General features: G+C 72.6%; 50 protein-coding genes and 2 pseudogenes (1 of these 52 cut by a window edge). 24 read left to right on the top strand and 28 right to left on the bottom strand.

The window, feature by feature from the left end; all coding sequences use genetic code 11:
* Positions 1-985 carry the 5' portion of a streptophobe family protein gene (locus ACFYZB_RS02360; RefSeq protein WP_388753328.1) on the bottom strand. The gene continues 284 nt to the left of window position 1, outside the view, so 985 of the gene's 1,269 nt are visible here — the first part of the coding sequence; it begins with the start codon at positions 983-985; its stop codon lies off the left edge, out of view.
* Between the two features lie 210 nt (positions 986-1,195).
* Between ACFYZB_RS02360 and ACFYZB_RS02365 the strand changes: the two are divergent.
* Positions 1,196-2,410 (top strand): annotated as a pseudogene (locus ACFYZB_RS02365) (DUF6777 domain-containing protein); the annotation flags it as partial.
* 407 nt (positions 2,411-2,817) lie between these two features.
* Positions 2,818-3,270: an ATP-binding protein gene (locus ACFYZB_RS02370; protein WP_388753331.1), complete on the top strand. Its 453-nt coding sequence runs from the start codon at positions 2,818-2,820 to the stop codon at positions 3,268-3,270.
* A gap of 40 nt (positions 3,271-3,310) precedes the next feature.
* Here the strand turns inward: ACFYZB_RS02370 and ACFYZB_RS02375 are convergent, their stop codons facing one another.
* On the bottom strand, positions 3,311-4,204 hold the full coding sequence (locus tag ACFYZB_RS02375) for an RNA polymerase sigma factor SigF (RefSeq protein WP_351208913.1): 894 nt from the start codon (positions 4,202-4,204) through the stop codon (positions 3,311-3,313).
* Between the two features lie 223 nt (positions 4,205-4,427).
* Here ACFYZB_RS02375 and ACFYZB_RS02380 point away from each other — a divergent pair, with 223 nt between their 5' ends.
* Positions 4,428-4,817, top strand: a complete 390-nt coding sequence (locus tag ACFYZB_RS02380; protein ID WP_388753333.1) for a helix-turn-helix domain-containing protein — start codon at positions 4,428-4,430, stop codon at positions 4,815-4,817.
* 146 nt (positions 4,818-4,963) lie between these two features.
* On the top strand, positions 4,964-5,446 hold the full coding sequence (locus ACFYZB_RS02385; RefSeq protein ID WP_351208859.1) for a VOC family protein: 483 nt from the start codon (positions 4,964-4,966) through the stop codon (positions 5,444-5,446).
* A 94-nt stretch (positions 5,447-5,540) separates the two neighbouring features.
* On the opposite strand, the gene ACFYZB_RS02390 is transcribed toward ACFYZB_RS02385, so the two are convergent.
* The 4 genes from ACFYZB_RS02390 to ACFYZB_RS02405 all read right to left on the bottom strand — a co-directional run bounded on the left by ACFYZB_RS02390 (position 5,541) and on the right by ACFYZB_RS02405 (position 10,249).
* A complete protein-coding gene (locus tag ACFYZB_RS02390) occupies positions 5,541-6,419 on the bottom strand; it encodes a geranyl diphosphate 2-C-methyltransferase (protein WP_351208860.1) in 879 nt (292 codons plus the stop codon).
* Positions 6,420-6,481: 62 nt separating this feature from the next.
* A complete protein-coding gene (locus ACFYZB_RS02395; protein WP_388753335.1) occupies positions 6,482-7,531 on the bottom strand; it encodes a family 2 encapsulin nanocompartment cargo protein terpene cyclase in 1,050 nt (349 codons plus the stop codon).
* Between the two features lie 16 nt (positions 7,532-7,547).
* Positions 7,548-8,990, bottom strand: coding sequence for a family 2B encapsulin nanocompartment shell protein (locus tag ACFYZB_RS02400; RefSeq protein ID WP_351208862.1), 1,443 nt, complete (start codon positions 8,988-8,990; stop codon positions 7,548-7,550).
* Positions 8,991-9,241: 251 nt separating this feature from the next.
* On the bottom strand, positions 9,242-10,249 hold the full coding sequence (locus tag ACFYZB_RS02405) for a zinc-binding alcohol dehydrogenase family protein (RefSeq protein ID WP_388753488.1): 1,008 nt from the start codon (positions 10,247-10,249) through the stop codon (positions 9,242-9,244).
* 163 nt (positions 10,250-10,412) lie between these two features.
* Between ACFYZB_RS02405 and ACFYZB_RS02410 the strand changes: the two genes are divergently transcribed.
* Positions 10,413-11,207 (top strand): VOC family protein, encoded by a 795-nt coding sequence (locus tag ACFYZB_RS02410; protein WP_388753339.1) that lies wholly within the window; start codon positions 10,413-10,415, stop codon positions 11,205-11,207.
* A gap of 33 nt (positions 11,208-11,240) precedes the next feature.
* Positions 11,241-11,939 (top strand): ribonuclease H, encoded by a 699-nt coding sequence (locus ACFYZB_RS02415; protein WP_388753341.1) that lies wholly within the window; start codon positions 11,241-11,243, stop codon positions 11,937-11,939.
* Positions 11,940-11,955: 16 nt separating this feature from the next.
* Here the strand turns inward: ACFYZB_RS02415 and ACFYZB_RS02420 are convergent, their stop codons facing one another.
* Together ACFYZB_RS02420 and ACFYZB_RS02425 are read right to left on the bottom strand one after the other, a co-directional pair.
* On the bottom strand, positions 11,956-12,777 hold the full coding sequence (locus ACFYZB_RS02420) for a tyrosinase family protein (protein WP_388753344.1): 822 nt from the start codon (positions 12,775-12,777) through the stop codon (positions 11,956-11,958).
* A 35-nt stretch (positions 12,778-12,812) separates the two neighbouring features.
* Positions 12,813-13,205 (bottom strand): tyrosinase cofactor, encoded by a 393-nt coding sequence (locus ACFYZB_RS02425; RefSeq protein ID WP_388753345.1) that lies wholly within the window; start codon positions 13,203-13,205, stop codon positions 12,813-12,815.
* A 412-nt stretch (positions 13,206-13,617) separates the two neighbouring features.
* On the opposite strand from ACFYZB_RS02425, the gene ACFYZB_RS02430 reads away from it, so the two are divergent.
* Positions 13,618-14,439 carry a lipase family protein gene (locus tag ACFYZB_RS02430; protein WP_388753347.1) on the top strand — a complete coding sequence of 274 codons (822 nt, stop codon included), beginning with the start codon at positions 13,618-13,620 and terminating at the stop codon, positions 14,437-14,439.
* Positions 14,440-14,502: 63 nt separating this feature from the next.
* On the opposite strand, the gene ACFYZB_RS02435 is transcribed toward ACFYZB_RS02430, so the two are convergent.
* The gene (locus ACFYZB_RS02435) at positions 14,503-16,236 is read right to left on the bottom strand and encodes a cholesterol oxidase substrate-binding domain-containing protein (protein WP_388753349.1); all 1,734 of its coding nucleotides are present in this window, start codon (positions 16,234-16,236) and stop codon (positions 14,503-14,505) included.
* Positions 16,237-16,372: 136 nt separating this feature from the next.
* On the opposite strand from ACFYZB_RS02435, the gene ACFYZB_RS02440 reads away from it, so the two are divergent.
* A complete protein-coding gene (locus ACFYZB_RS02440; RefSeq protein WP_388753351.1) occupies positions 16,373-17,356 on the top strand; it encodes an aldo/keto reductase in 984 nt (327 codons plus the stop codon).
* Positions 17,357-17,396: 40 nt separating this feature from the next.
* Entirely contained in the window at positions 17,397-17,939 is a 543-nt protein-coding gene (locus ACFYZB_RS02445; RefSeq protein ID WP_388753354.1) for a DUF6328 family protein, read from the top strand.
* 82 nt (positions 17,940-18,021) lie between these two features.
* On the opposite strand, the gene ACFYZB_RS02450 is transcribed toward ACFYZB_RS02445, so the two are convergent.
* The 6 genes from ACFYZB_RS02450 to ACFYZB_RS02475 all read right to left on the bottom strand — a co-directional run bounded on the left by ACFYZB_RS02450 (position 18,022) and on the right by ACFYZB_RS02475 (position 24,498).
* On the bottom strand, positions 18,022-18,447 hold the full coding sequence (locus ACFYZB_RS02450; protein ID WP_388753356.1) for an SsgA family sporulation/cell division regulator: 426 nt from the start codon (positions 18,445-18,447) through the stop codon (positions 18,022-18,024).
* Positions 18,448-18,509: 62 nt separating this feature from the next.
* Positions 18,510-19,568 (bottom strand): hypothetical protein, encoded by a 1,059-nt coding sequence (locus ACFYZB_RS02455; RefSeq protein WP_388753358.1) that lies wholly within the window; start codon positions 19,566-19,568, stop codon positions 18,510-18,512.
* An 88-nt stretch (positions 19,569-19,656) separates the two neighbouring features.
* The gene (locus ACFYZB_RS02460) at positions 19,657-20,628 is read right to left on the bottom strand and encodes an LLM class F420-dependent oxidoreductase (protein WP_388753361.1); all 972 of its coding nucleotides are present in this window, start codon (positions 20,626-20,628) and stop codon (positions 19,657-19,659) included.
* Between the two features lie 50 nt (positions 20,629-20,678).
* On the bottom strand, positions 20,679-22,247 hold the full coding sequence (locus tag ACFYZB_RS02465; RefSeq protein ID WP_388753363.1) for a protein kinase: 1,569 nt from the start codon (positions 22,245-22,247) through the stop codon (positions 20,679-20,681).
* A 214-nt stretch (positions 22,248-22,461) separates the two neighbouring features.
* Complete coding sequence (locus ACFYZB_RS02470) at positions 22,462-23,424, bottom strand: threonine/serine dehydratase (protein ID WP_388753366.1); 963 nt, start codon at positions 23,422-23,424, stop codon at positions 22,462-22,464.
* Between the two features lie 396 nt (positions 23,425-23,820).
* Positions 23,821-24,498: an AIM24 family protein gene (locus tag ACFYZB_RS02475; RefSeq protein WP_388753369.1), complete on the bottom strand. Its 678-nt coding sequence runs from the start codon at positions 24,496-24,498 to the stop codon at positions 23,821-23,823.
* A gap of 844 nt (positions 24,499-25,342) precedes the next feature.
* Between ACFYZB_RS02475 and ACFYZB_RS02480 the strand changes: the two genes are divergently transcribed.
* Both ACFYZB_RS02480 and ACFYZB_RS02485 read left to right on the top strand, forming a co-directional pair.
* Entirely contained in the window at positions 25,343-27,127 is a 1,785-nt protein-coding gene (locus ACFYZB_RS02480; RefSeq protein ID WP_388753372.1) for a M4 family metallopeptidase, read from the top strand.
* A 238-nt stretch (positions 27,128-27,365) separates the two neighbouring features.
* Positions 27,366-28,646 carry an SGNH/GDSL hydrolase family protein gene (locus ACFYZB_RS02485; protein WP_388753375.1) on the top strand — a complete coding sequence of 427 codons (1,281 nt, stop codon included), beginning with the start codon at positions 27,366-27,368 and terminating at the stop codon, positions 28,644-28,646.
* Here the strand turns inward: ACFYZB_RS02485 and ACFYZB_RS02490 are convergent.
* From ACFYZB_RS02490 to ACFYZB_RS02505, 4 genes are all read right to left on the bottom strand, one after another.
* Entirely contained in the window at positions 28,601-31,561 is a 2,961-nt protein-coding gene (locus ACFYZB_RS02490) for an AAA family ATPase (RefSeq protein ID WP_388753377.1), read from the bottom strand. The two genes, ACFYZB_RS02485 and ACFYZB_RS02490, sit on opposite strands and share 46 nt — an antisense overlap.
* A gap of 127 nt (positions 31,562-31,688) precedes the next feature.
* On the bottom strand, positions 31,689-32,042 hold the full coding sequence (locus ACFYZB_RS02495) for a UBP-type zinc finger domain-containing protein (protein WP_388753379.1): 354 nt from the start codon (positions 32,040-32,042) through the stop codon (positions 31,689-31,691).
* On the bottom strand, positions 32,039-33,496 hold the full coding sequence (locus ACFYZB_RS02500; RefSeq protein WP_388753382.1) for an ATP-binding protein: 1,458 nt from the start codon (positions 33,494-33,496) through the stop codon (positions 32,039-32,041). Before ACFYZB_RS02500 ends, ACFYZB_RS02495 begins: the two co-directional genes overlap by 4 nt.
* Positions 33,493-35,169 (bottom strand): FAD-dependent oxidoreductase, encoded by a 1,677-nt coding sequence (locus ACFYZB_RS02505; protein WP_388753383.1) that lies wholly within the window; start codon positions 35,167-35,169, stop codon positions 33,493-33,495. Before ACFYZB_RS02505 ends, ACFYZB_RS02500 begins: the two co-directional genes overlap by 4 nt.
* Positions 35,170-35,340: 171 nt before the next feature.
* Between ACFYZB_RS02505 and ACFYZB_RS02510 the strand changes: the two genes are divergently transcribed.
* Positions 35,341-36,213 carry a universal stress protein gene (locus ACFYZB_RS02510; RefSeq protein WP_388753386.1) on the top strand — a complete coding sequence of 291 codons (873 nt, stop codon included), beginning with the start codon at positions 35,341-35,343 and terminating at the stop codon, positions 36,211-36,213.
* Here the strand turns inward: ACFYZB_RS02510 and ACFYZB_RS02515 are convergent.
* The 3 genes from ACFYZB_RS02515 to ACFYZB_RS02525 form a co-directional block, all read right to left on the bottom strand.
* Entirely contained in the window at positions 36,210-37,445 is a 1,236-nt protein-coding gene (locus tag ACFYZB_RS02515; protein ID WP_388753388.1) for a DUF4032 domain-containing protein, read from the bottom strand. The genes ACFYZB_RS02510 and ACFYZB_RS02515 overlap by 4 nt on opposite strands.
* 31 nt (positions 37,446-37,476) lie before the next feature.
* Positions 37,477-38,223, bottom strand: coding sequence for an MBL fold metallo-hydrolase (locus ACFYZB_RS02520; protein ID WP_388753390.1), 747 nt, complete (start codon positions 38,221-38,223; stop codon positions 37,477-37,479).
* A 78-nt stretch (positions 38,224-38,301) separates the two neighbouring features.
* Positions 38,302-38,931, bottom strand: coding sequence for an alpha-ketoglutarate-dependent dioxygenase AlkB family protein (locus ACFYZB_RS02525; protein ID WP_388753393.1), 630 nt, complete (start codon positions 38,929-38,931; stop codon positions 38,302-38,304).
* 115 nt (positions 38,932-39,046) lie between these two features.
* Between ACFYZB_RS02525 and ACFYZB_RS02530 the strand changes: the two genes are divergently transcribed.
* Positions 39,047-39,673: a TetR/AcrR family transcriptional regulator gene (locus tag ACFYZB_RS02530; RefSeq protein ID WP_388753396.1), complete on the top strand. Its 627-nt coding sequence runs from the start codon at positions 39,047-39,049 to the stop codon at positions 39,671-39,673.
* A 17-nt stretch (positions 39,674-39,690) separates the two neighbouring features.
* A complete protein-coding gene (locus ACFYZB_RS02535; RefSeq protein ID WP_388753398.1) occupies positions 39,691-41,364 on the top strand; it encodes an FAD-binding dehydrogenase in 1,674 nt (557 codons plus the stop codon).
* Between the two features lie 2 nt (positions 41,365-41,366).
* On the opposite strand, the gene ACFYZB_RS02540 is transcribed toward ACFYZB_RS02535, so the two are convergent.
* Complete coding sequence (locus tag ACFYZB_RS02540; protein WP_351208888.1) at positions 41,367-41,714, bottom strand: DUF488 family protein; 348 nt, start codon at positions 41,712-41,714, stop codon at positions 41,367-41,369.
* A 170-nt stretch (positions 41,715-41,884) separates the two neighbouring features.
* On the opposite strand from ACFYZB_RS02540, the gene ACFYZB_RS02545 reads away from it, so the two are divergent.
* From ACFYZB_RS02545 to ACFYZB_RS02565, 5 genes are all read left to right on the top strand, one after another.
* Positions 41,885-43,303, top strand: coding sequence for a M1 family metallopeptidase (locus ACFYZB_RS02545; RefSeq protein ID WP_388753401.1), 1,419 nt, complete (start codon positions 41,885-41,887; stop codon positions 43,301-43,303).
* A gap of 42 nt (positions 43,304-43,345) precedes the next feature.
* Positions 43,346-44,089, top strand: coding sequence for a L,D-transpeptidase family protein (locus ACFYZB_RS02550; protein WP_388753403.1), 744 nt, complete (start codon positions 43,346-43,348; stop codon positions 44,087-44,089).
* Between the two features lie 20 nt (positions 44,090-44,109).
* Positions 44,110-44,814, top strand: coding sequence for a response regulator transcription factor (locus ACFYZB_RS02555; RefSeq protein WP_351208891.1), 705 nt, complete (start codon positions 44,110-44,112; stop codon positions 44,812-44,814).
* A gap of 190 nt (positions 44,815-45,004) precedes the next feature.
* Entirely contained in the window at positions 45,005-46,840 is a 1,836-nt protein-coding gene (locus ACFYZB_RS02560) for a sensor histidine kinase (protein ID WP_388753491.1), read from the top strand.
* 69 nt (positions 46,841-46,909) lie between these two features.
* On the top strand, positions 46,910-47,359 hold the full coding sequence (locus ACFYZB_RS02565) for a DUF6098 family protein (RefSeq protein WP_388753406.1): 450 nt from the start codon (positions 46,910-46,912) through the stop codon (positions 47,357-47,359).
* Between the two features lie 60 nt (positions 47,360-47,419).
* On the opposite strand, the gene ACFYZB_RS02570 is transcribed toward ACFYZB_RS02565, so the two are convergent.
* Together ACFYZB_RS02570 and ACFYZB_RS02575 are read right to left on the bottom strand one after the other, a co-directional pair.
* Positions 47,420-47,671: a WhiB family transcriptional regulator gene (locus ACFYZB_RS02570; RefSeq protein WP_388753409.1), complete on the bottom strand. Its 252-nt coding sequence runs from the start codon at positions 47,669-47,671 to the stop codon at positions 47,420-47,422.
* A 356-nt stretch (positions 47,672-48,027) separates the two neighbouring features.
* The gene (locus tag ACFYZB_RS02575) at positions 48,028-48,915 is read right to left on the bottom strand and encodes a LysR family transcriptional regulator ArgP (RefSeq protein WP_388753411.1); all 888 of its coding nucleotides are present in this window, start codon (positions 48,913-48,915) and stop codon (positions 48,028-48,030) included.
* Positions 48,916-48,984: 69 nt separating this feature from the next.
* Here ACFYZB_RS02575 and ACFYZB_RS02580 point away from each other — a divergent pair, with 69 nt between their 5' ends.
* Both ACFYZB_RS02580 and ACFYZB_RS02585 read left to right on the top strand, forming a co-directional pair.
* On the top strand, positions 48,985-49,602 hold the full coding sequence (locus ACFYZB_RS02580) for a LysE/ArgO family amino acid transporter (RefSeq protein ID WP_388753413.1): 618 nt from the start codon (positions 48,985-48,987) through the stop codon (positions 49,600-49,602).
* 96 nt (positions 49,603-49,698) lie between these two features.
* Positions 49,699-50,997, top strand: a complete 1,299-nt coding sequence (locus ACFYZB_RS02585; RefSeq protein ID WP_388753415.1) for an MFS transporter — start codon at positions 49,699-49,701, stop codon at positions 50,995-50,997.
* Position 50,998: 1 nt separating this feature from the next.
* On the opposite strand, the gene ACFYZB_RS02590 is transcribed toward ACFYZB_RS02585, so the two are convergent.
* Both ACFYZB_RS02590 and ACFYZB_RS02595 read right to left on the bottom strand, forming a co-directional pair.
* Positions 50,999-51,457, bottom strand: coding sequence for a cyclic nucleotide-binding domain-containing protein (locus tag ACFYZB_RS02590; protein WP_388753417.1), 459 nt, complete (start codon positions 51,455-51,457; stop codon positions 50,999-51,001).
* Between the two features lie 281 nt (positions 51,458-51,738).
* The gene (locus ACFYZB_RS02595; RefSeq protein WP_388753420.1) at positions 51,739-51,981 is read right to left on the bottom strand and encodes a hypothetical protein; all 243 of its coding nucleotides are present in this window, start codon (positions 51,979-51,981) and stop codon (positions 51,739-51,741) included.
* 123 nt (positions 51,982-52,104) lie between these two features.
* On the opposite strand from ACFYZB_RS02595, the gene ACFYZB_RS02600 reads away from it, so the two are divergent.
* The 3 genes and pseudogenes from ACFYZB_RS02600 to ACFYZB_RS02610 all read left to right on the top strand — a co-directional run.
* Positions 52,105-52,539, top strand: a complete 435-nt coding sequence (locus tag ACFYZB_RS02600) for an ATP-binding protein (protein WP_388753422.1) — start codon at positions 52,105-52,107, stop codon at positions 52,537-52,539.
* Positions 52,540-52,772: 233 nt separating this feature from the next.
* Entirely contained in the window at positions 52,773-53,624 is an 852-nt protein-coding gene (locus tag ACFYZB_RS02605) for a SigB/SigF/SigG family RNA polymerase sigma factor (protein WP_388753425.1), read from the top strand.
* A gap of 39 nt (positions 53,625-53,663) precedes the next feature.
* Positions 53,664-53,825 (top strand): annotated as a pseudogene (locus ACFYZB_RS02610) (GntR family transcriptional regulator); the annotation flags it as partial.
* Between the two features lie 21 nt (positions 53,826-53,846).
* Here ACFYZB_RS02610 and ACFYZB_RS02615 read toward each other — a convergent pair.
* A complete protein-coding gene (locus ACFYZB_RS02615) occupies positions 53,847-56,069 on the bottom strand; it encodes an FUSC family protein (protein ID WP_388753428.1) in 2,223 nt (740 codons plus the stop codon).
* Between the last annotated feature and the right edge of the window lie 40 nt (positions 56,070-56,109).

A 56,109-nucleotide genomic window follows, 5' to 3' on the forward strand; every position in this document is an offset into this window, starting at 1 on the left:
TCGCTGCCATCCGGAAGGCCACGGCCAGCAGCAGGATCGCGTCCACGGCCACCAGCCACCACCACCGGCCGTCGTGGGCGGTGAGCGAGCGCAGGTTCAGCGCGGAGACGTCCGGGGTGCGCAGGATCGCGTCCAGTACGTGCGGCATCGGCAGGCCGAACGGTCCGTCCACGCGACCGTTCCACGTCGCGCCCATGCCGATGGTGAGGGCCAGCCAGGCCAGATTGGGCAGTCCGAGCAGGATCAGCGCGAAGGTCGCCGGGGCGTTCCCCCGGACGGCCGCCGTGATCAGGGCGGTGACCAGGCCGACGACGACGTACGCGAGGAGCAGGACCACCATCGCGTGCGCCGCCGGGCGCACCGACTCCTGGAAACGCAGCAGCCGCCCCGGCAGCGGCGCTCCGCGCGCGACCAGCAGCGCCAGCACCAGCACCCCGGCCAGCCACAGCAGGCCGAACAGCACCGTCAGCGGCACGTCCGTGGTGAAGCCGACCCGGGGCGCGACGTCGAACAGGCCGGTCAGATCGCTGAGGGTGCCGCTGCCCACGTCGACGGCGAAGGTCTGCCGGGCGGCGAAGGCCAGGCCGATCAGCGCGAGCAGCCACAGCAGCGCGATGCGGGCGGCCCAGCCGGCCAGCTCACCGGCCGAGGCGACCGCCCGGTGCCGCAGCGGGCGCAGGAAGCCCCCGCCGATCGCGAGCGCGCCGACCAGGGTCACCGACAGCGGGATCACGGTGACCCCGGCCCGGGTCTGCGCCAGCACGCCCGCGTTGCCGGAGAGTTCCACGCTGCCGCCGACCGCCGTGACCAGGGTCGCGGACACCACCCGCGGGAACGCGCCGTCCGGCAGGTCCCCCGCGCCGGCCGCCCACAGCCCCAGCGCCGCCACCAGCACCATGACGGCCAGCCCGGTCAGCACCGCGGCCACGGCCTGCGCCCAGCCATGACGGGAGGCGGTCCGTGGGGAGACGGTCGGAACGCTCACGGTTGACACGCTATGCAGCGGCCGCGCGCCCCGCCCGCCGGGTGGGCCGTTCGCGTCGGCTTGCGGGCCTCGCCCCCCTACGACACACAATGGGATCAATGTGCAGCCAAATGCATCAAACAGGACTTGACTGAACAAAGCCGCGCATCGCACCGCGCATCGCGCCGTGTACCGCGACGATCGCGTCGATCGCGACGGGAAGAAGTGCTCGTGAGCGCCGACCCTCCGTCCTCCGGCCGCCCGACCGGGCCGCCCTCCGGCCCGCTGTCGGGTTCCTCCCGGCCCCCCTCCGGACCACCGCCCGCCGGGCCGCCGGCCGGCGGTGGCGGAGCCGGGGGACCCCACGGACCGTGGTGGAAGTCCGTGCCACGGGTGGCAGCCCTCACCGCCGCCGTCGTCGCCGCCGTGGTCCTCGCGGTGGTCTTCACCCGTCCGGGTGGCGGGTCCTCGGCCAAGGGCGGCGAGGTCTTCCTGCAGTCCGCGAACAGCAGCGGCCAGGACCCGTTCACCGAGTCCACCGCGAAGCAGAGTTCCGCCCCGCCCCCGCCCTCCGCGTCCGCCGCGCCGCCCGGTACGGCCAACGCGGTGCAGGGAGTCGAGGGCGGAGCGCCCGGCCTGTACGGCGGCACCAACCGCACTCCCGCCTGCGACGTCGAGCAGCAGATCAAGTTCTTCCAGAGCGACCCGGGCAAGGAGAAGGCCTTCGCCTCCGTGGTCGGTGTCCAGCCCTCCGGCGTGCCCGCCTATCTGCGCTCGCTGACCCCGGTTCAGCTGCGCGTCGACACCCGGGTCACCAACCACGGCTACCGCAACGGCGTCGCCACCGCCTACCAGTCGGTGCTCCAGGCCGGCACCGCCGTGCTGGTGGACGGCCAGGGTGTGCCCCGGGTGCGCTGTGCCTGCGGCAACCCGTTGACCCCGCCGGTCGCGCAGAAGGCCACGCCGAAGCTGGTGGGCAGCCCGTGGTCGTCGTACCGGCCCTCGAACGTGGTCGTGGTGACGCCCGCGCCGAGGCCGGTCAACGTCTTCGTGCTCTACGACAGCCACCACGCCGACTGGATCCACCGTCAGCGCGGTGACCAGCACTGCCGGCACGACCAGCACGCCAGGCCGCCGAAGTTCCCGCACCCCTGGAACCCGCCGCAGCGGCCGTGCCCGCCGGGTGCGACGTGCCCGCCCACGTCCGGCAGGCCGAGCCCGTCGATCTCGGTCACCATCTCGCCGAGTTCGTCGTCCTCCCCGTCGCCGTCGAAGTCGGCCCCGTCCTCTTCGCCTTCGTCCTCGCCGTCGTCGAGTTCGTCACCGCCGTCCTCCTCGTCGCCGTCGAAGTCCCCCTCGTCCTCCTCGTCCGCTCCCTCGTCGTCGTCACCGTCGGAGTCGAAGTCATCGGAGTCGAAGCCGCCGCCGTCGTCACCGTCGGAGTCGAAGTCGCCGTCGTCGAAGTCGCCGCCGTCCTCACCGTCGGAGTCGAAGTCGTCGGAGTCGAAGCCGGCTTCGGCCGGGTCGTCCTCCGCCCCGCCGTCCTCGGCCCGGCCGGTGTCGCCGTCCGCGGGCGCGCCGTCGGCCCAGACCTCGAGCGAGAAGACGTCGCAGCAGCAGACGACCAGCTTCGCTCCGCCCCCCTCGGCGAGTTCCGCTCCGGGCCCGGCGACCCCGGAGACGCCCGGCGGGTCGGGGATCGCACCCACTCAGCAGCAGCCGCAGGGCTCGCCTCCGGCGTGAGCATCGCCACTGTGCCCGGTCGGCGCCCGGGGGACTGCCGGGCCCGGCACGGGGTACGAGGACAGGTGCAACAGGCGACCGGCCGGGCCGGGTTTTCCGAGAGAGACAGCATGACCAAGCACCTGGGCGGAGCAGTGATACCGACTGGTTTCGACGTACCCGTGGAGCCGCTGCGGCGAGCGGCGCACTACACCGGGGAACCCGGTTGCATCGCCGAGGCGCGCGCTTTCGCCGCCCACTTCCTGGAGCAGCTGCGCACCGAGTGGTGCGCGATCGCCGACCGCCGCGCCGACGGCGAGCTGCTGCTGCTCGTGAGCGAGCTCGTCACCAACGCCGACCAGCACAGCAACGGCCCGTACATCCTGGAACTGGAAGGCACGGACAGCGCCGTCACGGTGTGCGTGTACGACAGCAGCTCCGCCCTGCCCCGCCGCTTCCCGAGGAACCCCGAACGCGTCGGACGGCACGGCATGGAGATCGTGTACGCCCTGGCCTCGGAGGTCAGCGCGGAGCGCGTGCCGGTGGGCAAGATGGTGCGGGCCCGCTTCGAACTGACCCGCTGAGCCGGCGGACGCGCCGCCGCGCGGCCGTCTCCGGCCCGTCTCAGGCGCGGTCGAGTTCGCCGAGCATCCCCTGGCGCAGCCGCGTGATGATCCGCTTGATCAGCCGGGACACATGCATCTGGGAGCAGCCGAGCCGTTCCCCGATCTCCGCCTGGGTGGCCTCCTCGACGAACCGCAGATGGATGATCCGCCGGTCCCGCTCGCTGAGCTCCGCCATCAGCGGGGCGAGCGCGTGGAAGTCCTCCACGAGCCGCAGCCCCTCCTCCTCCACGCCGATGAAGTCGGCGAGCACCGCCTCGCCGTCCTCCGACCCGTCGCCGGTGAGCGCGGCGTCCAGGGAGGCGGAGTTGTACCCGTTGGAGGCGAGCTGGGCCTCGACCACCTCGTCCTCGGAGATGTTCATCAGGGTCGCCAGCTCGGCCACCGTCGGGTCCCGGTCCAGTCGGCTGGACAGCTCCTCGCGGGCCTTGGCCAGCTCCACCCGCAGCTCCTGGAGCCGGCGCGGCACGTGCACCGCCCATGTCGTGTCCCGGAAGAACCTCTTGATCTCACCGACGATGTACGGCAGTGCGAAGGACGTGAACTCCACCTCACGGGCCAGCTCGAACCGGTCGATGGCCTTGATCAGGCCGATCATGCCGGTCTGGACGATGTCCTCCATGTCGTCGCCGCGGTTGCGGAACCGGCCGGCCGCGAAGCGCACCAGGGACATGTTCATCTCGATGAGGGTGTTGCGCGCGTACTGGTACTCGTGCGTGCCCTCGTCCAGCTCGGCGAGCCGGCGGAAGAACTGACGGGACAGCTCCCGTGCGTCGCGCGGTGCGACGGACGCCGGGTCCGCGATGCCAGGCAGTGATACCGGTACCTCGCCCGTTCCGTCCTGCTCGGTCCTCTCGGTGACCTCTGCTTTCGACCGGATCCCGGCGATGTTCATTGCCTCTCCCACGAAAGTCACGTTTGTCCGCTTTACCCATAACCTGCTGTTTCATGCGTACCAGCGGGTTGCGCTCACCGGGCGAGTACCCCCGGTGACGCCGTGCATGCACGCGCCGACGCCGCATCGGCGAAACGGCCGGTGCCCGCCCGGGAGTCCGTTTTCCCTCAGGGCGCAATGCCGGGCTCTTGTCCCACGGCTCACGGCTCCTAGGCTGACGGGGGTGAGCAACCAGGTGAGCGACGAAGCCCGAGTGATCCCCCTGCGACCGGCGCCGGCCCGCCCCGCGACGCCCGAGCCCACGGCGGACAAGGAGCCCCTGTGGCGCGACCTGGTCGGCCAGGTGCTGCGCCGTGAGCGGCGGGCGCAGGACCGCACCCTCAAGGAGGTGGCCGACGCGGCCAGGATCTCGCTGCCCTACCTGTCCGAGATCGAACGCGGCCGCAAGGAGGCCTCCTCGGAGGTCCTCGCGGCCGCGGCGCACGCTCTCGGCCTGGGCCTCGGCGACCTGCTCTCCCTGGCACACGGAGAGCTGACCCGGCGCACAGGCGCCCAGCACCGGCCGACGGCCACGCCGTACCGCTCCTACCACGGCCTCTGCCTGGCCGCCTGACAGGGCGTGCGCGTCCGGAGGCCACCACCGGGACGCCGGACGGGGGTGCTCCTCACCCGTCCGGATCGTCCGGCGGCCGGAGCGATGAGTTTCGGCGCGAGGACCGGTCGACACCGATGACCGCGTTCCCCACCCAGGAGGTACTCATGACCACCGACGGATTCGTGACGTGTCTGTGGTTCGACGGCCAGGCCGAGGAGGCCGCCGAGTTCTACGTGTCGGTCTTCAAGAACTCGAGCATCGGCCGCATCGGCCGCTACACCGAGGCCGGTCCCGGCCCGGCCGGCTCCGTGCTGGTCGTCGAGTTCACGGCCAACGGCCAGAAGTTCGTCGCCCTCAACGGAGGCCCCCAGTTCACGTTCAACGAGGCCATCTCCTTCCAGATCATGTGTGCCGACCAGGACGAGATCGACTACTACTGGACCAGGCTCACCGAGGGCGGCGGCGAGGGCGGCCCCTGCGGCTGGCTCAAGGACAGGTACGGCGTCTCCTGGCAGGTCGTCTACGACCGGATGCCCGATCTGCTCGGCGACCCGGACCAGGAGAAGGCGGCCCGCACCATGAAGGCCATGTTGGCCATGGGCAAGCTGGACGTCGCCGCGCTGGAGAAGGCCTACGCGGAGGACTGAGTCCGGACCGGCGGGGCGTCGAGGCCGGCCTCGACCGCGTGCGCCTCGGCGCCCTCGCCGTCCACGGAAGCTCCCCCGTGCCGCCTTTCCGGCCTCAGACCCGGTCGGCCGCGATCAGCAGGTACTGGAAGCTGCCGTTGCGATAGGCGTCCAGGAACGTGTCCTCGATGCCCGTCACCAGGTGGTCGGCCTCCCTGCGCAGCTCCCAGTAGGGGATCGCTGCCTCGGTCAGGTCCTCGACGTGGACCGGCACCAGCCGGTTGCGGGCCATCGCCTTGAAGTACTCCGAGCGCGGGTGGATGTCGCAGATGTAGTGGGCGTTGATCAGCGACACCTCGCGCGAGGCCTGCCCGTAGGTGTCGTTGTAGCAGCCCGTGATCACCACATAGCGTCCGCCGCGGCGCAGCAGCCGGGCGTGCTCGGCGAACAGCAGGTCCAGCTCGACGTACATGGTGGACTCGTTGTTCCACGAGGCCGCGTACGCGCCGGTCTGGAAGCCGGTGTCGAGCATGTTGCGGTGGTGGTAGCGCACCTTGTCGTCGATGCCCCGGGCGCGGGCCTGCTCGTTCGCGAACTCGGCCTGTTTCGTGGAGATGGTGACGCCGTCGGCCTGGCAGCCGTAGCGCAGATGCGCCACGACGCTGCCGCCGCCCCGGCCGCAGCCGGCGTCGAAGACCCGGTCGGCGGGGGTCAGCGGACCGAGGTGCGAGGCGAGCATCTCCGCCTGGGCGTGTTCCAGGCGGTGCAGTTCGGCGGTGACGCGCGCCCGGCGCCGCTCCGGATCGGGCTCGTCGAGCACCGACCGGTCGGCCGCTCCGATGCCGTAGTGGTGGTGGTACAGGTCGTCGATCTTGCCGAGTTCGAGGTTGACCGGGTTCTCCTCGGCGTTCCAGTACTCCGCGACGCGATGCTGGTAGGTGGACTGGGTCGGGAGCGGAACGGGCGTGGTCCGGGCAACGGGGGCAGTGGTCAACGAGAACTCCTCTGAGCACATGTGACGGTATTTCAGTTGGTTCTTGTGCTGGATCGGGGGGTCTACCAGTAGTCGGGCAGGTGGTAGCGGTGGGTGTTGGTGGCGTGCCACTCGTGGTTGCCGGACACCCAGGCGGCGAGCCCCCGGGCGTAGCGCTCCACGAGGGGCGAGGTGGCGGACAGCTCGGCCGACTCCTCCTCGAAGGCCCTCATGATCCCGTTGTGGATCTCCACGGACTTCAGATAGGCGGCCTTCAGCCCGCACCGCTCGTTGGCGGCGACGACCTGCGGCAGGTTCAGATGGTCGGGGTCGCTGGCCAGTTCCTTGGTGAAGGAGTACAGGTCGTTGACGATCGTGGTGGCGTTGCACGCCAGGGCGGTGATCCGCTGGATCTCGGGGCGGGCGTAGACCTGCTCGGGCAGTTCGTAGCCGTCCACGGCGTCGACGAGCGACAGACACGGCCGGAAGTTGTTGAACTGCCGCATCACCAGGTACTCCCAGACCCGCGGCACGTACTTGGTCTCCATCCAGGCGGCCTCGGCCAGATACCCCAGGTGCAGCCGGGCGATGTCGTGCACGAACCGGTCGGTCTGGCTGGGGGTGGCGAAGGTCGCGTAGTCCTCGAGGGCGAAGTGGTACGAGCGCAGCGGACCGTCGGCCTGGATGCCCTGCCGCCACTCCGCCTCCACCTCCGGGATGCCGTGGTAGGGGTCGAGCGCCGACTGCGCGATGATCAGCGGGCCGCCCAGACCGCGCCGCGATCCGCCCCTGCCCTCGTCCTCCTCGCAGTAGCAGGAGTCGACGATGTTCTCGGCCAGCAGCAGTTTCCCGGCGGCGGTGAGCCGGTCCAGGTCGAGGCCGCCCGGATGCTGGAGGGCGACGGCCCGGCCGAACTGGAAGCCGGAGAAGTCGCCGTTCCAGGCTGCGGGAAACAGGTCCAGGTCCCGGGCCCAGGTCTCCAGACGGCCGTCGATCTCGGCCGCCTTGTCCGGGTCGGCGGGAACCGCGGGCCGGTACAGCAGGCCGGGGATGGCTCCGGTGCGCCTGGCCCGCAGGCTCTGGGCCAGGTTCGGGGGGCCGGGCAGCCGGTAGGCGGTCGTGGGTGTGGTCATGGGGTGCTCCAGGCGGTCACTCGGGGAGCCGGCCGATCTGGACGTTCTCCAGGATCCCGGCCGCGTCGGGCACGAGAATGGCCAGCGAGTAGTAGGCGGTCACCAGGTAGTTGACGATCGCGGCAGCGTCGATGCCCATGAACCGGACGTTCAGGCCCGGCTGGTGCTCCTCCGGGATGCCCGTCTGGTACAGGCCGATGACACCCTGGTCGGCCTCGCCGGTGCGCAGGGCGATGATGCTGCTGGTGTGGTCGTCGGTGATCGGGATCTTGCCACAAGGGAAGATCGGCACCCCGCGCCACGCCGGTACCTCGTGGCCGTCGACGCTCACGGTGCCCGGAACCAGGCCACGCCGGTTGCATTGTCGGAAGAACGCCGCGATCGCCTTGGGATGGGCGAGGAAGACCTTCGTCTTGCGCCGCATGGAGAGCAGTTCGTCCATGTCGTCCGGGGTCGGCGGGCCGGAGAGGGTGCTGATCCGCTGGCCGTAGTCGACGTTGTGCAGCAGCCCGAACTCCCGGTTGTTGACCAGCTCCCACTCCTGGCGCTCGCGGATCTCCTCGACCGTGAGCCTGAGCTGCTGCTGGGTCTGGTCCATCGGGTGGTTGTAGAGGTCGGCGACCCGGGTGTGCACCCGCAGCACGGTCTGGGTGAGGGACAACTCGTATTCACGCGGGGCGAGTTCGTAGTCCACGAAGCCGCCCTGCAGCGTGGGTTCGCCGACATGGCCGGCCTGCACCGGCACCTCGGCCTCGCCCTTGCGGTTCATCGGCCGCCGCTGCCGTTCGACATAGGCCTGCAGATGCGCGGCGAGGGACGGCACCCGCTCGGTGAACTCCTGCACGACGGCCCAGGGCAGCGCGAGCACCACCCCCGCGGTCTCGGCCCGCACCGAGGACAGCCACAGCGGATCGGACTGCCCGACCGCCTCGTCGCCCATCTGGTCGCCGTCCGTGACGACCCCGGTGATCTCCTCCTCGCCGTACTTGCCGGCGGTGTAGCGGGTGAACCGGCCGTGCACGACCAGATAGGCCTCGGTCACGGGCTGGCCGGCCTCGAACAGCACCTGCCCGGCGCGCACCTCCCGGGGCTGGAACCGGCCGGCGATCTCCCGCAGCACCTCGCCGTCGGGGTAGCCGCGCAGGATCGGCAGCTCGGTCAGCGTCTCCGGGATGACCCGGATGTCGTCGGCGCCGTTCTGCTCGAAGTGCACCCGGCCGCGCCCCGTGCGCAGTGTCAGGCGGCGGTTGACCCGGTAGGTGCCGCCCTTGACGTCCACCCACGGCAGGGTCTTCAGCAGCCATCGCGAGGTGATGGCCTGCATCTGCGGTTCGGACTTGGTGGTCGTGCTGAGCTGGCGTGCCGCCCGGGTGCTCAGGCTGGTGAGCTGCCCGTCGGCCGCGGGATCGGGGACGGGTTCGTCGACGGCGGGACCGGTGGCGCTGTCCGGTGTGGTCACATTCCCTCCAGCGGAGCTGTGTGCGAACAGGGGTGGCCGGATCGCCGGGTGGTGAGCGTGGTGATCCTGCACCCGGGACAAGCCAAACAGTCCTCATGAGGTGCCCGATACAGCGCGAAGGGGGCGGAACCCGGCGCTCGGGTGCGTAAACCTGCTGATCGGGGCACGACCGGCAAACGGTGTGTTCGGGCGCCGGTGCACTGCGCCCGCTGCCGGTGCCCCCGTGCGCCGGTGTGGTGCGCCCCGGGCGCTCAGGACAGGTCGTTGACCAGGACCGCCGCCCCGTCGAACCGGCCGGCCTTGAGGTCGGCGAGTGCCCGAGGAGCCTGCGACAGCGGATAGGCGTGCGTGGTGGCGCGGACACCGTGCCGGGCGGCCAGGGCGAGGAACTCCCGGCCGTCCGCACGGGTGTTGGAGGTGACGCTGCGCAGCTCCTTCTCGTAGAACAGCTCGGTCGCGTAGTGCAGCGGCGGTACGTCGCTCAGGTGGATCCCGGCGAGGGCCAGCACGCCGCCCCGGTCGAGGGCGCGGAGTGCCACCGGGACCAGCTCGCCGGCCGGGGCGAACAGGATCGCGCCCTCCAGCGGCTCCGGCGGAGGCTCGTGCAGGTCCCGCGCGGAGGCCGCGCCCAGCTCCAGGGCCAGCCTGCGGGCGGCCGGCTCCCGGGTGATCACATGCACGGTGGCACCCTCTGCGAGCGCCACCTGCGCGCACAGATGGGCGCTGCCCCCGAAGCCGTACAGGCCGAGCCGCCCGCCCTCGGGCAGTCCGGTCCGCCGCAGCGCACGGAACCCGATGATCCCCGCGCACAGCAGCGGCGCCGCCGCCACGTCGTCCAGGGTGCCGGGCAGCCGGTAGGCGAACCCGGCCGGCACGGTCGTGTACTCGGCGTATCCGCCGTCGGCGTCCCAGCCGGTGTACTCCGAGCCCGGGCACAGGTTCTCGGCGCCCCGAGCGCAGTAGGCGCACACCCCGTCGGTGCGCCGTAGCCAGGCCACGCCGACCCGGTCGCCCACCGCGAAGCCCCGCACCGAGGCCCCGGCCCCCACGACCTCGCCGACCACCTCGTGGCCGGGGGTGACCCCGGCCCGGTGCACCGGAAGATCGCCCTCGGCGACATGCAGATCGGTCCGGCACACCCCGCAGGCCCGCACCCGCACCAGCAGCTCGTCCGCCCCCGGCACCGGCACGGGCCGCTCCGTCGCCCGCAGCGGATGCCCGTCGAGCGGCCCCGGCCGTACCACCGACCACGCCCGCATCGTGCCCGTCGTCATCGCACCGTCGCCTCCGCTCCCATTGTCCGGGCGGCTCCCCGGTTCGGCGCGCGGGCAGAGGGCGGGATGGCTAGCGTGAGCTTCGGGACGTACTCCTCAAAGGCGGGGGACCATCCGTACGGGACTTGAGACCAGGAGGGCCGCGAGCATGGCCGTGCAACCCGAGGGAACGCCCTGTTGGGCCGATGCGATGTTCAGCGACGTCGAGGGAGCCAAGCGGTTCTACGGCGACGTCCTCGGCTGGACCTTCGGCGAGTCGTCGTCGGAGTACGGCAACTACACGCAGGCCTACGCGGACGGCAAGGCGGTGGCGGCCGTGGTCCCGCCCATGCCCGGCCAGGAGGGCCAGTCGCAGTGGTGCCTGTACTTCGCCTCGCCGGATGCCGCCGCCACCGCGGAGAGGATCCGGGAGAACGGCGGCGAGGTGCTGATGGAGCCGATGCAGGTCGGCGACTTCGGCACGATGTGTCTGGCCCGCGAGCCCAGCGGGGCCGTCTTCGGCGTCTGGCAGGCCGGCAGCCACGAGGGCTTCGAGGCGACGGCGACCCCCGGCGCCTACTGCTGGGCCGAGGTCTTCACCCGTGAGCCCGAGAAGGCCGACGCCTTCCTGGCCGCCGTGTTCCCGTACCGGATGAAGGACATCGTGGACGACGCGGTGGACTTCCGGATGTTCGACGTGGGCGAGGACACCGTCCTCGGCCGGATGCGGATGACCGACGACTTCCCGCCCGAGGTGCCCTCGTACATCAACGTCTACTTCACCGTCGACGACTGCGACGAGGCCGTGACTCGCGCCACCAGGCTCGGCGGGGTCCTCCGGTTCGGGCCGATGAGCAGCCCCTTCGGCCGTTTCGCGGCGCTCAGCGACCCGCAGGGGGCGAACTTCTCCGTGATCGACATCGCGACCACGGAGGGCGAGATGCCCAAGGTCAAGGACGCTTGACCCGTCCGCGGCGGGGTCCGGCGCGGCCATGGCATGATCGTGCGTATGCGTGAACGTGTGGTGGCCGCGTGCGACGGGGCTTCGAAGGGAAACCCCGGACCGGCCGGATGGGCGTGGGTGGTCTCGGACGGCGACGAGCGGACCCCCGCCCGCTGGGAGGCCGGCCCGCTCGGTCGGGCCACCAACAACGTCGCCGAACTCACCGCACTGGAGCGGCTGCTCACGGCCGTGGAGCCGGAGGTGCCGCTGGAGATCCGCATGGACTCCCAGTACGCGATGAAGGCCGTCACCACCTGGCTGCCCGGCTGGAAGCGCAACGGCTGGAAGACCGCGGCCGGCAAGCCCGTCGCCAACCAGGACCTGGTCGTGCGCATCGACGCGCTCCTCGACGGCCGCACGGTCGAGTTCCGCTACGTCCCGGCCCACCAGGTCGACGGCGACCCGCTGAACGACTTCGCCGACCGCGCCGCCAGCCAGGCCGCCTCCGTGCAGGAGGCGGCGGGCAGCGGGCGCGGCTCCCCGGAGCCGCCGCCCTCGCCCGACACCCCGAAGACGGCCGCGCTGCGCCGGAAGGCGCCCCGCCGCACCGGCGGCGGAGCGTCCTCGTCGCGCACCATCAAGGCGAAGTTCCCCGGCCGCTGCCTGTGCGGCCGCTCCTACGCGGCCGGCGAGTCCATCGCCAAGAACGCGCAGGGCTGGGGCCACCCGGAGTGCCGCACCGCCGAGGCCTGAGCCCGGCGGGGCCCGATCAGCTGTCGAAGGTGTAGAACCTCGTGTGGTCGAGCAGGTCCGCCGGACGCACGTCGTTCCACGGCTTCATCGTCTCGTCCAGGTCCACGACGTCCGGCGTGCCGCCCACCGGCACGTACCCGGCTTCCGGATGCCGCTGCTGCCACTCGGCCCACAGTTTGTCGACGTAGGCGTGGTGCAGCCAGAACACCGGGTCGTTGGGGGAGACCCCGGTGGCCATCTGGCCGCCGACCCAGACGTGGACCCGGTTGTGCAGATTGACCCCGCGCCATCCCTCCAGGTTGTTGCGGAAGCCGTCCGAGGCGCTGTTGTACGGCGCCGCGTCGTACGTCGGTATCGACAGCACCGACTCCACCTCGGCGGGCGTCGGCAGCTCCCGCACGGCCGTGCCCAGCGAGCGGCGCAGGAACGTACGGCCGTCGACGCGTATGTTCATCGGCCAGTCGCCGGCCGACGCGGCGAACGGACCGTCCATCACCCGGCCGTCCGTGCTGCGCCCGGTGCCGCCGAGGAAGTCCGGCGCCCACAGCGAGGCCCGGACCGTGCGGTCGGTGCTCCAGTCCCAGTACGGCAGCGCGACCGAGGAGTCCACCGACTGCAGCGCCTGCTCGAAGTCGAGCAGGAATCTGCGGTGCCAGGGCAGGAACGACGGTGAGCGGTGGCCGGTGCGCTCGCCGGTGTCGGTGTCCGACATGATGAACGCGTTGTGCGTGCGGACGAACTCGTCGTAGCGCCCGTTGCGCTTGAGTTCGAGGACCGCGGACACGAACCGCTTCTTCTCGTCGGCGGTCAGGGTGGCCTGGTTCTTGCGTACGGTCATGGTGCGGGATGCTCCGGAATTCCTTGCGGGGGCGGTCAGTTGGCGGGGAAGGGCAGCAGTGGGGCACCCTGCAGCTCGTCCACCGCGGCCCGTGCGGCGGCGCGCGGGGTGGACACGGGGTCGTAGTGGCTGACGATGCTGATCCAGCTGCCGTCGGCGTTGCGCATCACATGCAGTGGTACGCCGTCGATCAACACCTGGTAGTCGCCGCCGTGTTCGTGGTGGTGGCCGCCGGGGGCCGTCGTCATCGGCCGGCCCTGTATCCGGCGGCCCTTGTAGACCTCGTCGAAGCTCTGCGGCTTCGGCATGGGCATGGGGTGGCCGTGGCCGGCGGCCGAGGCGGCGGGTGCCACGAGGGCGGTGACGGTGGCCGTCGCGGCGAGGGCCGCCGTCGCGGTGAGCGCGCGGCGCCGGGTGATGTCGGGCATACGGGTCCTCCTGGAGGGGTTCCGGTGGTGACGACGCATGCCTATCGGGGGCTCGGGGGCAGGAGGAAATCACCCGGAACCGGTTGGCCGTGATCCGGACAATTGGCCACATGTCGTACAGGGTTGAACCAAGATGATCTTGCCGTGATCGGTGGGCCACCTGCCCCGGAACGGGGAATTCCTTGCCGCGCCGACCGCGTTGCCGGTGTACCTTCCCGTCCGCCGTCCGTCCGAGTGGCCCGGCTCACCACGCCAAAGTGACGCGATCGGGCGGCCTGCCGACCCTGCTACCCTGCGGTGCCATCCGGACACGCTGGGTGAGGAGGCGGGTCCGGGCGTTCCCGCCCGTGCCGCCGCGCCCCGCCACCCCGGTTCCCCACCCCGGCTTCCCCCCACCCGAGGAGTCCTGCCCATGGCCGTGTCCGTCCCGTTCGACCAGACCTCGTCCGGTTACAGCCCGCAACGCGCCTACTGGCTGGCCCGCGCGGCCGACCTGGCCTACAAGGACCGCACCGTCATCGAGGACCAGGCCGCCCAGTGGGGCTTCGACCAGGTGCGCCACCACGAGACCCGGTTCACCCCGCCCTTCCCGCTGCAGGACACGCAGGCGTACACTGTGGCCGGCGCGCGGATGATCGTCACCGCGTTCCGCGGCACCGAACCCGCCCAGATCAAGGACTGGCTCACCGACGCCAGCACCCCGCCGAGGCCCGGTCCCGGCGGCAACGGCTACGTCCACCACGGATTCGCACAGGCCCTGGAATCGGTCTACCCGGCCGTTCACCAAACCCTCGCCGAACTGCGCACCGACGGGCAGAGCGTGTACTTCACCGGGCACAGCCTGGGCGGCGCCCTCGCGATGCTGGCCGGCGCCCGGATGTACCTGGAGGACCCGTACCTGGCCGCGGACGGCGTGTACACCTACGGCCAGCCGCGCACCTGCGACCGACTGCTCGCCGAGGCCTTCCACAAGGGATTCGGCGGCCGCATGTACCGCTTCGTCAACAACAACGACATCGTTCCCCAGCTGCCGCCCGAGCCCGTCTTCACCCATGTCCGAGCCCTGCGCTACATCGACTCGCACGGCCGGCTGCACGAGAGCATGCCGATGCTTTCGGTGCTCACCGACCGGGCCACCGGACTGACGGCCGACGCCTTCGCACCCGCCTCCGACGGCATCCGCGACCACTTCATGCACAACTATCTGGCGGCGCTGGAGAAGAACCTCGACTGAGCCCCGCGCGCCGGCGCCGCCGTCATGGCCTGCGGCTACGCGACCCACATGTTCACGTACCGGTCAGCGCAGCAGCCGGTCCAGGAAGGCGTTGCCGAACACCCGGTGCGGGTCCAGGCGGTCGAGGGTCCCGAGCGCCTGAGCCCACACCTGGGGCCCGAAGCTGCCGGGCACGGCCCTGTCCAGTACCTCGGCGTCGCTCCAGGCGGCCTGCGTCGTGTACCCCCAGCCCTTGGACCACTCCACGCGGGCGAGGGCCGAGCCGCCGTCGTAGGTGCGCAGCAGGAACCGCTCCAGCTCGCGCAGGAACTCCTCGGCGTGCGGCGTGCCGGGCAGGGTCAGCACGTCCAGCCAGACCGCGGTGTCCCACTCGGGACGGTCCACCACCGGCCGCAGCGCGGACAGCAGCGGGACCCGGGCGCCGGGCACACCGGTCTCGGCCGGGTCGTCGAGACCGGTCACCCGGATCTCCACCGAACCATTGACCGGGAAACGGCCCCGTGCCGCGTACGCGGCCAGCCGCTCCCGGTAGAACCGTGTGAACTCGTGCACCACCCGCTGCACTCCGGCCCGCGAGGTGTGCACCGCGTACCCGTTCGCGGTCACCCGGAGCGTGGTCGGCCGGAGGTACAGCAACGTGTTCTTCGACGGCCCCCACAGGTCGGCGGAGTCCGTGGCCGCAAGCCCCAGCGAAGCCGCGGTGAGCTGCGCGGCGCCCAGCTCCGGCGCCAGGTACCAGGCCGCGCCCGCCACCAGCCGCCCCACCAGATCGGCCACCGGCGTCGGCACGCTGTCGGAGAACGGGTAGTTGTACGGCGAGGTGACGTGCCGGGAACCGGCCGGCCGCACCGGCGCGACGCTCCACTCCTTCAGCCACGGAAACTCGGTGAAGGCGAACCAGATCGCCTCGACGCGGCCCGAGCGCCGCAGAAGGCTCGCCAGGGTGCGCCCACCGGAGCCGGGCGCCGCGAACAGTTCGCGGGCCGGGACGTCCGTACGGCTGACGCACCGCAGGGGTGAGTCCGGACCGACCCGCAGCACCACCTCCGTGACGAAGGCCCGCCCGAGATGGGTGAGCAGCGCGGCACAGTCCGCCTCCGCACGGCGGAACGTCCGCAGCACGTACGCCCCGCGGTCCGCGTCCCACACCACGGCCGTCAGCTCCAGGACGCGATTGCTGAGCGAGCCGTACATGGTCCCCGGCGCCGGGCGTTCGCCGGCGGCCGGTACGGCGGTGCCGTGCGCGTCGATCGCCAGGGCACCGCCCAGGGTGAGGTCGCCCGGTGCGGGCGTCGCGGTCAGGCCGAGACCGTGCCCCTCCAGAAAGGTCAGCAGCGCCTCCAGCGTGACCCCGGTGCCGGCCCGGACCGCCGATCCCGACTCCAGCGTCAACGCGGTCAGATGCCGGGTCGTGTCGACCAGCAGCACTCGGGCGTCCGCCCGCGTTCCCTCGGTGATCGTGAGCGGTGACCAGCCGTGGGAACAGCCCCGCGCGCGGACCCGCCGGCCGCTGCGCCAGGCCCAGTTCACCACGGCGAGCACCTCCTCCGGTCCGTTCGGCGCACAGGCCCACAGACCGTCGGCGGTGATCTCGCCCACCCAGTTGCGGTACGCCGAGCGGTAGAGCGCCACCTGCGGCGGAAAGTCCGGGAGTTCGGCCGCTGCCACCGCCGGATCCGCGGCGATCAGCACCGGTACGGCGGCCAGCGCGGCGGCGCCGCGCAGCAGACCGCGCCGGCTGAGGCGATCCCAACCACCGTCAGAGGAAGGAAAGTTGTCCGCAGAACGATCGATCACATGGTCAGGCTAGGCACCGCCCTGCGGCCCGCGGTGTTCCGCCGGCCCCTCTCACCCGTGTGGGGGACACGGACACAGTTCACCAGCCGGAGCGGCTCGTTCCGCGAGCCCAGGTGCCGGATGACACACTGGCGCCATGGACGAACGCGTAATCGGCAGGTCGGGTCAGTGGGCATCGGTGGTCGGTCTCGGCACATGGCAGCTGGGCGCCGACTGGGGTGACGTGGACGCCAAGGAGGCGGAGTCCGTCCTGGAGGCCGCCGCGGAGTCGGGGGTCACCTTCTTCGACACGGCCGACGTCTACGGCGACGGACGCAGCGAGGAGACCATCGGCACCTTCCTGCGCACCCGCCCCGACCTGCACGTGCTCGTGGCGACCAAGATGGGCCGCCGCGTCGAGCAGATCCCCGGGAACTACGTCCTGGACAACTTCCGTACCTGGAACGACCGCTCCCGCCGCAACCTCGGGGTCGACCGCCTCGACCTGGTCCAGCTGCACTGCCCGCCGACGCCCGTCTACTCCACGGACGCGGTGTTCGACGCCCTGGACACCCTGGTCGAGGAGGAGCGCGTCGCGGCGTACGGCGTGAGCGTGGAGACCTGCGCCGAGGCGCTGACCGCGATCGCCCGGCCGAACGTGGCGAGCGTGCAGATCATCCTCAACCCCTTCCGCATGAAACCCCTGTACGAGGTGCTCCCCGCGGCCCGCGAGGCCGGCGTCGGCGTCATCGCGCGCGTGCCCCTCGCCTCCGGCCTGCTGTCCGGCAAGTACACCAAGGACACGGTCTTCGCAGCCGACGACCACCGCACCTTCAACCGGCACGGCGAGGCCTTCGACCAGGGCGAGACCTTCTCCGGCGTCGACTACGAGACCGGTGTCGAGGCCGCTGCCGAGTTCGCCGCGCTCGCCCCCGAGGGGTACACCCCGGCCCAGCTGGCGCTGCGCTGGATCATCGCGCAGGATGGTGTGACCACGGTGATCCCCGGCGCCCGCAACCCGGAGCAGGCCCGTGCGAACGCGGCCGCCGCCAAGCTGCCGCCGCTGCCCGAGGAGACGTTCACCGCGATCCGTGAGCTGTACGAGCGGCGGATCAAGGACCAGGTCGAGCATCGCTGGTAGGCACCGTTTGAACGAACGGCCGGACGGTTACACGCACCGCATGACGGCGGACGGACGGCGCAGGGGCCGGAACGAGACCGAGGAGGAGCGGGCCGACCGGATGTGGGTGGAGCTCATCCAGGAGGTCCGCGTCGCCCAGACGGGCGTGCAGATCCTGTTCGGCTTCCTGCTCACCGTCGCCTTCCAGCCCAAGTACGCCACGCTGTCACACGCCAACCAGGTCATCTACATCGTGACCGTCGTCCTGGGCGCCTGCACCACCGGGGCCCTCGTCGGACCGGTCTCCCTGCACCGCCTCGTCTCGGGCCGCCGGGTCAAGCCGCAGGCGGTGCGGCTGGCGTCCCGGATGACCCTGGTGGGCCTGGTCCTGCTGCTCGCCACGATGACCTCGGCTCTGCTGCTGATCCTCCGGGTGGCCACGCACGGCACCTATGTGCCGGCGCTGGTGGCGGCGGTCGTCGTCTGGTACCTGCTGTGGTGGCTCGGCCTGCCCCTGTGGGCCCGGCGCCTGCACGAGTCCCGGTCCGAGGACGAGGAGGCGCGCCCGCCCGGCGCCGGGGGCGGACGTACGGCCGGGTCGTGACCCCCCCAGGTGTCCCCGGCCGGCCCGGCCGGTACGCCGCGACGGGGAACCGCACGCGTGTGCGGCCGCCGGCCCGTGATCTTCAGCCCGCGGAGAGGATCTCGGCCAACAGTTCGTCGACGGGGGCGCGTTCCTGACCCGGCGGCACGATCCGGTGGGTCTCCCGCAGGAACGCGGCGACCGCGGGCGCCCAGGCGAACACCACCGCTTGCTGCCGGCCACCGTCCGGGCGCACGTCCCCGAGGAACTCCATGCGCAGCTCGTGCCACGCACCGGTCGCGGCCGGCCGCAGCCGTACGTCCCCGACGCCGACGGCCCGCGCCAGCCCCTCGGAGAGCATCTGCCGGTCCAGTCGCCAGCAGGCCAGCACCCGGCCGTCGTGGCCGAAGACGGCGGTGACGGCGAACGGGTCGTCGGCGTCGTAACGGAGATGGGCCAGCACGGGGCACCGGCCGGTGCCTTCCGAGTGGAGTTGCACCACGAGGGTCTTGTGCACGAACGCGGTCACGCGAGGGCCTCCGGCGACGATCGGCTCAGGACCCTCTAGTACCCCCGCGACGCCCGGGATGCTCAACCCTGCGACGGATTCCCGCCGGCTCCGCGCAGCGCGGCCAGGCAGCTGCCGATGGCCTGCTGGAGTTCCTCCAGGCGCCGGACCATGTCGTCCTCGTAGAAGTCCTGGGCGTCGTCGAAGGTCAGCTCCTCGAACGCCCTGGTCGCCTTCTGCAGGCTGGTGTAGAACTTCGTCCGCCGTTCCTGGACGCGCAGTCCTGGGTCGGCCTCGACCGCCTCCGCGACGAGCGACTTCATGGTGTCGTAGGCATCGGTGGCCCACTCGCCGGTGTCCTCGCCGTCCTCCAGCTCGTCGATCAGCGACAGATGGCGCTCGGCCTCCTCGCGCAGCTCGGCCGGAGCGTCGACGGTCTGCCCGGCCGGCGTCCTGATCTGCCCGGACTCGGCGATCTGCCGGACGTACCCGATCCGGTCGGCGGCCCGGCTCTCGGTCGCGACGGCCTTCTTCAGGTCGTCGGTCCGTACGACGTCGCGCGCCAGCTCCGCCTGCAGCTCGGGGTCCTCCCGCAGCCGGTCCAGCAGGGCGGCCCGGGCCGTGCGGGCGGTGGCGGGGTCGGCGAGGATCGCGGCACGCAGGGCGGTCGGGTTCTCCGCGACCTCCAGCGCCTTGGTGGGACGGATGCCCTCGGCCTCGGCGGCCTCGGCGATCGCGGTGCCGCGCTCGGAGGTCGCGCTGTTGCGGGAGACGTAGTAGCTCATCCACACGTCCGCGTCCGGCAGTTCGGTCTCCTGGCCCGGCTGCAGGGCCTCGAAGTGCGGCACGAGCCCGTCGTCGGCGGCCCGGTCCCAGGCCTTGTAGTAGCGCATGACCCGCTCCGGGGAGCAGTCGGCCAGCTGCGCGAACTCCTTCGCGGACACCTTCGGCGTCTCACCGGCGGCCTGTCCGCCCGGCCGCACACTGCGGGCCACCATCAGGGCGAAGGTCCAGCTTCCGGTGCGTGCGTAGCCGCCGAACTCACGGGCGTCACGCGCCACCAGGTCGGACAGCGGCGCGGCGGCCGGAGCGGACGTCCCCGCCGGGGCGGACGTCTCGGACGGGTCGATGACCAGGGTCACGGATGACTCTCCTGCAGGAATGCTCAGGGATGCGTGGAGGACCGCACCCGGGAGCGGGGGCGGACAGGAAAGCCTATCGGTGGCCGGGTCAGCCGAAGGCCTCCCGCAGCGCGGGCAGCAGGGTCTTCGCCGACCAGTCCAGGAACTCCGGCTGCGCGTCGCCGCCGATCTGCACGAGTGCGATCTCCCCGAACCCGGCGTCGGCGTAGGGGCGTACGGCCTCGACGAAGGCGTCCGGGTCGTCGCCGCACGGGATCGCGGAGGCGATGTCGTCCTCGTCCACGAACCGGGTCGCGGCCTCGAAGGAGTCGGGGTGCGGCAGTTCCGCGTTCACCTTCCAGCCGAGGCCGAACCAGCGGAACTGGGAGTGGGCCCGCTTGACGGCCGTGTCCCGGTCGGGGTCGTAGCACACCGGCAGCTGGCCGACCCGGGGTTTGCCGCTGCCGCCGTGCCGGTCGAAGGCCTCCAGCAGCCCCGGCTCCGGTTCGGTCGCGATGACCAGGTCGGCGAGGTGCCCGGCGAGTCTGCAGGACTGGTCGCCGGAGACGGCGATCCCGATCGGCGGCGGCCGGTCCGGCAGATCCCACAGCCGGGCCGACTCCACGTCGTAGTGCGGCCCGTGGTGGGTGACATGGCCGCCCTCGAACAGCGCGCGGATGATCCCGACGGCCTCCTCGAGCATCTCGTGGCGCACGTCCACCGGAGGCCAGCCGCCGCCCACCACATGCTCGTTCAGGTTCTCGCCGGCCCCCAGCCCGAGCCGGAACCTGCCCTCGGACAGCAGCTGCACCGTGGCCGCCTGCTGCGCCACGATCGCCGGGTGGTAGCGGAGGATGGGGCAGGTCACATAGGTCATCAGCGGGATCCGTGAGGTGGCCTGGGCGGCGGCGCCCAGCACGCTCCACGCGTAGGGGGAGTGGCCCTGCGAGCGCAGCCACGGAAAGTAGTGGTCGGAGATCACCGAGAAGTCGAATCCGGTCTCCTCGGCCCGCACCACATGGTCCACCAGGTCCCGGGGACCTGCCTGCTCGGTCATCATCGTGTATCCGATTTGCACCATACGTGGCGAGTCCCCGGGGTGACGGCTCGAAAACGAGCCACCGGCGCGGGTCAGGCCCGCGGCACCCGGAACGTCTGCAGGAACGTCCTCAGCGCCAGCCGGTTCGCGGCGTCGCCCCAGGTCGCGGCCGGTGTCGTGAAGCGCAGCGAGAAGCCGTCGCCGTCGCCCGTCAGCAAGCCACGCCCGAAGGTGTGCACCCGCGCGTCCCCCGTCCCCGCCAGCCACTCCAGGTCGGCGGCCTGGTACCCCTGGTACGTGGTGGCCCGGACGGCGCCCACGCGCTGGTAGCCCGGCAGCCGCCGCAGTCCGGGCTCGACGTCGTCCCGCCAGACGGCCACGGGGTCGTCGAGGCCGACGTGCTCACTGTGGGTCACCGCGAGGGTGGGGGAGGAGCCGTCCCGGCCGAAGGTGACGCGGTAGGCGCCGGTGACGCGGGTGGTGGTCAGCCGCTGCCAGCCGTCCGGCAGGGCGACGGAGAAGCCCTCCGGGGCGGTGTAGCGGTGGTAGCCGTCCGGCAGGGCGGGGGAGGCGCTCGGAACCGGGGCCGGGGAGGAGGGCGCGGGGCCCGCGGTGTGCCGGCCGGACGGGGTGGCCGAGGCGGTGGGCCGGGCCGGTGCCTGCGCGCCGGCGACGCTCGGCAGCTGGTGGGTGGCCGCGAGGACGGCGGCGACGACGGTGACCACGGCCAGCGCGGTACCGGCCGCCAGGATCCGTCTGCCCGGTTCCCGCCCGGCCAGGCGGACACCGGCGTACGCGGCGCGCAGCCGGGGCACGGGGGCCGGCTCCCGGTCGGCGTCGGCGTCCTCGTCCAGGGTCCGGATCAGGGCCTCCCTGACCACCGGCCGGGACAGCCGCTCCCGCGAGTTCTTCCGCAGCAGCCCCTGCACGGCCTGGGTGAGCGGGCCCGTGCGCAACGGAGTGCGCAGCGGCAGCCGGTCCACGGCCTTCAGGGTGGCGTCGGGCCGGCCGCGGTCGCGGAACGGCGGCCGCCCCTCCACCATCGTGTACAGCAGCGCACCCAGCGCCCACAGGTCGGCGGCCGGTCCGATGCGTTCGTCGCGGGCCTGTTCGGGCGAGGCGTACGACGGTGCCGCGAGCCGTGGCACTAGGGTCGCGCCGGCCAGCCCGAACCCGGCGACCACGACCGGGCCGCTGTCCCGGACGAAGACCTGGCCGGGGCTCAGCTCGCCGTGCGTGATGCCCTCGTCGTGCGCGGCCTGCAGCACGTCGAGCAGTTCCAGGCCGACCCGGGCCGCCCGCGCCACGTTGAACGCGCCCTCGCGGTCGAGGAGTTCGGCCAGGGGCGTGCCGTCGATCCACTCGGTGACCGTCCACAGGGTGCCGGCCTCCACCACGGCGTCGACGACCGTGGCGACCTGGCCGGGGCACAGCAGCCGCATGGTCTCGGAGGTCCGGACGACACGGGCCGTGACCCGGCGCGCGCCGTCGTCGGCGGACGGCTCCGGCAGGGAGGTCTGGGCCACCAGCCGGGGCTGCTCCGCCGCCACGTCCTCGGCGTACCACCACAGGCGGTTCGTCTCGCGGGCGAAGACCTCCAGGAGCCGGTACCGGCCGGCGACCAACTCGTGTGCGGAGACATGCGCCTTGGTCATGGTCATCCCTCGCTGAGACCCCTGTTTCGTGTCTCAGAGAGGTACGGGGGGCGTGCGGGGGTGCGTTCAAAGAATCAGCGATTCGGCGCCGTTCCTGCCTTTCATTCAATTCTTCGAAAGGGCTTGCGAGTTTGGGATGGCCCCGTTCGACGGTCGTTCGACCTGCGGGTAACCGAGGGTAAATTCCCGGGCGCGGCCCTGGCTCGCACCAGCCGGCGAGTCACCACAGCCCGAGCCGCTCGGCCCAGCCGGTGAGCTCCCGCCATGTCGTGTTGCCGCCGCACACCACGAGTCCGATCCGGGCGCCGTCGCCGACCCTGGCCACGATCTGACGGGCCGCCGGCAGCAGACAGCCCGCGGCCGGCTCGGCCCACACCTTGGCGTGTTCGGCGAGGTCCAGCGAGCCCTGCACCGCGTCCCGGTCCGGCACCACCAGCACCTCCTCGACCAGCGCGGACACATGCTCGTACGTCAGCTGGGAGACAGAGGGTGCGCTGAGCGTGGTGACCAGGGACGACAGGGGCACCGGCACGGGTCCGCCCGCCCTCAGCGCGCCGGACATGGCCTCGGCACCCTCGGTCTCCACGCCCCAGACGCGCACGCCGGGACGCCGGGCGGCGAGGGCCGCGGCGATGCCGGCGATCAGCCCGCCGCCGCCGATGCTGACCACGACGTCCGTCAGCCCGTCCTCCGCGTCCTCGGCCAACTCCAGCCCGGTCGTGCCCTGTCCGGCGATCACCACCGGGTCGTCGAACGGGTGGACCAGCGTCAGCCCCTCGTCCCTGAGCCGCGTCACCAGGGCGAAGGCGCTGTCCATGCCGTCGGTCAGCCGCAGCTGCGCCCCCGCCCGCCCGGCGAGGGCGATGGAGCGCTCGGGTGCGGTGCGGGGCATGACCACGGTCGCCTTCACATCGAGGGCCGCGGCCATCACCGCGAGGGCGATCCCGTGGTTGCCGCCGCTGACCGCGACCACGCCCGCCGCCCGCTCGGCCTCGCTCAGCGACAGCAGCTTCGCCGTCGCTCCGCGGGCCTTGAACGAGCCCGTGCGCTGGAGCAGTTCGAGCTTGGCGGTGACGGGGACGCCGAGCAGCTCGGTCAGACCCGGACTCGGCACGGTCGGCGTCCGCACGACGTGTCCGGCGATCCGCTCCGCCGCGGCTTCGATCTCCTTGCTGCCGATCAAGGTGCTTCACCCTTCCGGCGCGGGGGTGAGGGCCGCGCCGATCGCACCCTGACCCGCGCGGACTCCCGCGGTCAACACGGTTTCGGAGCCGGCCTGCGCTTCGCGGCCTGCCAGGAAGTCGAGCATCGGGAGCAGGTTCCGGGCCGTCCTGGTGGCCGGGGCGTCTGCGGCAGATGTGCTCGGGCGGCGGTTGTGTGCGTGGGCCTCGGTCGGCGTCGCCGCAGGGCCGCCGATGGGGTCTGTCAGTGCGGCGGTTTTCGTGGCGGGCCTGGGCTTTGTGGCCCGCCAGGAAGTCCAGCCGCCGGAGCAGGTTCCGGAACGTCCCGGTGGCCGGTGGCGCCTGCGCGAGCCGTGCTCGGGCGGCGGCTGCGCGCGCGGGTCTGGGCCGGCGAAGGTTCAGTGCTGCTGGGACTTCTGCGGCGTCAGCTCGCTCGGGCGCACCACGACGAAGCCCTCGCCCTGGAGCATCAGCTGCACGGCTTCGCCGGAACCGCCGCGCAGCATCGAGCCGACGGACTGGGAGCGGTGCAACGAGGTCTCCAGGTGCGCGGTCCAGCCGACCACCGCATCCGTGTCGACGTACACCGGCGACTGCGGGGTCACCGGTATGACCAGCGGGTTGCCCTCACAGACCAGGCCGAGCCGGCCCTGTCCGCCGAACACGCTGTTGAACAGACCGCCGCCGGCGATGCCCGAGCCCTTCACCGTCCTGATGTCGTACGACAGCGAGGCGTCGAAACACAGCACGTTGCGGCCGTTGACCGTGAACTGGTCGCCGGCCTCGACCTCGACGATGAAACAGTTCTGTGCCTCGTGCGCGAACCAGGCCTCGCCCTGCCCGCGCACCGCCATGAGGGGCAGCCCCTCACCGGTGACCGCACGCTTCAGCATGCCGCCGACACCCTGCCCCTTGCGCTCGAACCTGAGGCTGCCGCGATGGGCGATCATCGCGCCCTGGCGGGCGTACATCTCGCCGTTCACCGCGTACTTGATGCACTTGGCGTTCTCGACGGACATGCCCGGCTCCACGGCCGGCTGCACCACGTGCTCACTGGAAAAGAGATCACCCTTCATGCGGGGCATGGTGTCCCGGAGCATGGCATTCCGCCAAGATCACGGGAAGTGCCGCCCCCCAGCGCCCTTCCTGCCGCAGAAGGCCGAATCCGGCGCGCCGGCCAACGCATCCGACACCTTCGCGTTGTTGGACGTGTCGGCCACGGCCGTGAGAGTCCGCGTCCCGTCCTTCGACGCGAAGGCGCCGTCGAGCTGTTGACCTGCGCGAAGCTCTCCATCTCCGCCGGCCGTGCCGAGGACGGCAGCCTGCCTCCCCGCAGCGCGCGGTAGAACGCGTCGAGATCCTCTGCACCGGAGATGATCGCCCCCGCGCTCTGCGCCCACGACACCGTCTGCTCGGTGAAGTCGGCCGGCGCCTCGCCGGCCTTGAGCAGGGCGACGGCGGAGAAGGTCTTGGTGGCACTGCCGATGCGGAACCGGTCATCGGCGCGGTGCCGCCGCCCGTGGAACCGCCGGCAGCGCCTCCGGCTCTCCCGGCGCGACCGCTGCGAGGACCGCGCCCCGCCCCACCGTTGCCGAGATCATCCACCACCCGCTGTCATCGATACGAGTTCGTGCGAGGTCTGATGCGACGTCGGTCACATTCAGGCCGTGGAACCTAGGGGATGGGGTCGACGTCTCCACAGCCGACACACAGTTGGTCAGGCTGTGATCACTCTGTGGCGCACATTCGTAAAGGATTGCCATAGGGGGTCGCGAAATCGATCATTCCGTCTTTACGTGGACATGACTGATCCGTAAGGGTTACGCCTTGGGGCCCGACCAGCCCCCGTGACGCGGAACCGCGTCATGCATCAAGGCGGTTGGGGATCCCGGCTGCCTGAGAACGAAGGAACCCTGATCCTTGCGTAGACCTCACATACGCAGTGTGGCCGTCGCCATCGCGGTGACCACCGCTGCCACGGGTCTGGCCGGTACGGCTTTCGCGGGTCCCTCCACGGGGGCGGAGCGGTCCTCGGCGTCCGCCACGACGAACGCCACCGCGGTGGTCGAGGCGGCGCGCACCGCGGCCTTCGCCCACGCCTCGGCGACCGGCGTCTCCCAGGGCGACGAACTGCACGCGCAGGACGTGATGCTCGACCCCGAGGGCGCCCGGCACGTCCGGTTCGTCCGCACCCACGACGGCATGCCCGTGCTCGGCGGCGACCTCGTCGTCCACCTCGACCACAAGCTGGCCTACGCCGGCGTGACCCGCGCCGCCGGCCACGCCGTCCAGCCCGCCACCACCACGGCCAGGCTGACCGCGGACCAGGCCGCCGCCAAGGCCGCCCAGGCCGCCAAGGGCGACGCGGGCACCGCCCAACTCGTCGTCGACGCGCGCGGCGGATCCTCCGCCCTTGCCTACCAGGTGACCGTGACCGACCAGAACGGCACCAACACGGTCGTCATCGACGCCGTCACCGGCAAGGTGCGCAGCAACACCCCCGACAGCGACGAGTTCCTGTCGCCGAAGCTGCTGGAGAGCCTGCGCAAGCGCGGCGAGACCGCCGACCCGGCCACCGGCACCGCCTCCGCCACCCCCGAGGGCCTGCTCGGCTCCGGTGCCTCCGGCGCCGCGGCGAGCTACCCGTCGGCCGCCAAGGGCACCGGCAAGACCCTCTTCGTGGGCAGCGTCGGCCTGACCACCACGGCGACCTCGCGCGGTCACTACCAGCTCAAGGACCCGAGCCGGTACGGCACCGAGACGCGGGACGCCAAGGGCTCGACCACCGAGAAGTTCGGCGCGGGTGCGACGTTCACGAGCACGACCAACGTGTGGGGCAACGGCACGACCGGCAACCGTGCCAGCGCCGCGGCCGACGCCCAGTACGGCATCACCAAGACCCTGGACTTCTACAAGGCCACGTTCGGGCGCAAGGGCATAGCCAACAACAGCAAGGCCGCCCAGGGCATGGTCCACTGGGGCAACAAGGTCGCCAACGCCTTCTGGGACCCGACCTGCAACTGCATGCTGTACGGCGACGGCGACGGCCAGATGTTCAAGAAGCCGCTCGTCGTCCTCGACGTCACCGGTCACGAACTGACGCACGGCGTGGTGGACGCGACCGCCAAGCTGGAGCCGACCTATGTCGACTCCAACGGCAACCAGTACGGTGAGCCCGGCGCGCTGAACGAGTCGCTCGCGGACATCTTCGGCTCCAACGTCGAGTTCTACGCCAACAACGCGAAGGACACGCCGGACTATCTGATCGGCGAGAAGCTGGGCCTCGCGCAGAAGTTCCTGCGCCGTCTCGACCACCCGTCGCTCGACAAGCTCGAGGGCACGATCGACTACTGGTCGCCGGACACCTACTACACCGAGGTGCACGCCGGGTCCGGTGTCTCCTCGCACGCCTACTACCTCCTTGCGGAGGGCAGCGGCAAGAAGACCATCAACGGGGTCGCCTACGACTCGCCGACCTACGACCACTCCACGGTCAAGGGCATCGGCCGCGCCAAGGCCACGGCGATCTTCTACCGTGCGCTCACCCGCTACATGGTCTCCACGACCTCCTTCCACGACGCGCGCATCGCGACGCTGAAGGCGGCCAAGGACCTGTACGGCGCGAACAGCACCGAGTACAAGACGGTGGACAAGGCGTGGGCCGCGGTCAACGTCACCGCCGCCAACACGCCGGCCAAGCACTGACAGAGCCGCCGTACCCCTGGATGCCCCGCCTCGCGCGGGGCATCCGCATGTCCGGGGTCCCGCGAGCGGTCGTACCCGCCCGCGGCACCCCGTCGATGCGCACCGGCGGCACCGCGAACCCGCCGGGGTGCGCGGCCGCGGTGCCGGCGGGACCATGGCGTCCGTGGGATACGCAGGCACGTCCCGGACGGTCCGCAGGCAAACCCGGCGGGCCCGGCACGTTCCGGGGCCTCGCGCGATGACCGGCCGGTTCGGACGCGTCCGCCGCGTCGCCGCCGTCCTGCTCACGGCCGTCGTCTGCCAGTCCGCGCCCGCTCGGGCGGTCGCGCTGCCCGCCTCCGTCGAACAGGCCTCGGGGGTCGTGACCTGGGCGGCGAGCGCCGATCGCATGGGCGAGGGCACCGCCGGAGAGGGCTACCGGCTGATCGTGCACACCAGCGTCGGCGGCGACGATCCGCGCATCCGCCTGAGCAACGCCTTCGGCGACCGCTCGCTGACAGTGGACAGCGTCTACGCCGGAGTGCGCAGCGAGGGTGCCGCCCTGCGGCCGGGCAGCAACCGGCCGCTGACCTTCGGCGGTGCCCGTACCGTCATCGTCCCGGCGGGTGCCACCGCCTGGAGCGACCCGCTGCCCGGCCGACTGCGCGCGGGCAGCGATCTGGTGGTCAGCCTGCACACCCCGGCCGCGGCGGGACCGGCGACCGGCCACTGGCTGGCGATGCAGACCTCCTACACCGGCAGGGGCGACCACACCGCCGAGCAGAGCGGCGCCAACTGGACGCGGACCACCGGCTCCTGGTGGTACCTCGACGCCGTGTCCGTACGGCCCTCCCGCGGCGCCACCGGGGCCGTGGTCGCGCTCGGCGACTCCATCACCGACGGCTGGCACTCCACCACGGACCTGAACCGCCGCTGGCCCGACTACCTGGCGAGGCGCCTGCACACGGCCCACGCGGCTGTCCAAGGCGTCGCCGACGAAGGCATCTCGGGCAACCAGGTGCTCACCGACGGCTTCGGGCAGAGCGCCCTGCACCGCCTGGACCGGGACGTGCTGTCCCTGCCCGGTGTGCGCACCGTCTTCCTCTTCGAGGGGGTGAACGACCTCAAGGCGCACACCGGCGTCACCGCGCAGGACCTGATCGCCGGATACCGGAAGATCGCCGGGCGGGTGCACGCGGCGGGGAAGTGCGTGGTCGCCGCCACGATCGGCCCCTTCGAGGGCCGGCCCGAATGGGGCCCGGCCGCCGAGGCCGTACGCCGGGAAGTGAACCGATTCGTCCGCGCCGGCGGGGAGTTCGACGCGGTCGCCGACTTCGACCGCGTCCTGCGCAGCCCCCGTGCCCCCGCCCGGCTGTTGGCTCGCTTCGACGGCGGTGACCACCTCCACCCCGACGACGGGGGAATGCGGGCGCTGGCCGGCGCCGTCGGCCTGGGCAGCCTCGACTGCGCCCGCCCGCCGGGGGACCGGCCGGCTCACCCCGCCCCGGTCGGCTCCGGCGCGATCAGCCCCCGGCGGTAGGCGATCGCCACCGCCTCCGTACGGCTCGCGGCACCCAGCTTGGCCAGGATGTTGGAGACGTGCACGCTCGCCGTCTTGCCGCTGATGAACAGCTCCTCGCCGATCTGCCGGTTGCTGCGGCCCCGCACCAGGAGCCGCAGCACCTCCTGCTCCCGGGCGGTCAGCGGCGCGGCACCGGCCGTGCCGGTCCCGGCGGCGGTGAGACGGCCCCGGCGGGTCAGCGCGTCGATCCGTGCCAGCAGCGGTGCCGCGCCCAGTGCGCGCGCCGTCGACCCGGCCGTGCGCAGTTCCTCCGCCGCCTCCGTCCGCCGTTCGACGGCGAGCAGTACCTCCGCGTACCGCACCCGGCAACGGGCCTGTTCGTACACATCGCCGTACGCGAACGCGGCGACCGCCTTCTCCCAGGCCGCCGGGTCCGGGCCGGAGACGGCCGTCGCCCACTCCGCCTCGGCGCGGGCGAGCCAGGCCTGGCCCTCGGGCCCCTGCGGACGGCCCTCCTCGTCCCGTGCGGCCGAGGCCCGCGCCTGTTCCACCAGCTCGGTCGCGGTCTCCGCCCAGCGGCGCAGCGCCGGCGCGTCCCCGGCACGCCGCAGTTCCACGGTCCGGTCGGCGACCGCCGTGAGACAGAGCGCGGCGAGCCGGACCGTGACATCGGGCCGCCGCCCCGAGTCGTCGCCGAGCGCGCCGAGCGCCGTCCGCATCCGCTCCACGGCCGCCTCCGGGGCGCCGCGCAGCGCCGCGGCGTCGGTGAGGGCGATGCCGGCGACCAGGGTGCCCATCCAGTTGAACGGCCCCTCCAGCAGTGCCTCGGCCCGCTCGACCGCCCCGGCGTCGCCCCGCGCCACCGCCACGTACAGCGCGGGGCCCGCCGCGAAGGCGCCCGTGGCCGGCAGGACCGCCGCGGCCTCCGCCGCCGTACGCAGGCAGTCGTCCCACCGGCCGAGCGTGTACAGGGCCAGCAGCTGGAGATACCGCATCTCCAGCGGATACGGCGAGGACAGCAGCCCGGTCCGGCGGGCCCGCTCCAGGCCCTCCGCCAGCAACGGCAGGCACGCCTGCAGATCGCCGGCCTCCAGGCGGCTGATGGCCTGGTTGAACAGTGCCCGCATCTCCACGGGACCGTGTCCGGCGGACCGCGCGAGCTCCCGGGCGCGCTGCAGCCGCTCCTGGCCCTGCGCGGAGCTGCGGCCGCCGCCTTCGAAACTGGCCAGGGTGATCAGCAGATCGGCCTGCGCGTCGGCCATGCCCAGTTCCTCGGCGACGCGCAGGGCCCGGTGGGCGATGTTCAGGGCCGTGTCGTCCGGGCCGAGATGGCGGGCCGCCATGACATGGGTGGCCGCCGCCCACACCCAGGTCCGCGACGGCGGTTCGGCGGGGATCAGCGCCAGGGCCTCACTGCTGTACCGGTAGGCCGCCTGCAGCCGGTCCACGGTGAGCAGGTTGCCGGCGAGGGTGTACCGGATCCGGGCGGCGAGCGCGGAGTCGGCGTCCTGGCCGACCTCGGCGAGCGCGGCCCGGGTGAGGGAGACCGCCCGATGGGAGTCCCCGGCCTGCGCGGCGGCCGCGGAGGCCCGCAGGGTCAGCGTGACGGGCGCGATCCCGTCGGCGCACGGCCGGGCCTCCGCCGGTACCGACGACCACAGGTCCAGCGCCGTCTCCAGATGCCGCAGTTCCTCGGCCGGCGCACCCACCCGCCGGGCGTGGTCGGCCGCTTCCAGGCAGGCGGCGAGCGCTCCCGGCAGGTCGTGGCTCTCGCGGGCGTGGTGGGCGCGCTCGGCGGCCGTCTCCGGGGCGCGGCCGCGGGCGGCGAGCAGCCGGGCGTACGCCCCGTGCAGGCGGGACCGCTCGCCGGGCAGCAGGTCCGCGTAGACCGCCTCGCGGGTGAGGGCATGCCGGAAGGCGTAGGTGTCGCCGTCCCCGGGAACGAGCAACTGCCGTCCGAGAGCCTCGCGCAGCGCCGCCTCCAGGTCCTCCTCGGGGAGCCCGGCCGCCTCGCGCAGCAGGTCGTGCTCCACCCGGCGCCCGGCCACGGCGGCGGTGCGCAGCACCTGCTGGGCGGTCCCGGTCAGCTGCTCGACCCGGATGAGCAGCAGGTCCGCGAGCCCGCTGGGCACTCCGTCGGCGTCCGCGCCGGCCGCCGCGAACAGCTCCTGCGCGTAGAACGCGTTGCCCTCCGCGCGGGCCACGATGCCGCTCACGACGGCCTCGGGCAGCGGGCGCTCCTCCAGGGCCCGCACCAGCCGTGCGACCTGCGGATCCGGCAGCGGCCGCAGCTCCAGTCGCTCCACGGCCGGCAGCCGGACCAGTTCGGCGAGCAGCGGTCGCAGGGGATGGCGGCGGTGCAGATCGTCCGCCCGGTAGGAGGCGAGGACCGCGAGGCGCCGCTCGGGGCCGCCGCCCGACCGGTGCAGCACACCCCGGCTGAGCAGGAAGCGCAGCAGGTCCCGGGAGGACTGGTCGGCCCAGTGCAGGTCCTCCAGGACCAGCAGCAGCGGTGCCGCGGCGGCCAGTTCGGCCAGCAGCCCGGCGACGTCCTCGAACAGCCTGAGCCGCCCGTCCGGACCGCCCGCCGGGTCGGTCCCCGCACCCAGCAGCCGGTCCACCGCCGGATGCGCGGCCAGTACGGCCGTGAAGCGCGCGTCGGCGCCGAGCGCGCCGAGGATCTCGGTGAACGGCAGATACGGCAGACCGACGTCACCAAGGTCCACGCAGTGCCCGGTGACCGCGGTCGTCCCCGCCCGCGCCGCCCGCCCCGCGACCTCCTCCAGCAGCCGTGTCTTGCCGACCCCCGCGTCCCCGGCGACCAGCACCGCGCGAGCCGCCCCACCCCGGGCAGCCTCCAGCACACCCATGAGCCGGGCCACTTCCTCGTCCCGCCCGATCAACGGCGGCGCACTGAAGGCGATCTGAGACACATCCCCATCCTGGCACGCGGGACCGGTCGCACCTGAAGGGGCGTGGAGAACCGCGCGAGCACCCCACCCCTACCCGCAGGCGCCGACGTCGGAGAACCCCCCCAACCCATGAGGCACTCGACCGCGCTCAACCCCGCAACGTCTGCGCCCAGTTCTCCGGCACCCGCCCCGCAGGCCCCGGTACCGGCTGATCCGCAGGATGACTGACAGGCGGCGCGAGGTCAGGCCCCGCCGTGTACAACTCATCCGTCGCGTAGTTCCAGAACCACTCCTCACCCGGCTCGAAACTCCGGATCACGGGATGCCCCGTCGCGCGATAGTGCGCGGTCGCATGCTTCGCGGGGGAGTCGTCGCAACACCCGATGTGCCCGCACTGCGCGCACCGCCGCAGATGGAACCACCACCCGCCCGCCTCCTCGCACTCCACACATCCCTGACCGCTGGGCGGGATGCCCGGGTCGACTCCGTCGACAGTGCTCATACGGTCACCTCCACTTCCTCCGGCACCTCCGCGGTGAGCGGCAGCAGCACCTGGAAACGAGTGTCGCCGGGCACCGATTCCACGCGCAGGCTGCCGTGGTGCTTGTTGACGACGATCCGCCAGGAGATGTCCAGGCCCAGCCCGGTGCCCTCGCCGACCGGTTTGGTGGTGAAGAACGGGTCGAAGATCCGGTCCTTGATCTCGGGCGGCACGCCGGGCCCGGTGTCCCGGAACTCCACCAGCAGCCGCTCGTGGTCGAGCGCGGTCCGTACGGTCAACGTGCCCGTACCGCCGGAGCCGTTCATGGCGGACACCGCGTTGTCGATCAGGTTGGTCCACACCTGGTTCAGCTCCGCCGGATAGGCGGGCACCGGCGGGAGCGTGCGGTCGTACTCCTTCACGACCTCGATACCGGCGCCGATCTTGCCGGAGAGCATCAGCAGGGTGCTGTCGAGGAGTTCGTGCACGTCCACCACGCGGTAGGGCGCCCGGTCCAGCTGCGAGTACTGCTTCGCCGCGTCGACGAGATGCGAGATACGGGTGGTGGAGTCCTCGATCTCGTTCATCAACAGCTCGGTCTCGATGGTGTAGTTGAGCCAGGCGACCGCGCCGCCGAGGATCTCCTCGTCCACGGCCGCCGCGACCTGCTCCAGCCAGTCGACGTCGAGTCCGGCCTGCACGAAGGTGGGTGCCAGCTGCCAGCCGTAGTCGATGCCGTGGTCCTCCAGCCAGTCGGTGAGCAGGTCCTCCCGGTCGGCGGCCTCCAGCGGACTGAGGACCGGGGCCTTGGCGACCCGTTCGGCGGTGCGCTCCTGGATCTCGATCAGGCCCGCCAACGCGTCCCGGGAGAAGGGCCCTTCGGCGACCACGGCGAGCTTGTGCCGCATCTTCGCGACCCGTTCGCGCAGGGTCGCGGTAGCCCGGACGGCTGCCGCGGCCGGGTTGTTCAGCTCATGCGTGAGCCCGGCCGACAGTGAGCCGAGCGCCAGCAGCCGCTCCTGCTGCCCGATCGCCGCCTGGGTGCGCTTGGACCCGAAGAACAGGCCCTCCAGCAGGTGCACGGCCATTGGGAACCACTCGGTCATGACGTCCGCGAAGATGTCCGCCGGCAGCACGAAGAACCGCGTCGGCTCCGTCACCCGCATCGAGTTGTTGTAGACCTGCGGCACCCGGTCGCCGAGGTAGGCCTGCATCGCGCCCGCGTACACTCCGCGCTGCGAGGTGCGGCCGACCTCCACGTCGTCGCCGCCGACCCGGCGGGACATCACCACCGTGCCCTCGATCATCACGAAGAAGCAGGTGGCCGGGTCGCCCTCGGTGTACACCGGGCCGGGCTGGAACAGTTCCACCCGCCCCTCGCTGCACAGCCGGCCCAGCTGCTCGGGGCTCAGCTTCTCGAAGAGGAACAGCGAGCCGATCTCCTTGGGGCTGCACGGCATGATCTGCCCGCTCATGACTGTTCCAGATACCGGTGGACGAGCATCACGGCCATGGCTCCCTCTCCTACGGCGGACGCGACCCGCTTGGCGGACTCGGCACGGGCGTCACCCGCCACGAACACGCCGGGGACGCTGGTCTCCAGGTGGTACGGCGGCCGGTCCAGCTCCCAGCCGGCCGGCGGCCGCCCGTCGGCCGTCAGATCGGGCCCGGCCAGGATGAAACCGCGCTCGTCGCGCAGCACCGCGTCACCGAGCCAGTCGGTCAGCGGGGCGGCGCCGATGAACACGAACACCCACTGAGCGTCGACCCGTTCACACTCCCCGGTCACCGTGTGACGCAGCGTCAGCTGCTCCAGGTGGTCCGAGCCGTGCGCCGCGTCCACCACCGTGTGCGGGCGGACCGAGATGTTCGGCGCCTCGTTGATCTGCTGGATCAGGTAGTGGGACATCGAGGCGGACAGGTCGGGGCCGCGCACCAGCAGCGTCACCGACTTCGCGCCCCGGGACAGGTACATCGCCGCCTGGCCCGCCGAGTTGGCGCCGCCGACGATGTAGATGTCCTGCCCCTGGCAGGAGGCGGCCTCGGTCAGCGCCGAGCCGTAGAACACGCCGCAGCCGGTGAGGTCGGTGCAGCCCTGCGCCTCCAGCTGCCGGTACTGCACGCCGGTCGCGAGGATCACGCTGTGCGCGGCGATCGCCGTACCGTCCGCGAACCGTACGACCCGGGCGGCGCCGTTGACCTCGAGTCCCGTCACCTCGCGGGTGGTCAGGATCTCGGCGCCGAACTTGGCGGCCTGCCGGCGCGCCCGGTCGGTGAGCTGGGCGCCGGACACGCCGTCGGGGAACCCCAGGTAGTTCTCGATCCGGGAGCTCTGTCCGGCCTGCCCGCCGGTCGCCGACCGCTCCACCAGCACGGTCCTGAGCCCCTCGGAGGCCCCGTACACGGCCGCGCCGAGCCCGGCCGGCCCGCCGCCGATCACGATCAGGTCGTAGAAGTCTGCCGTCGGCGTCGTCGCGAGGCCCACCCGCGCCGCCAGCTCGGGCGCCTCCGGCTCGACCAGTGTGCCGCCGTCCGGCGTGATCACCAGCGGCAGCCGCCGCCCGTCCGCCCCGGCGGCCGCCAGCAGCCGCTGCCCCTCGGGCTCCTCCACCGAGTACCAGCGGTAGGGCACCTGGTTGCGGGCCAGGAACTCGCGCACGTCCGACGACCGCGCCGACCAGCGGTGCCCGACGACCTTGGTGCTGGGCACCGGTTTGTAGGCGCTGCTGCGCCACGCCTGAAGCAGGTCGTCGAGGACCGGGTAGAGCTTCTCCTCCGGCGGGTCCCAGGGCTTGAGCAGATAGTGGTCGAGATCGACGACATTGATCGCGTCGATCGCGGCGTTGGTGTCCGCGTACGCGGTGAGCAGCACCCGCCGCGCCCCCGGGTAGACGTCCAGCGCCTGCTCCAGGAACTCGATGCCGTTCATCTGGGGCATGCGGTAGTCGGCCAGGATCACCGCCACCAGGTCGCCGCGCAGCTTCAGCTCGCGCAGCGCCTGGAGCGCGGACTGACCGGACTCCGCGCGCACGATCCGGTACGACTCGCCGTAACGCCGCCGCAGGTCGCGGGCGACGGCACGGGAGACTCCCGGGTCGTCGTCCACGGTCAGGATGACGGTCCGCGCTGCATCGGCGGCCTGTGCCATACGTCTCCCACCCCGAGCGTCGGTTCCACGGGCCGGTGTCGTGGAGACCACCGCACCGGTTCCCAGCCATCGTATGTTCGATTGCCCCGGTCCGCCCCGGGTACGGCAGGCAGCACGGGTGCCCGATAGTGGGCACCATCATCACGAGCGCGGCGACGAGGAGGCCCACGCATGACACGCCCGATCACGGCAGGGGTGGACGGCACCGAGGAGAGCCTGGCCGCGCTGGACTGGGCGGGCCGGGAGGCCGTACGCCGGGGGCTGCCCCTGCGCGTGGTGCACGCCTGGCGGTACGCCGAGTCGCTCGCCACCGCCGACCGGGACACCCAGCACGGCTGGGTGTCGGAAGGGGTGGCGGAGGCCGTGCGGGCCGTCTCCGAGCGGCATCCGGGGCTGGAGGTGGGCGTCGACGTGGTCGAGGGCGAGCCCGCGCACGCGCTGGCCCGCGCCGCGGCGGAGGCGGAGATGCTGGTGCTGGGCTCGCGCGGGCAGGGGCCCGTGATCGGGTTCCTGCTGGGCTCGGTCGGCCGGCAGGTGATCGCCGAGGCCGACCGGCCGGTGGTCCTGGTGCGGGCCGGGGACCAGCCGGCCGCCGAAGCCGCCGGGCGAGACGTCGTGGTCGGCCAGCACGGCGACGCGGAGGACAGCGCGGCCACGCTGCGGTTCGCGTTCGAGACGGCGGCGGCCCGGGGCGCGGCCGTCCGGGCCGTTCGGGCGTGGACCCTGCCGCCGGTCTTCGCCTACAGCCCCGGCTCGCTCAAACTCCTCGACGACGCGGGCGGTCTCGAACCCTACGAGCGGCAGGCGCTGACCGAGGCGCTCGGGCCGTGGCGGGAGCGGTTCCCCGAGGTGCCCGTGGCCGAGCAGGTCGAGATGGGCAGCGCGGGCCAGGTGCTGCTGTCCGCGGCCGGCCGGGCCCAGCTGGTGGTCGTCGGGCGCCGGGCGCACCGCATGGCCGTGGGCGCCCGGATCGGCTCGGTCGCACACGGGATGCTGCACCACGCCGAGTGCCCGGTCGCCGTGGTCCCGCACGACAGGGCCTAGCCGGCCTCGGTCGGTTCCAGGGTCGCCCGCGCCTTGGGCAGGACGTTGTCGATGTAGTCCGCGACGGCCGTGTCGAGGCCTATGTCGTGCTGGGCGCGCTCAGACAGGTACCAGCGGTGTTCGAGGAGTTCGTGGTAGATCTCGGCCGGGTCCATCGAGCCGCGCAGCCCGAGCGGCACGGCCCGCACGGTGGGCCGGAACACGTCCCGCACCCAGCGGTGGGCCAGCACCTCGGGGCGGGCGGTCAGGGGATCGCCGGGCGCGTAGTCGTCCTGGGTGGCCATCCAGCTCTCCAGGTCGTTCAGCAGCCGCCGCGCCTGGTTCTCCTCGGCGTCCAGGCCGGTCAGCCGCAGCAGCTGGCGCTGATGGTGGCCGGCGTCGACGACCTTGGGCACGAAGGTGACGGTGTCGCCGTTCGAGGAGTGCTCGATCTGCATCTCGGCCACGTCGAAACCGAGGTCGTTCAGCCGGCGGATCCGGCGTTCGATGTAGTGGTACTTGCCCGCCGGGTACACCGAGGTGCGCGTCAGCTCCTGCCACAGTCCCTGGTACCGGGTGCAGATCTCGTGCCCGAACTCCACCGGGTCCACGGACGGGTGCAGCGCACCGGACGCCTCCAGGTCCAGCAGCTCGCCGCTGATGTTCACCCGGGCCAGATCGAGGTCGTACTCCCGCTGCCCGGGGCTCAGCCGGGGGTGCAGGTCGCCGGTCTCGGCGTCGACCAGATAGGCGGCGTAGGCGCCCGCGTCCCGCCGGAAGAGGGTGTTCGACAGCGAGCAGTCGCCCCAGGCGAACCCGGCCAGGTGCAGCCGGACCAGCAGCACGGCGAGGGCGTCCATGAGCCGGTGCATGGTCGCCGGGCGCATGGTCGTCTCGAACATCGAGCGGTACGGCATCGACCCGCGCAGATGCCGGGTGATCAGGACCGGCTCCAGCGGGGCGCCCGAGCGGTCGGTGCGGCCGGTGACCACCGCGAGGGGGTCGACGGCGGGGATGCCGAGCCGGTCGAGGTCGCGCAGCAGCCCGTACTCGCGCAGCGCGGGCCGTTCGGCCAGCTCCTTGACGGCGATCACCTCGTCGCCGGCGTGCGCGTACCGCACGACGTGCCGGGAGATGCCCCTCGGCAGCGGCACGAGGTACTCCTCGGGCCACTCCTCCAGGGGCACGTCCCAGGGCAGGGCGAGCAGGAGCCCGGGGTGCTCCGGGTTCGTGGCACTGATCTGCAAGGCCATGGCACGAACCCTAAGGCCCCCCGCGGCTGTTCTAGGAGGCCCGGTCCCGGGCCTGCTCGGCCGCCGCGCGCACCGGACCCCGGTGGACCGGCCCGTGACCGGGCAGCAGGGTGTCGCCGTCCAGCGCGCCGATCGTCTCCAGGGAGGCCACGACCCCGGCCCGCTCGTGGTGGAAGAAGTCGAGCAGTATCTGCGGGCCCTCGACCCGCGAGGTCGCATGGCCGCTGACCAGGGCGTCGCCGGAGATGACGATGCCCGCCTCGGGGAGGTGGTAGACGCAGTGGCCGCCGGTGTGGCCCGGGGTGTGCACGGGCACGGGCCGGCCGGGCAGGTCCAGCGGGCCGTCCGCAGGGAACGGCTCGGGAGCGGTGACGGGGTTGTGCCGGGTGCCGCCCACCTTGATCACGTGCCGCGCCCACGGCACGACTCCGGGCCGCCAGGCGTTGCGCACCACGTCCCCGATGGAGGCCTGCTGCAGGAACTCCCGTCGCGCGTGCGGCACTTCCGCCGGGTGCAGGTACACGGGAGTGCCGTGGGCCGCGCGCAGGTACTCGGCCGAGCCCAGATGGTCGTTGTGCGCGTGGGTGATCAGCACGGCGGCGACCGCCTCCGGTGAACTGCCCACCTCCGTCAGGGACTCGAGGACTCCTTGGCGGTCTCCCGGGTAACCGGTGTCCACCAGGGTGACGGCGTCCCCGTCCTTCAGGATCACCCAGTTGACGTGGTTGCCGTGCACCAGATAGGTGCCGTCGGCGACCTGGTGTACCTCTGCCCGCATGATCTCCCCGAGCCCTGTGCGGCTGACCGTCGGGGACAGCCAACCAGAAGTTGCGGCGGCGCGCACCGGTGGCTCGTGTCAGTGCACGCCGTGCGGCCGGAACTGGATGCTGATGCGCGGCCCCGTGGCCCGGGCGGTCTTCGGTACGCAGTGTTCCCAGGTCCGCTGGCAGGAGCCGCCCATCACGATCAGGTCGCCGTGTCCGAGCGGCCGCCGCAGCGTCGTACCGCCTCCTCCGGCCGGGCGCAGCAGCAGGTCCCGGGGCGCGCCGACGGAGAGGATCGCGACCATGGTGTCCTCCCGGGCGCCCCGGCCGATCCGGTCGCCGTGCCAGGCCACGCTGTCCCGGCCGTCGCGGTAGAAGCACAGCCCCGCGGTGGTGAACGGCTCGCCCAGCTCCTCGGCGTAGTGCCGGGACAACGCGTCACGGGCCTCGTCCAGCACCGGATGGGGGAGCGGGTCCCGGGCCGCGTAGAAGGCCAGCAGGCGCGGTACGGCGACCACGCTGTCGTACATCTTGCGGCGCTCCGCGCGCCACGGCACGCCCGCCGCCAGCGTCTCGAACAGCGCGTCGGCCCCGCTCAGCCAGCCCGGCAGCACGTCGATCCAGGCGCCGGCGTCCAGCGCGGTCCGGCGCAGCCCGTCGAGCGGGCCGAGCCGCAGCTCGTCGGTCTGGTCGAACAGGGAGCCCTGCAGGTGCGTGGACATGGATCCAGCGTACCTCTAATCGAAAATGCGTTCCCATTCAATCGGTGGACTCCGGGTCTTTCGATACATCGGTGTATCGGATACATTCCTGTATCGAACGGGAGGTCGGGAGCCGATGGAAGACACCCCCAGGCGCGTCACCCGGCGGCGGGTGCGGACCCGCGCCCGGCTGCTCGACGCCGCGTTCGAGGTGTTCGCGGCCAAGGGATTCGGGCGGGTCTCCATCGAGGAGGTCTGCGAAGCGGCCGGCTTCAGCCGCGGCGCCTTCTACTCGAACTTCGCCACACTGGACGAGCTGTTCTTCGCGCTCTACCAGGAGCGCGCCGACCTCATCGCCTCCCAGGTGGCCGAGGCCCTCGCCCGGGAGGGGCCCGGGATCGACGTGCCGGCCTCCGTGGACCGGGTCACCGACGTGCTGCTGCTCGACGTGGACTGGCTGCTGGTGAAGACCGACTTCCTGGTGCACGCCGCCCGCGACCCGGAGACCGCCCGGGCCCTCCTCGACCACCGCGCCAGGCTCCGTGCGGCGATCGCCGACCGGCTCTTCCGGGCCCGCGGCCACACCGGACTGCCCGCCGTGCTCGGGGACGTGGACGGCGCCGCGCACGCCGTGGTCGCCGCGTACGACGGCGTCACCGTCCAACTGCTGCTGGACAAGGACGTCGACGCCGCCCGGGTCTGGCTGAAACAGCTGCTCACCGCACTTCTCACCGACGGCAGCAGTTCCCCATCGAGGATCTGAGGAAGGACACGGTCGCCATGGACGCGGACGTCATCGTCGTGGGAGCGGGCCTCGCCGGCCTGGTCGCGGCACACGAGCTCACCAGCCGGGGCCGCCGGGTGGCGCTGGTCGACCAGGAGAACGCCGCCAATCTCGGCGGACAGGCCTTCTGGTCCTTCGGCGGGCTCTTCCTCGTCGACTCGCCCGAGCAGCGCCGCCTCGGCATCAAGGACTCCTTCGACCTCGCCTGGAACGACTGGCGGGGCAGCGCGCAGTTCGACCGGCTCGACGACGAGGACTCCTGGGCGGTGCGCTGGGCCCGGGCGTACGTCGGGTTCGCGGCCGGCGAGAAACGGTCCTGGCTCAGGGGGCACGGCATCGAGCTGCTGCCGACCGTCGGCTGGGCCGAGCGCGGCGACCTCAGGGCCGGCGGGCACGGCAACTCCGTGCCCCGCTTCCACATCGCCTGGGGCACCGGCACCGGCGTGGTCGAACCCTTCGTCCGGTACGCCTGCCAGGCCGCCCGGGACGGACTGCTGACCTTCCACCACCGCCACCGGGTCGACGAGCTGGTCATCGAGGACGGCACGGCACGCGGGGTGCGCGGCACCGTCCTCGCCGAGGACCCCTCGCCGCGGGGTGTCGCCTCCAGCCGCGAGCGCGTCGGCGACTTCGAACTCGCCGCCCAGGCCGTCGTCGTCACCAGCGGCGGCATCGGCGCCGACCACGACATCGTCCGCCGCTACTGGCCCGCCCGGCTCGGCACCCCGCCGGCCGAGATGGTCACCGGCGTCCCGGCCTACGTCGACGGCCGGATGCTCGACATCAGCGCCGAGGCCGGCGTCCGCCTGGTCAACCGCGACCGCATGTGGCACTACACCGAGGGCCTGCAGAACTGGGACCCGATCTGGCCCGGCCACGGCATCCGCATCCTGCCCGGCCCGTCCTCCATCTGGCTGGACGCCCTCGGCCGCCGCCTCCCCGACCCCTGCCTGCCGGGGTACGACACCCTCAACACCCTCAAGTACCTGCGCACCACCGAGGACATCGCCGGACACGACCACTCCTGGTTCATCCTCACCCGGAAGATCATCGAGAAGGAGTTCGCGCTCTCCGGCTCCGAGCAGAACCCAGACATCACCGCCAAGGACCGCAAGGCCGTGCTGCGCGACCGGCTCCTCGGCCAGGGCGCACCCGCGCCGGTGCAGGCCTTCCTCGACAAGGGCGCGGACTTCGTGACCGCGGGCAACCTGGAGCAACTGGTCGGGAAGATGAACGCGCTCACCGACAAGCCGCTGCTGGACGCGGCCGAGGTGCGCCGCCAGATCGAGGCCCGCGACCTGCAGATGGCCAACCCCTACAGCAAGGACTCCCAGGTCCAGGGCATCCGCAACGCCCGCCGCTACATCGGCGACCGGCTCGGCCGGGTCGCCACCCCGCACCGCATCCTCGACCCAGCCGCGGGACCCCTCATCGGCGTGCGGCTGCACGTGCTGACCCGCAAGACACTGGGCGGCATCCAGACCGACCTCGACTCCCGCGCCCTGACCGCCGACGGCACGCCGATCGAGGGGCTGTACGCGGCGGGCGAGGTGGCCGGCTTCGGCGGCGGCGGTGTGCACGGATACAACGCGTTGGAGGGCACCTTCCTCGGCGGCTGCCTGTTCTCCGGCCGGGCCGCGGGCCGGCACGCGGCCGGGCAGACGGGCTGACCTCAGCCCGTCAGCAGCTCCAGCAGGACCCGCGCGTGGCTCTGCTCCGGCGTCCTGGACGCGGTCAGCAGGGTCACCCGGCCCGTGCGGACCGACGTCCTGAGGCCCTCGAGGAGTCCGGCGGCCTCAGGAGCGCCGAGTTCCGCCTCGTAGCGGCTCCTGAACTCCTCGTACGAGCCGCCCCCGTGGAACCACCTGCGCAGCTCGTTCGACGGGGTGAGGGCCTTCGGCCACTCGTCCACACGGGCGACGTCCTTGGCGAGGCCGCGCGGCCACAGCCGGTCGACCAGGACACGCAGGCCGTCGTCGGCCTCGGGCGGGTCGTAGATCCGGCGCACACGCACGCTCACGGTCGTCACTCCTCCCGGGGACGGCGGACGGTTCCGCGAGGGTAACCCGCCGACGACCGGTGCGCCGGGCGGCGAGGCGGCGAGACTTGGCCAGAATGAGAGAGGGACCGGACCACCGGCGGCCCTAGTGTGGCGGCCAGCCGATCACCGCCACCTCCCGAGGAGCGCCCGTGACGCCACTCCGCAGCCGACCCGCCCGGTGCCGAACGGCCGTCCTGCGCCGCGGCGCGGTCCTCGCCACCGTCCCCGTCGTCCTGGCGGCACTCGTCGGCGCCACCGGACCGACGGCGGCCGGCGGGTCCGGCGCGGGCGACCCCTACTTCCCGCTCAGCGGCAACGGCGGCTACCACGTCCGGCACTACGACCTGACGCTCCGCTACGACACCTCCTCCCGGCACCTCGACGGCAGGGCCGTCCTCGACTCCCGCGCCACCCAGGACCTCAGCCGTTTCGACCTCGACCTGACGGGCCTGAAGGTCACCGGAGTCACCGTCGACGGCACACGCGCGGCCTTCCGGCGCGACGGCCAGGAACTCGTCGTCACCCCGCGCCACACCCTCCGCGCGGGCCGGGACTTCCGGGTCACCGTCACCTACGACGGCACTCCGAAGCCGGTCACCGACCCCGACGGCTCGACGGACGGCTGGATCCCCACCGACGACGGCGCCTTCGTCGCGGGCGAGCCACAGGGAGCGATGACCTGGTTCCCGGCGAACGGCCACCCCAAGGACAAGTCGTCGTACGACATCACCATCACCGTCCCCCAGGGGCGTACGGCCGTGTCGAACGGCGTGCTGCTCGGGCAGCGCACCGAGCACGGCCGTACGACCTTCCGCTGGCGCGAGAGCCGGCCGATGGCCGCCTATCTGGCGACCGCCACCGTCGGAACGTTCAAGGTCGAGCAGTACACCACCGCGGACGGCATCCACGTGTACAACGCCGTCGACCCGCGCGAGGCGAGCGCGGCCGCACCCGTGCTGAAGCAGCTGCCGTCCGTACTCGCCTGGGCGAGCAGGCTGTTCGGGCCGTACCCGTTCCGCTCCGCCGGGTCGATCGTCGACCACGCCCCGGACGTCGGCTACGCGCTGGAGGCCCAGACCCGGCCGCTGTACGACTCCGCGCCCGACCTGAGCACCCTCGTCCACGAGAGTGCCCACCAGTGGTTCGGCGACTCCGTCTCCCTGACCGCCTGGAAGGACATCTGGCTCAACGAGGGCTTCGCCACCTACGCCGAGTGGCTGTACGCCGAGCAGCACGGCGGCGACAGCGCCCAGAAGACCTTCGACGCCCTCTACGCCCACCCGGCGAGCGATCACCTGTGGGCCTTTCCGCCCGGCGACCCGGGCAGCGGCCGGAACATCTTCGACACGCCCGTCTACGCCCGCGGCGCCATGACCCTGCACGAACTGCGCAGAGCCGTCGGCGATCCGGACTTCTTCCGGATCCTGCGCGCCTGGGCCGCCGCACACCGCGACGGCCACGGTACGACGGCACAGTTCGAGCGGCTGGCCGGGCGGATCTCGGGGAAGCGGCTGGACGGGCTGTTCCGGGTTTGGCTGTTCACCGAAGGAAAGCCGAAGGACGCCTGAACTCTTACCAGTTCCAAACAAGTGTCGGCCAAGGTCGACACCATGATCCAACGCAGAACCGCCGTCACCGTCCTCGCCTCCCCACTGCTGCTCACCGGCTGCGGCGGCGGAGCCGAGGCGACGGAGCGCCGGACACCCCCCACGCGCCCGGCACCCACCGCCACCCGTGAGACACCCGAGATCCGGGCGGAGCAGGCGGCCCAGGGCATACCCGGCCTCGGCCCCGAAAGATCGGCGGCGATACCCGAGCGCTGTGAGCAGGCCGTCGTCGTCACCGGGCGCGGGAAGGACTCCGCGCTCTGCACGGTCGTCCTGCACCAGCGCACCGCCACCGGCTGGCAGTCCGGCCCCGTCCGGCCGGCCCACAACGCCCTTCGCGGCTGGAGCGCCCACCACGTACTGGGCGACCTGCGCTCCCCGCTCGGCGTGTACACCCTCTCCGACGCCGGCGGCCTGCTCCCGGACCCCGGCAGCAAGCTGCCGTACCACCACTCCAGCGGCTTCCACTCGCCCGGCACCGGCTTCGAGGGCGAACCGCTCGATGGCTGCGTCGACTACGTCATCGCCATCGACTACAACCGTGAGCCCGGCACCTCTCCGCTGGACTGGACCCGGCCGCTCGGCCCGCAGCGCGGCGGCGGAGTATGGCTGCACGTCGACCACGGCGGCCCCACGCACGGCTGCGTCAGCGTGGCCAAGGCCCACATGAAGGAACTGCTGCACACCCTCGACCCGCACCGGCATCCGGTCGTCGTCATGGGGTACGCCGACTGGCTCGCCGACTGAGCCGCCTAGGATCCGAACTCGTGTGCGCACACGTACTGGTCGCCGAGGACGACGAGAAGCAGGCCGAACTGATCCGCCGCTCCCTGCTGGCCGAGGGACACACCGCGACGGTGGTGCACGACGGCGCCGCCGCGCTGGACGCCGCCCGCAGCCTCCGGCCCGACCTCGTCGTCCTCGACCTGATGCTTCCGGTCGTCGACGGCTTCGGGGTGTGCCGGGCGCTGCGCGGCCGCGAGGGGCCGGAGATCCCGGTGGTCATGCTCACCGCCCGCTCCGCCGAGGACGACCTGCTGCTAGGCCTCGAACTCGGCGCGGACGACTACATGACCAAGCCGTACAGCCCACGCGAGCTGATGGCGCGTATCCGCACGGTGCTCAGGCGCAGCGGGCGTGGGGCCGGCACCCGGGACGAGGATCCCGTCGTACGGGCCGCCGGGATCAGCGTCGACCCCGTACGGCACGAGGTGCGCTGCGACGGCGCGACCGTGGACTGCACGCCGGCCGAGTTCCAGATCCTGCTGGCCATGGCTGCTGAGCCGGAACGGGTGTTCACCCGGCGGCAGTTGCTGCAGTGCACCCGCGGCTTCGACCGGGCCTCCACCGAGCGGGCCGTCGACGTCCACATCATGAACCTCCGCCGCAAGATCGAGCCCGACCCCCGCCGCCCGGCCCGCCTGCTGACCGTCTTCGGCGTCGGCTACAAACTGAGCGGCGTCCGGTCGTGAGGCGCGGGCGCGTGCGAGGCGCGTGGGGGAGGGCCGTCGGATGCCGGCGGCCCCCACGCCGGGCGGAAGCGGCCGTGAGGTGCCACGGGCTTCGAGACGGGTGGAGGCAGCCGTGAGGCGTCGGTGGCTTCGAGGCCGGCCCGGTGCGGTCGTGTCGCGTGGTCGGGGTGGCGGCGGACTGCAGGCGGCCGTGAAGCGGCGGATCCCGGTGCGCAAGCGGCTTCTCGTCCGGCTGCTGTCCGTCTCCGCCCTGATCGCCGTCTGCTCGGTGGCCGCCACCGCCTGGCTCGCGGTGACCACCACCACCAGCGCCCTGAAGGAGGAGCAGGGCCAGGACCTCGCGGCCGACAACAGCATCCTGGCCCGGCTCAGCGGGTACGCGGCCACCCACTCCGACTGGACGGACGTCCGGCGCACCGTCCGGCAGCTGGCTGCCGAGACCGGACGCCGGATCGCGCTCACCACAACCGACCGCACCCTCGTCGCCGACTCCGCGCCCCGCGGCACCCCGCTGCCCCCGCGCCCCGCCGCCACCGTCGACCCACTGCGCACCGACACCTACAGCGAGACCGGCGCCCAGCTCAGCGGCATCGACCCGCGCGTGGTCGGCCCCTACCGGCTGCCGGCGAAGGAGCGCGCGCAGCTGGACCGGCTCGCCGCCCGGCGCAAGCAGTGCTACGAGCGCTTCGGCCTCCAGCCCGGCGTCGTCCACACCAGCAGCGGACGGCCCGTGATCACCCTGCCCAACGGCGCCGATCCCGCCGGCTACGGCGCGTCGGTGTGCGAGGACGGGCGGCTCAACACGGCCACCCCGACCGAACGCAAGGCCCTGGCCGACCTCACCGACCTCGCCCGGCCCTGCCTGAAGCAGGCCGGGCTGGACCTCGGCGGGCCGCTGTTCCTCACCTTCGACCCCAGCGGCAAGGACCCTTTCGGCGGCGGCTACCTCGCCGCCAAGTACGCCGAGGCGGGCAGGGTGAAGACGGCGCGGGCCGCCGAGCACTGCCTGCTGACCGCCCGACGCACCCAACTCGAGCCCTATGTCGCCCCGGTCGCCGACCTGTTCCTCGGCATCGGCGACCAGAACCCCTCCCGCTTCGACATGTCCCCGGCCAACAAGGCCAAGGTGATCGGCGCGGCCGGGCTGGTCCTCGCCGTCACCGTCGCCGTGACCGCCCTCGTCGCCACCCGGCTGGTACGGCCGCTGCGCGCGCTGACGGAGGCCGCCCAGCAGCCGCCCGAGCTGCACGTACGGGTCCCGGTGACCACGCGGGACGAAACCGGCATCCTCGCCGAGGCCTTCAACGACCTGACCGAGCGCCGCGCACGCCTGGAGGCCCAGCGCAAGGCGATGGTCAGCGACATCGCGCACGAACTGCGCAGCCCGCTCACCAACATCCGCGGCTGGCTGGAAGTCGTCCGAGACGGAGTCGTCGAGCCCGACCCGCCGCTGCTGGACTCGCTGCACGAGGAGGCGCTCGTCCTGCAGCGGATCATCGACGACCTGCAGGACCTCGCCGCCGCCGATGCCGGCACCCTGCGGCTGCACCCCGAGCCGCTGCGGGCCGGCGATCTGCTGGAGCAGGTGGCCGCCGCCCACCGGGTCGCCGCCGACGCCGCCGGGGTCGCCCTGCGCACCGAGTCCGACGCCACCGCCTGGCTCGAAGCCGACCCGGTGCGGATGCGGCAGGCCCTCGGGAACCTGGTCTCGAACGCGCTGCGGCACACCCCGGCCGACGGCACGGTCACGCTCGCCGCCCGCCGGGACGGCGCCGACGTCGTGCTGACCGTCACCGACACCGGCACGGGCATCGCGCCCGAGGACCTGCCGCACGTCTTCGAGCGGTTCTGGCGCGCCGAGAAGTCCCGCAGCCGCCGCACCGGCGGCAGCGGACTGGGCCTGCCGATCGTGCGTGACCTGCTCGCCGCCCATTCGGGCACGGCCGAGGCCGCGAGCGAGCCAGGTGCGGGTGCGGTCTTCACCCTGCGGCTGCCCGCGGCCGGTCCACCCGCGGACCACACCTGACCGCCTCCGATTCCCCCGCGCGCACCAGGGGTACTCCGGTCCCGCGGCGCCGTCGAGGGAGGTCGTGCCATGAGCGCACCGGAGGACCTGCCGGTCGTGTCCACGCTCGCCGAGGTGGCCCGCCTGGTGAACACACAGCAGGGCCTGTACGTCCGCTGGTCCCACGGGCCCGGCGCCGATCTGGCCGACGTCTCCAGCACCGACGATCTCACCGGCGTACCCATGCCCGGGCTGTCCGCCAACCCGCTTGACGTCGAAGGCTGGTGGGCGGACCGGTCCGTGGAACTGTGGGTGGCCCGCCGCCTGTACGACTACGCGCACCTGCCGCACGACAAGGGGCCCGGTGTGCGGCCCTGGGTCCTGCGGGGCCGGGAGACCGGCCGGGGCCCCGACAACGAGCCGCTCGTGGCCGATGCCGAGCCGCTGTGCTGGATCGCGGACGAGGTGATCGACGCGGCGAAGGAGGAGGTGGCCCGGCAGGAGCGGGAGTGGGGAACCCTGCGCCGCGGCGGCCGCTGAGGACCGGGACGGTGGGGGCGCGGGGACAGCGGGCCGGGAGCGGCGCGGGGGACAGGCCGGTCAGCCGGAGCGCGGCCGGGTGCGGGCGCGGCGGTACAGCGCCCGGCGCTCCAGCTCGCTCGTTCCGCCCCAGATGCCCATGCCCTGGCCCGTCCCCAGCGCCCAGTCCAGGCACTCCTCCCGGACGGGGCACCGGCTGCAGACCTCCTTGGCCCGCTGGGTCTGCACCAGCGCCGGACCGGTGGTGCCGATGGGGAAGAACAGGTCGGGGTCCTCGTGACGGCACGCGGCATGGTCGCGCCAGTTGTCCATGGAAGTCTCCTGGATCCGATCGAAGTGGTCCGTCCCTGTCGCATGTGTACTGCGCGGGTTCGGGTGACCGGTCGGGGCGGTGTGAAACGGCGTGCGCGACGCGGGATCGTGCCACGACCGCGATCCGGCCACGGGCGCGCGCACGGTCCCGGGGCGGGCCGTACGCGTTCAACAGGCCGGGAAACGGGGCGGATTGGCCACCAGGCCGCGGGCATCCGTACCCGACCGGGCACCGGGGGCGCGGAATCGGGGGCGGGAACCGGCCGGGACCGCCGTCCGCCGCGCCACCGCCCGACCACCGTACTCCGCAGGGCCCTTGCAGGGGTGCGAAACGGATAAAGCATGACGTGTGGCCCTCAGTGGCGCAGCGCCTCGGCGGCCGTCGCGGTCACCGCCTCGGCCAGTGCGGCCAGCGCGGGGGAGTCCAGCTTCCACTGCTGCCAGTACAGCGTGGCGTCCATCCACTCCTCGGGCGCGAGGAGCACCAGCCGGCCCTCGGCCAGCAGCGGCCGCGCCTGGACCTCCGGCACCATGCCCCAGCCGAGCCCGGCGGCGACCGCGTCCAGGAAGCCTTCCGAGGTGGGCACGAGGTGCCTGAGCGGACCGGCTGAGGCCCGTCCCAGCCGGCGTACGAAGGCGTCCTGGAAGTCGTCCTTGCGGTCGAAGAGCACGACCGGGGCCCCGGACAGTGCCTCGGGCAGCGGCCGCCCGCCCAGGTGGGCCGCGGTGAACTCCGGTGTGCCGACCGGCAGATAGCGCATCCGGCCGAGCGGCCGGACCGTGCAGCCCGGCACCGGATCGGCGGCGGTGGTCACCGCCGCCATCACCAGACCCTCGCGCAGCAGGGCCGCCGTGTGGTCCTCGTCCTCCCGGTGCAGTTCGAAGCAGAGGCCCGCCACCCGGGTCAGCGCCGGCAGGAACCAGGTCGCCAGCGAGTCCGCGTTCACCGCCACCGAGACCCGTGTCGGCTCCCCGGCACCGCTCAGCCCCAGTTCGCCCCAGGTGTCCCGTTCCAGCCGGGCGAGCTGCCGGGCGTACCGCACCAGCACCGCGCCGGACTCCGTGGGCCGCACCGGCTTGGTGCGCTGCAGCAGAACCCGGCCGGTGCGCTGTTCCAGGGCCTTGACCCGTTGGCTGACCGCCGACGGGGTGACGTGCAGGACCGCCGCGGCGGCGTCGAAGGTGCCCTCGTCCACCACGGCGAGCAGGGTCCGCACCTGCTCCAGGGGAAGCTCCACCGTCATCACAAGCTCTAAGGGTACGTAAGAATCTTTAGCTGTACTTGCGGCAAGCGCCTTCCTAGGTTCGAGTGCATGAACCACGCCCTGACCGCCGCGGCCGCCGGATTCGGCACCGGCCTCTCCCTGATCGTCGCCATCGGCGCCCAGAACGCCTTCGTCCTGCGGCAGGGGGTGCGCCGGGACGCGGTCCTCGCCGTGGTGGGCATCTGCGCCCTGTCCGACGCGGTGCTCATCGCGCTCGGCGTCGGCGGGGTCGGGGCGGTCGTGACGGCGTGGCCGGGCGCGGTCCGGGCGGTCGGGATCGTCGGGGGTCTCTTCCTGCTCTGCTACGGCGTTCTCGCCGCCCGCCGGGTGCTCGGGCCGGGCACGGCAGGGCTGAGCACCGAGGGGGAGGCCGCGGGCTCCCGGCGCCGGGCGGTGCTCACCTGTCTGGCGATGACCTGGCTGAACCCGCACGTCTATCTGGACACCGTGTTCCTGCTCGGCTCCCTCGCGGCCGACCGGGGCGCGCTGCGCTGGACCTTCGGGCTCGGCGCCGCGCTCGCCAGCCTCTGCTGGTTCGCCGCGCTCGGGTTCGGTGCCCGGCTGCTCGGCCGCTTCCTGGCCCGGCCGGCGGCGTGGCGGCTCCTGGACGGCCTGGTCGCCGTCACCATGCTGGCGCTGGGGGTCACGCTCGTGGCCGGGTCCTGAAGCGGATCCCTTCGGCGTGCACGGATCCTGCTGAGATACTTAGGCTCTCGAATCGAAAAGATGTAGCGAGCAACCTCTATCGCCAACAGGACACCCGTGGACACGAGCGAGAGCAGCACCACCGAACCCGAGGCCGCGACGGACGCGACGGCCGAGCCCCGGCGCGGCTGGCGCCGCTGGGCCATGGACACCCGTCCGCTGACCGTCCCCGCCTACCGGCGCCTGTGGACGTCGACCATCGTCACCGCCGTCGGCAGCCAGCTCACCGCCGTCGCCGTGCCCAAGCAGATCTACGACATCACCCACTCCTCGGCGTGGGTCGGCTACGCGAGCCTGGCCGGCCTCGTGCCCATGGTGGCGTTCGCGCTGTGGGGCGGCGCGGTCGCCGACACCGTGGACCGCCGCAAGCTGCTGCTGGTCACCAACACCGGTATCGCGGTCACCTCGCTGCTGTTCTGGGTCCAGGCCCTCACGGGACTGGACTCCGTCGCCGTCCTCATGGTGCTGCTCGCCTGCCAGCAGGCGTTCTTCGGCCTCAACTCCCCGGCCCGCAACGCCTCCATCGCCCGGCTGGTCCCCGCCGAGCAGTTGCCCGCCGCGAACGCGCTCGGCTCCACGGTGATGCAGACCGGCCTGGTCGCCGGGCCCCTGCTCGCCGGTGTGCTGATCCCGGTCATCGGGCTGCCGGAGCTGTACCTGATCGACGCCCTGGCGCTGTGCCTGACCGTGTGGGCCGTCTTCCGGCTGCCCGCGCTGCCGCCGCTCGGCGGGGCGGCCGCGCGCCGGGCGGGGGTGCGCGAGATAGCCGCGGGCTTCCAGTACATCTCCCGGCACAAGGTGCTGCTGCTGTCCTTCCTCGCCGACATCGTCGCCATGGTCCTCGGCATGCCCCGCGCCCTGTTCCCGCAGCTGGCCGCGCAGACGTACCACTCCTACGGCGAAGGGCTCGCGCTCGGCGTGCTGTTCGCCGGCATCCCGGTCGGCGCGGTGCTCGGCGGCCTGTTCTCCGGGGTGTTCTCGCGGGCCCGCCGGCACGGTTGGATGGTCATCGGTGCGGTCGTCGGCTGGGGCGCGGCCGTCGCCGGGTTCGGGCTGAGCCGCGATCTCTGGGTGGCCCTGGCCTTCCTCGCCGCGGCCGGTGTCGCCGACATGGTGTCGATGGTGTTCCGCGGCGCGATCCTCCTGTCGGCCGCGACGGACGAGATGCGCGGCCGGATGCAGGGGGTCTTCACGGTGGTCGTCGCGGGCGGGCCGCGCCTGGCCGACGTACTGCACGGCACGGCCGGCTCGGCCTTCGGCCCGCGCACCGCGGTGGCGGGCGGCGGCGCCCTGGTCGTCGTGGCGATGCTGGCCCTGGCCGCCGCCGTACCGGCGCTGCGCCGTTACCGGGTCTGACCTAGACCAGACCGCCGCGCCCCTTGGACGCGTACTGGTCCATCAGCTTGCCCCGGGTCGTCTCCAGGCGGTGGGCGAGGATCTCGGCCACCGTCCGCACCAGCGAGAGCCCGAGCAGCGGGTCCTCCACGCTCAGCGCGAGCACCGAGGGCCCGTCGAACTCGTAGGAGCGTACGTCGGTGAAGGCCACCGCGCCGAAGTCCCACTGGTACGGCGGGAACAGCCAGGACCAGCCGAGCATGTCGCCCGCGCCGAGCGTGGCCACGGTGACCCGCTTCCGGGAGGTGACCTGCTGGTCCAGGTGGACAGCGCCGGAGCGGATGACCCAGAACCGGTCGGCGGTGCCGCCCGCCTCGAAGATGCGGGTGTCCTCCGGGAACGAGACCTCCTTGGCCAGTTCCATCAGGCGCTCGCGCTGCGTCTGGGGCAGGGCGGTCAGCAGTTTTATCGCTTTGGTCATGGCGCGGGGCTCCTCGCCGGGGCGGTTCGGGGGTGCTTTCCCTATGCCCATTTCAGCCGCTGCCGCCCGTCAGGGCACCTCGAGGGACGTGGATTTCCTCGGCGCGGACCCGGTTCGCCGCCGCTTCCGGGCAGCAAGAAGCCCTGGCCGGACGGGGGAGGCCGGCCAGGGCCGTATGCGGTGACGCGGTGGGGGGAGGAAGGACGGTTCCGGTCACCCCCGGCATCACGTATGTATGAACGATAAACCATCTGCCGGGTGTTCTACCAATCAGTAGCCGGTCACGTGACCTGTTTCACGCCTCCCGCCGTGACCGGCGGTCCACCCGGGCAGACGATCTCCTGCAGCACCCGCGCCACCGCCTCGAACGCCCACGCCCGGGCCGCCGCCTCCCGCGCACCGTCCGGATCCTTCGCCGTCAGGTCCTGTGCGCGTTCCCGCCAGACCCGTTCCGCCTCGGCCGCGTGCTCCCGGCCGCGCCGGATGCGCCGCAGCAATTCGTCCGCGTCCACGACATCGGTCATGTCCGTCGGGTACCCGCCTGGCCGCGGTGATGACACCGGCACCGAGGGTGTTTGACGGCTTCGGAAGAGGTGAGGCGAAAAGGAGTGAGTTCAGGGATCCGGGCCTCGCTCAGGGAGGAAGGGATGCGCGACAAGCACCTGACCATGTCCCCCGCCACGCGGCGGGAACCGTGCCGCCGAGTGCCGTGCCGTCCGTCCGACGCCCGCAGAACCGTGGAACGCGTGGTGGCCGAACGGTGCCGGGCCCGCGCCATCTCCTGCGGGCCCGCGGCCATGGAGGACGCCCTGGTGGTCACCTCGGAACTCACCACCAACGCCATCCTGCACGGCGGCGGCATCACCGGCTTCGACGTCGCCGTCGACTCCGGCGGCGTACGGGTGTCGGTGAGCGACCGCAGCGACGAACTCCCCGTCGCCGTCGCGCCCGCCGACGAACGCGGCCACACCCGGCTCGGCGGCCGCGGCTGGCCCATCGTCTGCCGACTGTCACGGGACGTCCGGGTCGCCCAGCTGCCCTGCGGCGGCAAACGCATCACGGCCGTCGTGCCGCTGCGCTGAACTGTGCGGGAAGTTCCGCCCCCGTGGTGTTTGCTCCCCGGAGCGAGGGGCAGGCGGAAGTTCGTGCTTCGGACCGGAGGCGCGCGCCCAGCGGGAAACGCACGACTGCCTGGGTCCCCTCTCGGCGGGACCGGGTGCAGACCCGCGGCCGACCCTGACACCACCGTTCGGGCCCGGCCCCGGAACCTCGTTCCGGCCCTGTGCCCTGAAACCACGTTCAGGAGCGATTCCGCATGCTGACCGACATGTCGACAAGCCGTCCCGGCACGCCCACCACGGACTCCGCGGCCGCCGCTCCCGCGCGGCGGTCCCACGACGACGCTCCCGACACCGCCGCGCTGTTCGCCCGGCTGGCGGAACTGGACGACGGCCCCGAGCGGGACGCCGTACGCGACGAACTCGTCGCCGCCTGGCTGCCCATGGCCCACCGCATCGCCGGCCGCTTCCGCGACCGGGGCGAGTCCGTCGAGGACCTGCGGCAGGTGGCCGCGCTCGGGCTGGTCAAGGCCGTCGACCGGTTCGACCCGTCCCGGGGGGCTTTCGAGAGTTACGCGGTGCCGACCATCACCGGCGAGGTCAAGCGGCACTTCCGGGACCGGATGTGGGCCCTGAGGGTGCCCCGCCGGGTGCAGGAACTGCGCAACCGGGTGCGCGTGGCCCGTCGCGAGCTCACCCAGCACCCCGGCAGCCCCGAACCCAGCGTCACCGCCATAGCCGCCCACACGGGCCTCAGCGAGGACGAGGTCGGTGCGGGCCTGGAGGCGCTGGAGAGCTTCAGCACCCTGTCCCTGGACGCCGAACTGTCCACCGGCGACGACGGCTACAGCCTCGCCGACACCCTCGGGGCGGCGGACACCTCGTTCGACGTCGTGGTCGACCGCGAGGCCGCCAAGGAGGGGCTGCGCCGGCTGCCCGAGCGCGAACGGGCCATCCTCTACATGCGGTTCTTCGAGGACATGACGCAGAGCCGCATCGCCGACCGGATGGGCATCTCCCAGATGCACGTCTCCCGGCTGATCAGCCGCAGCTGCGCCCGCGTCCGGGACGAGGCCATGGGCCGGCGCGCGTGGGCGGACCCGGCGTGAGGTCCCCCGGTCTTCGACCGACGTGCTGGTCCCGGGAGCGACCGTGCGGACGCCACCACCGTCGCCCGCCGGACCCCGCTCATCCGCCGCCTGGAGCGGCAGCGCTTCGGCGAGGGCGGCTCGTGCCGCTCCGCCGGACCGCACGAGCGGCTGATCGAGGCCTGCGCCGGCGGCGACGTGGCCGGCGCGGTCCGGGTCACGGTGCCCCCGGCCGACGGACCGTCACGTCCTCGGCCGGCCCGCCCCGGTCGTGACGCCCAGCGGCCGGGCCAGACCCGAGACCGCCTCGTCCAGCCGCTGCAGATGGCGCAGCACCCGGTCGGTGACCCGGCCGTAGCGCGGGGTGCGCAGGGTTCCCGGCTCCAGCATCGAGGCGATGCTGGGGCCGGTCTCGATCTCTGCCGTGGCCCGCGGGTCGGCGACATGCGCGGCGATCGCCTCGATGTTGTGCACGATCCGCGCGCCCGCCCCGCGCAGCCGGGGATCCGCGGCGATCGACGGATGCGTCGGCAGCAGCTCGGCCGTCGCCGCGAGCGAGCGCCCGTGGTAGGCGCACGTCTCCAGCAGTGCCACCACGTACCGGGCGGTGTCCCGGCGTGAGCGCAACGGCGTGATCGGATGGGTCAGCGGCTGGGTGGCCGCGCGCAGGTCCGCCAGCGCCTGGTCCAGATCGCGTGCCTGCTCCACCAGATCGGCGCCCGCCCCGCCGCTCAACTGCTCGACCGCGCCCCGCGTGACCCCGGCGAGCCGGTCGAGAACCGTGCCGAGGAGTTCGTTGGTACGGCGGTCCGTGTGGATCGGCAGCACCACCGCCGCCGCGATCACCCCGCAGGCCGCGCCGAGCGCCGTCTCCTCCACCCGCAGCACCAGCACCGCCGTGCTGTAGGTGTTCAGCAGCGTGTACAGCAGCCCGAGCATCGCCGTGACGAAGAACGACATCAGCGTGTACGACAGCGGCGCGGTGTAGAACATCGCGAAGATGAACACCAGCACCAGGCCGAACGCCGTCCACGTGTGGTGCCCCACCAGACCGGCGAGCACGATGCCGGCCACCACGCCGAGCACCGTGCCCAGCAGCCGACGGTAGCCCTTGACCAGGATCTCGCCGGTCGAGGCGGTGTTGAGGAACACGATCCAGCAGGTCAGCACCGCCCAGTACCAGCGCTGACTGGACAACAGCTCGCCGCCCGCGATGGCCAGCGCGGAACCGACGGCCACCTGGACCGCGGCGCGCGTCGTGGGCCGCTCCAGACCGGTCGGCCCCGGCTCCTCGGCCTCGGCCTCCTCACCCGCCTCGATCGCGGCGTCCTCCGCGTCCAGTTCCTCGCGCGAGCGGGCCGTCGCCGGGGTGTCGTCGGACTCGTCCTGCGGCCCGTCCAGCGCGACCCGCAGACCCAGCGCGGCCCGGGCGGCCTCGCCGAGCCCACGGAAGACGTCCTGCACGGCCGGCGAGGCCTTGGGCAGGTTCTCCTCCTCGCGGTAGCCGAGCAGCCGGTTGCGCACCTGGGCGAGCGCGGTGCCCCTTGCCTCGCCGACCGGCCGCAGCATCAACAGCCGCAGCGCCTGCAGATCCCGGCGCAGCGCCGCCGTGGCCTCGTCCCGCACCGGAAGCTCCCCGCCGGAGGGCAGCGCGGCGCCCGGCAGATGCAGGGTGAGGGTGTCGGTCCGCTCGGCGCTGCGCGCGGTCAGCAGCAGCAGTCCGAGCCGCTCGGAGGCGACCTCGGCGTCCGCGATCCGGCGCTGCAGCAGCCGGGCCACCGCGGCGTCGGAGGTGCCGTCCTCCAGCCGCCCCTGGATCAGCAGTGCCGTCTCGTGCAGCCGGGCGGTGGCGGTGCGCAGATCGTCCAGGACCTTGTCCACGTCCTCCGGTCCGGCGTCCAGCAACTCGGCCTGCACGGCGATCAGCTGCGCGAGCCGGGCGCGGAACGCCCGCCGCAGCCGGTCCAGGGTGCCCGTCGGGGTCTGCGGCAGCAGCACGAAGCGCGCGGCGGCGCTGCACGCGAAGGCCACGCAGATGACCCCGTACAGCGCGGGCAACGCCGAGACGGTCGCGTGCACGAACAGGGAGAGGAAGTAGATCTGGAAGCCGATCAGGCCGAGCGCCGTGCCGCGGTCACCGAACCGGCGGCCGTAGACCGCGCAGAAGATGAGGACGACGAAGAACAGGTCCCCGGCGACGACCCGTTGGTTCAGCAGCGCGCCCAGCGACACCGACGCCAGTGCCACCGGCAGGCCGAGCGCGAGCGTCACGGCCTGCGCCGCGCGCTGCGTCTCCCGGATGGCGAAGGTCGACACCATCGCCGCCATGGCGCCGGCGACCAGGTGCGGCACCGGCACCCGCAGGGCGGCCAGGACGGCGAGGGTGAGCGCGATCGCGGTGACCGTGCGCAGCCCGGCGGTGAGCCGGAGCAGCCCGGGATCGTACGCCGCGAGCCGGTCCCACACGCGTACCCGCCCAGGTCGTCCCGCTGTGCCCACGCCGCCG

The organism is Streptomyces sp. NPDC001852 (genome assembly GCF_042891825.1).
Taxonomy (GTDB): Bacteria; Actinomycetota; Actinomycetes; order Streptomycetales; family Streptomycetaceae; genus Streptomyces.

Bases quoted from the DNA above. Each gene is read 5' to 3' on its own strand.
- ACFYZB_RS02460 (WP_388753361.1), bottom strand. From the start codon at position 20,628: ATGGTGCAAATCGGATACACGATGATGACCGAGCAGGCAGGTCCCCGG.
- ACFYZB_RS02510 (WP_388753386.1), top strand. From the start codon at position 35,341: ATGACACGCCCGATCACGGCAGGGGTGGACGGCACCGAGGAGAGCCTG.
- ACFYZB_RS02440 (WP_388753351.1), top strand. From the start codon at position 16,373: ATGGACGAACGCGTAATCGGCAGGTCGGGTCAGTGGGCATCGGTGGTC.
- ACFYZB_RS02375 (WP_351208913.1), bottom strand. From the start codon at position 4,204: ATGAACATCGCCGGGATCCGGTCGAAAGCAGAGGTCACCGAGAGGACC.
- ACFYZB_RS02550 (WP_388753403.1), top strand. From the start codon at position 43,346: ATGATCCAACGCAGAACCGCCGTCACCGTCCTCGCCTCCCCACTGCTG.
- ACFYZB_RS02565 (WP_388753406.1), top strand. From the start codon at position 46,910: ATGAGCGCACCGGAGGACCTGCCGGTCGTGTCCACGCTCGCCGAGGTG.
- ACFYZB_RS02580 (WP_388753413.1), top strand. From the start codon at position 48,985: ATGAACCACGCCCTGACCGCCGCGGCCGCCGGATTCGGCACCGGCCTC.
- ACFYZB_RS02535 (WP_388753398.1), top strand. From the start codon at position 39,691: ATGGACGCGGACGTCATCGTCGTGGGAGCGGGCCTCGCCGGCCTGGTC.
- ACFYZB_RS02475 (WP_388753369.1), bottom strand. From the start codon at position 24,498: ATGAAGGGTGATCTCTTTTCCAGTGAGCACGTGGTGCAGCCGGCCGTG.
- ACFYZB_RS02515 (WP_388753388.1), bottom strand. From the start codon at position 37,445: ATGGCCTTGCAGATCAGTGCCACGAACCCGGAGCACCCCGGGCTCCTG.
- ACFYZB_RS02530 (WP_388753396.1), top strand. From the start codon at position 39,047: ATGGAAGACACCCCCAGGCGCGTCACCCGGCGGCGGGTGCGGACCCGC.
- ACFYZB_RS02525 (WP_388753393.1), bottom strand. From the start codon at position 38,931: ATGTCCACGCACCTGCAGGGCTCCCTGTTCGACCAGACCGACGAGCTG.
- ACFYZB_RS02385 (WP_351208859.1), top strand. From the start codon at position 4,964: ATGACCACCGACGGATTCGTGACGTGTCTGTGGTTCGACGGCCAGGCC.
- ACFYZB_RS02420 (WP_388753344.1), bottom strand. From the start codon at position 12,777: ATGACCGTACGCAAGAACCAGGCCACCCTGACCGCCGACGAGAAGAAG.
- ACFYZB_RS02505 (WP_388753383.1), bottom strand. From the start codon at position 35,169: ATGGCACAGGCCGCCGATGCAGCGCGGACCGTCATCCTGACCGTGGAC.
- ACFYZB_RS02430 (WP_388753347.1), top strand. From the start codon at position 13,618: ATGGCCGTGTCCGTCCCGTTCGACCAGACCTCGTCCGGTTACAGCCCG.
- ACFYZB_RS02575 (WP_388753411.1), bottom strand. From the start codon at position 48,915: ATGACGGTGGAGCTTCCCCTGGAGCAGGTGCGGACCCTGCTCGCCGTG.
- ACFYZB_RS02425 (WP_388753345.1), bottom strand. From the start codon at position 13,205: ATGCCCGACATCACCCGGCGCCGCGCGCTCACCGCGACGGCGGCCCTC.
- ACFYZB_RS02500 (WP_388753382.1), bottom strand. From the start codon at position 33,496: ATGAGCGGGCAGATCATGCCGTGCAGCCCCAAGGAGATCGGCTCGCTG.
- ACFYZB_RS02415 (WP_388753341.1), top strand. From the start codon at position 11,241: ATGATCGTGCGTATGCGTGAACGTGTGGTGGCCGCGTGCGACGGGGCT.
- ACFYZB_RS02600 (WP_388753422.1), top strand. From the start codon at position 52,105: ATGCGCGACAAGCACCTGACCATGTCCCCCGCCACGCGGCGGGAACCG.
- ACFYZB_RS02590 (WP_388753417.1), bottom strand. From the start codon at position 51,457: ATGACCAAAGCGATAAAACTGCTGACCGCCCTGCCCCAGACGCAGCGC.
- ACFYZB_RS02395 (WP_388753335.1), bottom strand. From the start codon at position 7,531: ATGACCACACCCACGACCGCCTACCGGCTGCCCGGCCCCCCGAACCTG.
- ACFYZB_RS02465 (WP_388753363.1), bottom strand. From the start codon at position 22,247: ATGACCATGACCAAGGCGCATGTCTCCGCACACGAGTTGGTCGCCGGC.
- ACFYZB_RS02485 (WP_388753375.1), top strand. From the start codon at position 27,366: ATGACCGGCCGGTTCGGACGCGTCCGCCGCGTCGCCGCCGTCCTGCTC.
- ACFYZB_RS02410 (WP_388753339.1), top strand. From the start codon at position 10,413: ATGGCCGTGCAACCCGAGGGAACGCCCTGTTGGGCCGATGCGATGTTC.
- ACFYZB_RS02595 (WP_388753420.1), bottom strand. From the start codon at position 51,981: ATGACCGATGTCGTGGACGCGGACGAATTGCTGCGGCGCATCCGGCGC.
- ACFYZB_RS02495 (WP_388753379.1), bottom strand. From the start codon at position 32,042: ATGAGCACTGTCGACGGAGTCGACCCGGGCATCCCGCCCAGCGGTCAG.
- ACFYZB_RS02520 (WP_388753390.1), bottom strand. From the start codon at position 38,223: ATGCGGGCAGAGGTACACCAGGTCGCCGACGGCACCTATCTGGTGCAC.
- ACFYZB_RS02370 (WP_388753331.1), top strand. From the start codon at position 2,818: ATGACCAAGCACCTGGGCGGAGCAGTGATACCGACTGGTTTCGACGTA.
- ACFYZB_RS02570 (WP_388753409.1), bottom strand. From the start codon at position 47,671: ATGGACAACTGGCGCGACCATGCCGCGTGCCGTCACGAGGACCCCGAC.
- ACFYZB_RS02405 (WP_388753488.1), bottom strand. From the start codon at position 10,249: ATGCGGGCGTGGTCGGTGGTACGGCCGGGGCCGCTCGACGGGCATCCG.
- ACFYZB_RS02445 (WP_388753354.1), top strand. From the start codon at position 17,397: ATGACGGCGGACGGACGGCGCAGGGGCCGGAACGAGACCGAGGAGGAG.
- ACFYZB_RS02605 (WP_388753425.1), top strand. From the start codon at position 52,773: ATGCTGACCGACATGTCGACAAGCCGTCCCGGCACGCCCACCACGGAC.